This is a genomic window from Streptomyces sp. NPDC127068, assembly GCF_042724695.1.
GTDB lineage: Bacteria > Actinomycetota > Actinomycetes > Streptomycetales > Streptomycetaceae > Streptomyces.
In genome coordinates, this window is record NZ_JBHXEN010000021.1 from 2908 (window position 1) to 60578 (window position 57671).

Here is a 57671-nt window from a genome sequence, read left to right on the forward strand (position 1 = left end):
CTTTTTGGTCCCCCCGGGTAAAAAACCAACTAAAACCGCCTTTTTCAGCGCCCGCCCCGGGCCATCTAAAACCGGTGGGGGGGGGCCGGGTACAACCGCCCGGCACCCCCGCCGAAGGAAGTGGATCAGGCTTTGCGCGCGGCCATGCGTGCTTTGCGCGCGGCGAGCCGCTCGTCGAACTTCCGGGCCTCCGCGTCGAGTCCGCCCATGTAGAGGCCCAGTTCCTCCTGGGCCTGGAGCCCCTCCGGGCCGAGCCCGTCGATGTCCAGGACCTTCAGGTGCCGCAGGACCGGCTGGAGCACGTCGTCATGGTGGATGCGCAGGTTGTAGACCTCGCCGATCGCCATCTGCGCGGCGGCCCGTTCGAACCCGGGAATCCCGTGTCCGGGCATCCGGAAGTCGACGACGACGTCCCGCACGGCCTGCATCGTGAGGTCGGGCGCCAACTCGAAGGCGGCCTTCAGGAGGTTCCGGTAGAACACCATGTGCAGGTTCTCGTCGGTCGCGATCCGCGCGAGCATGCGGTCACAGACCGGGTCCCCCGACTGGTGGCCGGTGTTGCGGTGCGAGATCCGGGTCGCCAACTCCTGGAACGCCACGTACGCCACGGAGTGCAGCATCGAGTGCCGGTTGTCCGACTCGAAGCCCTCCGACATGTGCGACATGCGGAACGCTTCGAGCTTGTCGGGGTCCACCGCGCGCGAGGTGAGCAGGTAGTCGCGCATCACTATGCCGTGACGACCCTCCTCGGCGGTCCACCGGTGCACCCAGGTGCCCCAGGCGCCGTCCCGCCCGAAGAGAGAAGCTATTTCGTGGTGGTAGCTGGGGAGGTTGTCCTCGGTCAGCAGGTTGACGATGAGGGCGATCCGCCCGATCTCGGTGACCTGGGACTGCTCCTTCTCCCACGCCTCGCCGTCCTCGAAGATGCCGGGGAAGTTGCGCCCGTCCGACCAGCGCACGTACTCGTGGGGCATCCAGTCCTTCGCCACCTTCAGATGGCGGTTCAGCTCCTTCTCGACCACTTCCTCCAACGCGTGGAGCAGCCGTGCGTCCGTCCAGGTGGACGGGCTGCCGAGGTGGGGAGAGGTGAGCGTCACTAGGGCTCCTGGGGAGGGGAGTACGTGCCGGGGAACTGTAACCTACGCAGACGTAGGCTACGTATCCGTAGGTTACGAACCCGTAGGTTAAGCCCGCAGTAAAGGTGGCGATCGCCCGGGGTGGGAAATCGGATGGAATCGCCCCCTGACCACGGGCTCCCGCCCCGTTGCCGGGCTCAGCCGTACAGCTCCCGAAGTCGAACTGAGAGGCACGTCACACGGCCTTCGCGTTTCTCGAACTCGCCGAGGTCCACCAGGACGGGGTCCCAGCCCAGGTCCGCCAGCAGGTCGGCGGATCGGGGAGCGCTCGCCGCCATCAGTAACCGGTCGCCGCCCAGCAGCAGCACCTGCGCCCCCGACTCCTCGGGAACGGGGAGGAACCTCGGGAACAGCCCGGGCGTGTCGACCAGCGGTTCGTACCCGATCACGGTTCCGTCCGGCAGCGCGGTCACCGCCGACTTGAGGTGGTGCACCCGGTTGACGGGCACCGCGACGACCCGCGCCCCGAGCGGCTCGAACGTCGCGCGCAGCTGGCGCACCCCGGCGGCGTTGGTCCGCCCGCCCCGTCCGACGTACAGGGTGTCGCCGACCTTGAGGACGTCGCCGCCGTCCAGCGTGCCGGGCTCCCACACCCAGTTGACGGAGGCGCCGAGCCGGGCCACCGCCTCCTCGACGCCCGCGGTCTCCGGCCGCCGGGACTCCGTGCCGGGTCGGGCGATCAACGCGACGTTGCGGAACACGACCACGGTGTCCTCCACGAACGCCGCCTCGGGGCAGTGGTCGGCGGGCTCCACCTCCAAGGTCTGCCAGCCGTGCGCCCGTAGCGCCTCGCCGTACGCCTCCCACTGCGCGACGGCCCGGGCGACGTCGAGGGCGGGCCGGGTCACGACCCCCTCGGCGAATCGGGGGCTGGGGCGGCGGACGAGGGCCTTCTTGCTGGGCACGGGCGATCCTCCGGCTCGACGGGCAGGCACACGGGCGGGGGCGGTTCCCGAGCCGGACCCGGACCCGGACCCGGTCGGGCCGCGCGGGAGGGGCGGCGGGGACGCGACCCCGGACGGCTCGGGCGCCATCATGCAGCCGTCCGCCCGACGGAAAACAGCCCTACGGCACGAACGGTGGCCGATTTGAGCCGTGCCGCGCGCCCCCTCGGGGCCGGAGCCCTCAGCGGGTCGGGCCGATCCGGGTGCCCGCGGACTCCCGGCGCAGGTGCTCCCCGGTCAACGATCCCTCCGCCCGCACCAGGTCGGCCGGCGTGCCCTCGAAGACGACGCGCCCGCCGTGCCTACCGCCGTCGGGACCGAGGTCGATGACCCAGTCGGCCCGCTGGACGACGGCCGTGTGGTGCTCCACCACGATCACCGTGTTGCCGCCGTCGACCAGTCGGTCCAGCATCCCCACCAACCGGTCGACGTCCGCCAGGTGCAGACCCGTCGTCGGTTCGTCGAGCACGTAGACCTCGCCCGTGCGGTGCAGCCTCGTCGCCAGCTTGATGCGCTGGCGCTCACCGCCCGACAGCGTGGACAGCGGCTGACCGAGTCTCAGATAGGTGAGGCCGACCTCGCTCAGGGCCCGGAGCCGTTGCCGCACGGACCGGTCGGTGAAGTGGTCGAGTCCCTCGTCCGCGGTCATCTCCAGGACGTCCACGATCGAGCGCCCGTCGACGGTCAGCTTCCGTACCTCCTCCTTGAAGCGCAGCCCACCGCACTCCGCGCAGGTCGTCCGGACGGGGTCCATGAACGCCAGGTCGGTGTGGATCACCCCACGGCCCTGACAGTTCCCGCACGCGCCGCGCGAGTTGAAGCTGAACAGGCCCGGATCGGCGCCCGTCTCCCGCGCGAAGATCCTGCGCACCGTGTCCATGATCCCCAGATAGGTCGCCGGGGTCGACCGTCCGGAGATCCCGATGGCCGACTGGTCCACCACCACCGCGTCCGGGTGGGCCGCGGCGAACACCCCCGACACCAGGCTGCTCTTGCCGGAACCGGCGACACCGGTGACCGCGGTGAGGACGCCGGTGGGGAACTCGACGGTCACGTCCCGCAGGTTGTGCAGTGCGGCGCCGCGCACCCAGAGTCCACCGGTCCGTTCCCGGGGGCGCTCCTTGGGGCCCGAGCGCTCACGCAGGAACCGGCCGGTCAGGGTGTCCGCGTGGACCAGCTCCGCAGGGCTCCCCTCGAACACGACCCGGCCGCCGTCCGAACCGCCGCCCGGCCCCATGTCTACCACGTGGTCGGCGAGGGCGATGACATCGGGGTCGTGCTCCACCACGAGCACGGTGTTCCCCTTGTCCCGCAGCCGCAGCAGCAGGTCACCGAGGCGTCCCACGTCCCGCGGGTGCAGTCCCGTGCTCGGTTCGTCGAAGACGTACGTCATCCCGGTCAGACTGCTGCCGAGGTGACGCACCGTCTTGAGGCGTTGCCCCTCGCCCCCGGAGAGGGTGGTCGTCGCCCGGTCCAGGCTCAGATAGCCGAGCCCGATCGCCTCGATCCGCTCCAGGCCGGTGACGGCCGCCGCCGCGACGGTCCGGGCCACCGGGTCGTCGACGGTGGTGAGCACCGCGATCAGTTCGGACACCTCCATCGCCCCGCACTCGGCGATGGACCGGCCCGCCACCCGGGTCGCGAGCGCTGCCCGGTTCAGCCGGGCGCCCCGGCACTGCGGGCACGGGTGCTCGGTGAGGAAGCGGCCGACGAGTTCCCGGGTCCGCTCCCCGAGCCGGGAGAGGTCCCGTTTGACGTAGAGCCGCTCGAACCGGTCGGCGAGGCCCTCGTAGTCGATCTCGTGGCTGTGTTCGCCGGCGCCCACGCGGACCCGGTGGCGTCCGGGTCCGCCGCGCAGCAGGAACTCCCGTTCGGCGTCGGTGAACCGGCCGACGGGTTTGGTGGTGTCCAGGTCGGGGGTGTGGGTGTACGTGCCGCCCATCCAGGTGCCCGCGGCGAAGGGCGGGAACAGCACGGCGCCGTCCGCCAACGACCGGGACGGGTCCAGTACGGCGTCCCAGTCGGGTCCGACCGTCCGGCCCAGCCCGTCGCACTCCGGGCACATCCCGGCGGCGTCGTTGAACGAGTAGGCGGTGGCAGGTCCGGCGCTGGGCTCGCCGTGCCGCGAGAACAGGACCCGCAGGATCGACCAGATCTCCGTCATCGTGCCGACGGTGGAGCGCGAGTTCCCGCCCACCGGTCGTTGGTCGACCACGATCGCGGGCGACAGGTCCTCGATGGCGTCGGCGCGCGGGCGTTCGTACGTGGGGAGCCGGTTGCGGAGGTACGCGGTGTAGGTCTCGTTGAGCTGCCGCTGGGACTCCACGGCGATCGTGCCGAACACGACGGAGGACTTCCCCGATCCGGAGACCCCGGTGAAGACGGTGAGCTTGCCCTTCGGGATGCGCAGGTCGACGCCTCGGAGGTTGTTCTCGCGGGCCCCGGAGATGACGATGTCGCGTTCCCCCGGGAGCCGGTCGGACTCCCGGGAGGAAGCGTGCTTGACAGGGTTCATGCCGGTGAAGCTAGGCGGAATACCCGACAGCTTCTGACGTGATTTCCCGCAGTTCGCCCTCGGGCCCGAACTCCAGCCACCGGGTGATCCCCAGCGACTCCAGGAACGGCAGGTCGTGGCTGGCCACGATCAGCGCCCCCTGGTAGGAGTCCAGCGCACCGGTGAGCTGTCGTACGCTCGCCATGTCGAGGTTGTTCGTCGGTTCGTCCAGCATCAGCAGTTGCGGTGCCGGTTCCCCGCACATCAGCGCCGCGAGCGTCGCCCGGAAACGTTCGCCGCCGGACAGGGTCGACACGGCCCGGTCGGCCCGCGAGCCCCGGAAGAGGAAGCGCGCCAGCCGACTCCTGATCACGGTGTTCGTGGCCTCGGGGGCGAACCGCGCCACGTTCTCGGCGACGGTCGCCGACTCGTCCAGCAGGTCGACGCGCTGGGGCAGGAACCGCAGCGGCACATGGGCCACCGCCTCTCCGCCCACCGGTGCCCACTCGCCCGCCAGGGTCCGCAGCAGGGTGGACTTGCCCGCACCGTTGCGGCCCACCAGGGCGATGCGCTCCGGCCCGCGCACCCACCACTCGCCCGGTGCCCGGGCCCCGTACCGCAACTCCAGGTCCCGCAGGGTCAGGGCCGTGCGGCCCGGCGGTAGTGCGGTGTGGGGGAGGTCGACGCGGATCTCGTCGTCGGACCGGACGGCCTCGGCGGCCTCGTCCAGTCGTTCCCTGGCTTCGGCGAGCTTCTCCTCGTGCATGATGCGGTGTTTGCCCGCCGCGACCTGAGCGGTGCGCTTGCGTTCACCCATCACCACCTTCGGTTCGCGCTTGGTGTCCCACATCTTCTGTCCGTAACGCTTGCGCCGGGCCAACTTCACGTGGGCGTCGGCCAGTTCGCGCTTCTGGCGGCGCAGGTCGGTCTCGGCGACCCGGACCATCCGTTCGGCTGCCTCCTGTTCCACGGCTAGGGCCTCCTCGTAGGCGCTGTAGTTCCCTCCGTACCAGACGAGTTCGCCGCCCCGCAGATCGGCGATCTGGTCGACCAGGTCCAGCAGTTCACGGTCGTGGCTGACCACGACGAGCACCCCGGACCAGGCGCGCACGGCCGCGTACAGCCGGCGGCGCGCGTACAGGTCGAGGTTGTTCGTCGGCTCGTCCAACAACAACACGTCGGGGCGACCCAGGAGGAGCGCGGCGAGTCGCAGCAACACCGATTCCCCTCCGGACACTTCGCCCACCGTGCGGTCGAGGTCGACGTGGCCGAGGCCCAGTTGACCGAGGGTGGCGAGCGCGCGTTCCTCCACGTCCCAGTCGTCGCCGACGGTCGCGAAGTTCTCCTCGGTCGCGTCGCCCGCCTCGACGGCGTGCAGTGCGGCCCGTGTTGCGGCGATGCCCAGGACCTCGTCCACGCGCGAGGCGGTGTCGAGGGTGACCGTCTGCGGCAGGTAGCCGATCTCGCCCACCACGTGCACGGCGCCCCGCACGGGGTGCAGTGCGCCCGCGATCAGCTTCAACAGGGTTGACTTCCCCGACCCGTTGACGCCGATCAGACCGGTGCGTCCCGCGGTGAAGGTCGTCTGGAGCCCGTCGAAGACGGGAGTTCCGTCCGGCCAGTCGAAGGACACCGAGGACAGCGTGAGGGACGGGGTGTGAGAAGGGTGCGACGTAGACATGGGGGCCTCCCGGATGCTGGTGGTGTGCAGGGCAGCGCGGGGGACACCGAGGAGCGGACCGGGGGTGCGGGAGGGGGCGCCGGGGGAGGGCTTGCGTTCACCTCGAAGGGGAACGGAAGAGGCCGCCCGAGAAGAGGACGGCCCGACTGCCTCGCAGGGGCGGACGGCTCACAACACCGAGGTCGACGCGACGCACACAGCAACTAGCGGAAGCTAGTGGGAACGATCAAGCTGTATGACGTGGTGTCCCAGAGACCTCAGTAGAGCAACGTCCTTCTCCCATCGGCGGTGACAAATTCATCGGTAATCATACATGGTGGCCTGTGGGAGTCAAGGGGTTGAGGTGAGCCTTTATCGTGGTAGCGGACGGCGCCCCTCCCCTTCACCTCCCTCTCGCCGTCCTGGAGGAACTCCGTGCCCCACGGCTCGCTTTCGCTGCCCGCCCGGCTCTACCTGCTCTCCTGGGACACGACCAGGCTCAGCGTCACTGGCGCCAGCCAGCTGCCCCACCTGGTCAGAGCCGGGGCCCTCACCGAACTGGTGCAGCGCGGCCTCCTCACCGACGAGGAGGGAGTCGTCCGGGTCACCGATCCGGACGTCCGTACCGGTGACACGGTGCTCGACGGACTCCTCGAACTCATCGCGGAGTCCAGGCCCCGCAAGTGGAAGTCCTGGGTCACCTCACGCACCCGCGTCACCCTCGACGCCGTGCGCGAGCAACTCGTCGCCGAGGGGTACCTCGGCGTGGGGCGCAAACGCGTCCTCGGCGTCTTCCCCTCGGTCGACTACCGCTTGGAGCGGGTTCCGGTGGTGAACGCCCTGCGTGCGGACGCGCGGGCCGCGCTGACCGGACCCGAGCCGGTCGACGAGGTCGGTGACCGGGACGCGGCCGTGGTCGCCCTCGCGGTCGCGGCCGAGGTCCGCACCTTCTCCTCCAGCAAGGAACGCCGTGCCCACAAGGTCCGGGTCGACGCCCTCACCGCACGCAGCGGTGCGGTGGCCCCGGCGCTCGGCAAGGTGATCCGGGAGATGCAGGCGGCGCTCGCCGTCACCGTCACCTCCGTCGCGGTGACCAGCAGTTGAACACGTAGGGGCTGTGCACCGGGGTCCGCGGCGTGTTTGATTCTGTTTCATGACCAATGAGACCGAACGGGCGGCGGACCGGGCCGCGGACCCCGTGGCCCAGGCCACGGCCTTGCGGGCGTTGCACGTACCGGGGCGGCCCGTGGTGCTGCCCAACGTCTGGGACCCGGCGAGCGCCCGTCTGGTCGCCTCCTCCGGGGCCGCGGCCATCGCCACCACCAGTGCCGGGATCGCCTGGAGCCTCGGGGTGCCCGACGGCGAACGGCTCGACCGGGGCCGGGCGCTCGACGCGGTGGCCCGGATCGCCGCCGCCGTCGACCTGCCCGTCACCGCCGACATCGAGGGCGGCTACGCGTCCGCGGCCGACGGGATCGCCCACACGGTCCGGGTGGCGCTGGCCGCAGGCGCCGTCGGCGTCAACATCGAGGACGGCGTCGCCGATGCCGAAGGAGTGGGGCCGCTGCGCGAGATCGAGGAGCAGGTGGAACGCATCCGGGCCGCCCGCGCCGCGGCTGACGCGGCGGGGGTCCCGGTGTTCGTCAACGCCCGGACCGACACGTACTGGAAGGGCGTCGGGGAGCCGTCCGCCCGACTGGCCGGGACCCTCGAACGGGCCGCGGCGTACATCGACGCCGGCGCCGACGGCATCTTCGTCCCGGGGGTGAGCACCCCCGAGGAGATCCGCACCCTGGTGGCGGGGACCGACGCACCGTTCAACGTCCTGGCCGGCCCGGGGCTCCCCACCGTCCCCGAGCTGGCCGCCCTCGGCGTGGCCCGGGTCACCCTGGGGTCCGGCCTGGCCCGCGCGGCCCACGCCCTCACCCGGCGCGCCGCCGAGGAGGCACTGACCGCGGGCACGTACGGGTTCCTGGCCGACGCCCTCCCCTACGCGGAGGCCGACGCCCTCCTCGGCCACCCGCACGAGGAGGGCTGACACAGGCTCCGCGGACGGGGTCAGACCACGCTCACGGAGCCGTCGCTGCGCGGGTCCGTGCCCGCCTCGAACCCGGCCCCCGAGGCGCTGCGGCGGACGAGTTGCCCGTGCCCGACCTGCTCGTCCTGCTCGGCGCAGACCACTACCCGGTAGCCGCGGGCCAGCGCGGCCGTGACCTCCTCGGGCACCGCGCCCTCCACGGACGCCACCTGCGCCGGTTCGTCCACGCCGAGGCCCCCGATGACCCACCGGGGCCGTTGCAGGGCCTCGGCCGGCCGGTCGCCCGCCGCGATGCGCAGCGCCAACTGGGCGTGGATCTGCGGTTGGGCCTTGCCGCCCATCGTTCCGTGGGCGCCGGTCACCACCCCGTCGAGCCGGGTCAGCACCGGCATCAGGGTGTGGGCGGGCCGCTTCCCGCCGGCCAGCCGGTTCGGCGCGCCGGGGGCGAGGTCGAAGAACGACCCGCGGTTGTGCAGGACGATCCCGGTCGCCGGATCGAGGATGCCGGACCCGAAGCTGTGGAACAGGCTCTGGATCAGTGACACGGCGTACCCCTCGTCGTCCGCCGCGACCACGGCGACGGTGTCCCCACTGGGCCGTGCGGCCTCGTTGCGGCGCGGCCCGGAGACCTCGGACGGACCCGGCCGGGGAGCCCGCTGCACCTGCTCGGCGATCTCGTCGAGCCGCGCAGCGCCCAGCAACTCCGCCACGGGGACGTGCACCTGGCGGGGGTCGGCCAGGTGGCGCTCCCGGTCCCGGGTGACCGCGTCGAACACCCGGGCCGTCAGATCGGCGTCGGAGCCGAGGAGTTGGGCGTCACGGGGCAGCCGCTCCAGGACGCCGAGGGCCTGGAGCAGGTGCAGCCCCTGGGAGTTGGGCGGCGCGGTGAGGTACTCCTCGCCGCGGAAGCCGGCCGACAGGGGCTCGCCGGTCTCGGTGGCGTGCCGCTCCAGGTCCTCTCGGGTGAGCGGTGATCCCTTGCGGCGCAGCAGGTCCACCAGCCGGGCGCCGAGCGGTCCCCGGTACAGCGCCGCCGGCCCTTCGGCGGCGATGCGGGCGAGCGAGTCGGCCAGCGCGGGCTGTCGCATCGGCGTGCCCTCGGCGAGCGGAGCGCCGTCCGGGAAGAACACCGCCCGCATGCCGGGGTCGTCCCGGAGCAGTGCGGCTTCCGCGCGCAGTGCGGTGGCGACGCCGGGCGCGGTCGGCACCCCGTCCCGGGCATGGGCGACGGCATCGGTGAACAGCCGCTCCCAGGGCAGCCGCCCGGCGAGTTCGTGCAGGGTGGCCCAGCCGGCGACGACCCCGGGGACGGTCACCGTGAGCGCCCCGGTCACCGGCATCCGGGTGCCGGGCACGGCGGCCGGGTCGGCCGCCGCCGCGGCTGCGCCGCTGCCGTTGACGGAGACGACCCGCCCGTCGGGCAGGGCGAGCAGGGCGACCAGGTCGCCGCCGACGGCGCACTGGTGCGGGTAGACGACGGTGAGCGCGATGGCCGCGGCGAGCGCCGCGTCGACGGCGTTGCCGCCGGCCCGTCGTGCGGCGGCGCCGGCCTCGGTGGCCAGGGCGTGCGGGGCGGCGAGCCCGTAGGGGGTGGTGGCGCCGGGGCCGGTGGACGGGGCGCTGGAGCGGGGCGGGAGCGGGGAGGCGACGGACATGAGGGTGGCTTTCCTGAGGGTGCGGTGACCCGACCGCCGGGGGGCGGGCCGGGGCGCCGGGGCGGATGACCGGGGGGACGGGGCCGGGCCGAGAGCGCCGTGGGGTCAGGCTCCGGGCGCCGCGGGCCCGTGGCCGTCCAGCCCCAGCGTGTCGATGATCATTCCCTGCACCTCGTTGAGGTGGTCGGCCATGGCCTGGGCCGCGGCCTCGCTGTCGTGGCTGATCAGCGCGGCGAGGATGCGACGGTGGGCGCGCAGCGAGGCGAGGAGCCGTTCCCTGGACTGGTACTGGGGGTCCCGGGAAGGGCCGACCCACTCGTTGGTGGCTTCGAGGAGCCGGGTGAGCATGGGGTTGTGGGCGGCCTTTGCCACGGCCACGTGGAACGCGCCGTCGAGTTCGACGAGGGCGGCCAGGTTGTCGCGGTCCCGTTCCGACTCGGCCCGGGACAGCAGGGCGGCGAGGTGTTGGAGGTCGCCGTCGGTGGCGCGGACGGCCGCGCGCGCGGCGACGGGGGGTTCCACGGCGGAGCGCAGGTCCATGACCTCGTGCACCAGCCGGGCCGCGTCGTCCATGTCGCCGAGCTGACGGGCGTGCAGGTCGGGTCGGGTGGTACCGGTGACGATGGTGCCCCGACCGGGCTTGCGGTCGACCAGCCCGCGCAGTTCCAGTTCGCGCAGCGCCTCGCGGACGGACGCCCGGGAGATGCGCAGTCGTTCGGCGAGTTCGCGCTCGGCGGGGATGCGGGTGCCCGGGGCGAGCCGCCCCTCTTCGATGAGGCCCTGGAGACGTCCGGCGAGCCGGTCGGGGCCGAGGGCGGCCTCGGGAGCGATGAGGGTCCAGTCGACGGACACCGAAGGGCCTTTCGGGTCGGGGGCCGGGCGGCGCCGGTCGGGCGCCGCCGTGCCCGGGCGGTGGGTGCCGGGCCCACGGCCGCGCGTCCGCCGGGCGACGGGACGCGACAGCCGTGGCGCGGCCGGTCAGTCGTCGATCTCGACCGTGAGCCAGTTCTCGAAGCAACTGCGACGGGCCAGGCTCATCACGCCGATGGTGGCGCGACCGCCGAGCCCCGCCTCGGGCCCGAAGACGTCCCGGAAGAGGTCCGTCGCGCCCGAGGACACCTTGTGCACGTCCTCGAACTCCGGGGTGCTGACGACGAAGCACAGTGAGCGTACAAGGGACTGCACCCGGTTGAGGGAGCCGAGGGCGAGACGGATGCCGCCCAGGCAGTTGAGTGCGGTCAGCCGGGCCGCTTCGTAGCCCTGTTCGACGGTCACGTCGGCGCCGAGCCGCCCGGGGTGGCGGACGTTGCCGTCCGCGTCGTCGGCGGTGTGGCCCCCGAGGAAGAGCAGGTTGCCGCTGATGTGGTGGGGCTTCATCGACCCGTAGTCGGCGCCGTAGTAGGGCCGGGCGGCGAAGTCGGGGATGACGAGCCCCAGTTCGCGGACGCGGGTCTCGGGATCAGTCTGAGCCATGTGGATGGTGCCTTCGGGATCGCGGTGGCCCTGCCGGTGGGCCGAGATAGTCAGATGGTCCGACCAAGTGGGCTTATTGTTTGGTCACGCTCTTCCCCCTGTCAACCCCCGTGACCGCCGGTGACGCGCCGGCGCACGGCCCCAGATCCCGAGGAACGGCACGATGCGAAACCAGTCAGCCGACCACCCCGAGGACCCCCGCCCGCGGCGCCCGGGCCCCGGTGCCGGACCGGCCGCGCCGGATGCGGCCCCCGCCCCGCAGGCAGCCGTTGCGGGCTCCGGCGCCAGCGGTCCCACCCCCGGTGTCCGGCGGCTCGCGGACGCCCTCCCGCTCCTGCTGACCGTCGCCGCCGGAGCCACCGACGCCCTGGCCTACCTCGGGCTCGGCGGGGTCTTCACCGCCAACATGACCGGCAACCTGGTCCTGCTCGGCATCGCCGGCTCGCACGGCGTCGACCTGCACGTCGCCCGTGCCGCCGCCGCCACCGTGACCTTCACGGCCGGCCTGGTGCTGGCCTTCCTGATGACCCGCGACCTGCCCGCCGGTGCGGTGTGGCCGCGGCGGATCACCGCGGCCCTCGCCGTCAGCCTGGGCTGCCAACTGGTGTTCTTCGCCGGCTGGGCCGCCGTCGACGGCAGGCCGGGGGAGGTCGCGGACGTCGGCCTCGTCAGCCTGTCGGCACTGGCGATGGGGGTGCAGACGGCGTGCGCCCGGCGGGTCGCGCTGGCCGGGATCACCACCACCTTCGTCACCGGGACCCTCACCGCGGTCGCCGAGTCCGCGGCGCACGGTTCGACGGCCCACATCGCCCGTCGGCTCGCCGTGCTCCTCGCCCTGGTGGTGGGCGCCCTGGCCGGCGCGCTGGTGCTACGGCACTCGGCGACGGCCGCCGCCGCGATCGCCCCGCTCCTGGTCGCCATGACCCTGGTACTGGGCATCCGACTGCACCACGTTCAACGAAATCCGTAGCTGAGAAGTGATCCAACCGATGATTTCCGTTGTCTAAGGCGGATACTCCGACGAGACCGTTGACAAGACGGGGTGGCGGCAACCACGTTGGGCCGCACGAGGCCACCCCGCCGGAGGGCCTCAGGGCCGACCAAGCCGCCCCGCGCATCCTCGCTCCCCGCACGGGCCGGGCCCGAACCCGCCCCCGCCGGTTCGCCCCGCCCGTGCGCCGCGTCCGCGCCCCGCCCCGCTCTCCCCCCAGGCGGCCGTTCCCCTAGGACTCCCCGTGACCTCTCCACGCCCGGACGTCTCCGCCCCCCTCGCCCCCCTGGACGTGTCCTTCGAGGACGACCCCAGGGTCGTCAAGGAAGCCGCCAACGAGGACTACTCCACCCACATCGTCCCGCTGACCTGGCGCAGCGGCCGGCTGTCCCTGACCATGGCCTGGTACGCGCTGGTCAGCGGCATGTTCTACCTGGTCACCGCCGCCACCCTGGCCGTGACCGTGGGCACCGTCGACACCCTGATCGGCATCCTGCTCGCCGTCGCCGTGTTCGGCACCGTCAACTACGTCTTCTCCCGCTACGCCGCCCGCACCGGTCTGACGGTGGCGCTGATCTCGCAACGCGTCTTCGGGTCCCTCGGATCGGTCCTCGCCCCCCTCGTCCTGGCCGCCACCGCGATCTACTACGCGGTGTTCGAGGGCTCCGTCATCGCCCACGCACTGCACGCCTACACCGGGGCGTTGACGATCGAGGTCTGGTACGCCATCTCGATCCTGAGCAACGTCCCCATGGCGATCGGCGGGGTGCGCCGCTGGCTCGACAAGTTCAACGGCGCCCTGCTGCCGCTGTACTGGACCGGGCTGATCATCGTGGTCGTCCTCGCCGCGCGGGAGTACAAGCCCTCCGGCTGGCTCACCCACACGCCCGACCTGGTCCCCGACCTCGGTGCCCCGGGCTGGCTGTACGCGTTCTTCGTCTACATGGGCGTGTTCGTGTTCATGATGTACACGATGGACTTCGGCCGCTTCGGCAAGCCCGAGGACGCCGGCTTCCACAGCGTCGTGACCTTCGGCCCGGTCTTCTACTTCTTCGTGTACTTCGTCAACGGGCTGATCGGCATCTTCCTGGTCCTGGCGGCCGGTGCCGTCGGAGCGCCGACCGAGACGGCCATCGGCGACACCATCGTGGCGCTGATGGGGGTGTGGGGGCTCGGCGTCGTCTGGCTGACCCAGTCCCGCATCAACACCGCCAACTACTACGTGGCGTCGACCAACCTGGAGGCCACGGTCGCCCGCCTCTTCCACCTCAGGGTGCCGCGGGTGGCGGCCCTCGCACTGGCCAGCGTGGTCACGTACCTGATCATGCTCACGGACGTGCTCAGCTACGTGCTGACGGCGCTGGCCTGGCAGGGCGCGTTCGTGGTGGGCTGGGTCGGCATCATGCTCACGCACCTGGCCCTGCACCGCAGCGGGGACCGGGACGGACTCCCGGAGTTCCGCCCCGGCCGGGTCGTCACCTTCGCCCCGGGTGCCGTGGTGTGGCTGGTGTCCTCGCTGACCGGCATCCTGGTGCTGGAATTCACCGGCACGTTCGGCACGACCTGGTCCTCACCGCTCACCTTCGTGCTCAGCATCGGCCTCTACGCGCTGGCCCTGCGCGTGACCCGTTCACCGGTGCTGGCCCGCGGCTCGGACCCGCGCGACGAGGTCGACGACATCTGGGAGGCCCGGATCCGCTGCCACCGCTGCGACCACTCCTACATCGCGGCCGAGATGGACCGCGACCCCTCGGTCGAGGGCAGCCCCGCCATCTGTGCGGACTGCGCGGGCCGCAGTCGGGACTTCCGCAGGGCGGTGCTGGCCGAGGCCGCCGCGGGACCGGCCGGGCCGGCGACCGGAGACGCGAACCGCGAGGAGTTCGCCCGCAAGTGACCGAGCCTGCGGGGTCCGGTGCGCCGGACCCCGCACGGCGTTCAGGCGCGCGGCACCCGGTAGCGCAGATGCGTGACCGTGGGCGAAGCGATCACCTCGGTCTGGTCGAGGGACAGCTCCCCCAGTCCCTCGAACAGGCGCTCACCCGCGCCGATCGCGACGGGCACGAGGTGCAGCAGCAACGCGTCGAGCAGTCCCGCCGCCAGGTACTGACGCACCGTCGCCGCGCCCCCGGCGATCTCCACGTCCCGGTCGCCGGCCGCGGCCCGCGCCCGTTCCAGGGCCGCCTGGATGCCGTCCGTCACGAAGTGGAACGTGGTGCCGCCGGCCATCTCCAGCGGTTTCCGTTCGTGGTGGGTGAGGACGAACACGGGTGCGTGGTAAGGCGGTTCGGGTCCCCACCAGCCCTTCCAGTCCTCGTCCCAGGGGCCTCGTCCCGGGCTGAACATGTTGCGCCCCATGATGTGGGCGCCGGTGTTCTCGTGCAGGGTGGACAGCAGCTTCGCGTCCTGTTCGCGTCCGGGCTCCCCGGTCTCGAACATCCAGGCCGTGAGCGCGTCGGCCCCGGTCCCGAAGGGGTGTTCGAGGCTCTGCTGCGGACCCGCGGTGAATCCGTCGAGCGATACGGCGAGGTTCGCGGTGACGATGCCCATGGTGTCGGTGCCTTCCGGGAGTTGCCTACGGTGTCGTCGGTGCGTGACGTAACCGTGGCACCCGCCGGATTCTTCCCCGCACCCGTCCACCCGGCCGTACCCGCCCGCACCGGGCGAACGGGGTCGTAGCGAGGGCCGTCAGCAGGCGTCGCGCATCAACTGCGCCAGGTCCCCGTCGAGATCGAGGTGCAGGTGTTCGCGTCCGCGGGCCACCAGACCGTCCGTCCGACGGAGGAACTTGCGCAGCTCACCGCTGAGCAGGTGCACGATGGCCGTGCCCTCGGGAGCGTGGAACTCCATCACCGTGCGGTCGTACCCGTACGGGCGCACCCGTACGTCGCCCTGCCCCACGGCTTCCTCCATCCCCGAGGCCAGCAGCTCCCGTGAGAACGTCCAGCACACGTCCACGCCCTCCAGCGTGGCGGGGGCGGGAAACGTCATCCGGACCGCGAACGGGTCGGCCTGTTCGTAGCGCAGCACGGCGGGGATGGTGGCCATGCGGGGCGCGGCGGCGACCAAGCGCGCTTCCACGGCTTGCTCGATGACCATGGACAATGCCTGCTCCCTCGTGGCGGCGGGGGCGGTCGACCGGCGGACGTGACCGGCCCCGCCGAAGACCCGGACACTCCTACAGACGGTCGAAGGGCCCGTTGCGTCTAGCCGGGGGCCCGTGACTTCGGTCACGGCCCGCCCGCTCCGCAGGCCGGGCTCGGGCGGGTTCAGTGCGGCGCCGGCTGACGGTACCCGGCGAGGGCGGGGGCGGTCCTGGTCGCGACGAACTCCGTGATCCGGTACGCACAGGTCCCGGCCGTCACGAACGGATCGGTCGCGGCCAGCGCCTCGATCGCCGCGCGGTCGTCGCCGACCGCGAGCAGCACCCCGCCGTCGCGCGGCTGCTTGCGGCCCGAGGCGATGATCACCCCGGAGGCGTACAGCGCGTCCAACCACGCGAGGTGCGCAGCCATCTCCGCGTCCACGGCCTCGACCGGCGCGGTGTAGGTCAGTTCCAGAACGAACATGACCGAAATCCTATCCCTTGACGACCCGGCGGACGGCGGGGGGAGGGGCCTCCCGGGGTTCGTCCGCGGCCGGACCCGTACGCTCGTGCCACCATGAACGCCGTACCGCTGCCCCGGCCCGCCGAGTTGCCCGCCGACTGGCCCACCACCCAGGAGCGGGCGCGCGCCGTCCAGGACGAGTTGCGCGCGCTGGTCGTGCGGGACGAGGCGGGCCCGGCGCCCGGCACCGGTCGGGCGACCGGGGTGGACGTGGCGTACGACGACACCCAGGACACCGTGGTCGCCGCGGCCGTGGTCCTCGACTGCGCGACCCTGGAGGTCGTGGCCGAGGCCACGGCGGTGGGAACGGTCTCCTTCCCCTACGTACCGGGGTTGTTGGCGTTCCGGGAGCTCCCCACCGTCCTCGCGGCACTGGCCGCCCTGCCCACCGACCCGGGTCTCGTGGTGTGCGACGGCTATGGTCTCGCGCACCCCCGCCGCTTCGGACTGGCGAGCCACCTCGGGGTGCTCACCGGACTCCCCACGATCGGCGTCGCCAAGAACCCGTTCACCTTCACCCACGAGGACCCGGACCGGCCCCGCGGCTCGTCCGCGCCGCTGCTCGCGGGCGCCGAACGGGTCGGGGCGGCCCTGCGGACCCAGCCCGGTGTCAAACCGGTGTACGTCTCCGTCGGCCACCGGGTGGACCTGCCGACGGCGCTCGCCCACACCTTGGCCCTGGCCCCGCGCTACCGCCTCCCGGAGACCACCCGCCGGGCCGACTCCCTCTGCCGCCGCGCCCTGGCCGCCCGCACCGCCGGATCGTGAGGCCGACGCAGGCTCAGCGGTCCTCCGGCCGACGCTGCGCCATCACCTCGGCGAGCACCCGGTCGATCCGCCGCGACCGGCGCAGCAACCCGGGCGCCCTGGTCCCGGCCAGCGCGACCAGGGTGAGCGGCACGGGCCGGCCGATCAGCACGGCCAGGGCGACGGTCCACGGGTCGATGCCGGCCAGCGCACAGGCCACCACCGCGACCCGCGGCGTCCACGGCAGCAGGGCGAGCGCGGCCAGCGCCCAGTGCCCGTGTGCGGCGATCAGATCGCCGAAACGGTCCAACTCCGCCTGTTCGGGGGCGAGTCCGCGTACGAGGTCCAGCAGCCAGGGGCCGGCGGACTGCACGGCGACGGCGGTCAGGAACGCCCCCAGCACGGACCCGGCGACGAAGGTGAGGACGAGCGCCGTCCGGCGCCGGGGATGGAGCGCGGCCAACCCCGCGAGCAGCAACTGGCCGGGTAGGAAAGGCAGTACGTAGTCTCCGAGCGGGAACGCGCCGACCGCGGGCAGGAACCACCGGCGGTGCGCGGCCCGGTCCAGCCGCGACAGCGCACGGCCCGTCCGGGTGCCCGGCGCCCGCGGGGCCACGGCCTCAGCCACGGCGCAGGGCCCGGTAGCCGAGGGACGGGGAGATCCGCATCAGCGCGGGCAGCAGCGCCGCCCCGCCGACGTAGACGTCCGACCGACCGCGGAGCACCCCCCGGATCACCGCCCGCGCCGCCTCGGCCGGGCTGATCTTGGCCCGGCCGCGGCCCGCCGTCATGTCCGTGTCGACGAGGGGGAGGACCGCGTCGACCACCTGGACGTGCGGTGCGCCGTCCTCGCACTGGTAGCGCAGGGCCCGGGTGAAGGTCCGCACCGCCGACTTGGCGGCGCAGTACGCGGGCGCCGAGGGTTTGGGCGCGATGGCCAGACCGCTGCTCACATTGACGATGGCCGCGGACGGCTGGCTCCGCAGATGGGGGAGCAGCCCCGTGGACAGGGTGATGACGGCGTCCAGGTTGACGGCGAGCTCCCGGCGCACGACCTGGCGCACGGTGCGGGGGTCCGCGGTGAGGAAGTCGGTGAGGTGCTGGACGCCCGCGTTGTTGAACACGGCCCGCAGTGCGGGGTGGCGGTCGGGCAAGTCGTCGGTGAGGGCGTCGACGGCCGCCGGATCGGACAGGTCCACGACCTCGACCGAGACGCGGTCGCCGTGCACGGCCACGAGGTCCGCGAGCCGGTCCGCATCGCGACCCACGGCCACCACGTGGGCACCGAGGTCGATCAGTTGCCGGGTCAGTTCCCGGCCGACGCCGCGGGCGCCGCCCGTGACGAGAACGGTGGTGCCGTGGAGCTTCATCGCTTCCTTCGTGTCGTCGGGGAGGCGGCCCGGGCGAAGCGCCCGAACGCCGCTCGGTAGGCCGCCGGGGTCATCGCGGTGCGGTGTTTGAACCGGCGGGTGAAGTGGGGTTGGTCCGCGTAACCGCACGCGAACCCGATGACGGACGTGGGGTGTTCGCCGTGGATGAGCAGGTCGGCGGCCGTTTCCGCGCGCACCGTGGCGAGCAGCCCGGTGAAGCCGCCGTCCCCGGCCAGCCGGCGTTGGAGCACCCGCGTCGAGCAGCCGAGCGCGGTCGCGAGTTCGGCGAGCGTCCAGCGGCGGGCGGGATCGGCGGCGAGCAGCGTACGGGTGCGGATGACCGGGTCCGACCCGGTGGTCTCCGCGCCCACGGGCGGGGCGGTGGCCGTGCCGGTCCAGTCGAACCGCCAGTGGGCGCTGTCACCGGCCGGTGGTTCCGCCGTGAACACCCCGCCGGTGAAAACGGTGTGCGCGTGCTCCTGTCCGACGGCGACCGTCAGGTCCTGGGCGCCGGTCATGGTCAGCAGCGCCGTGAGCACCCCGAGGACGACGGCGTCCTCGGCGGCGCCGGGCGGCGCCCCGGGCGGCCCCAGGTGCTCGACCGTCAGGTACCGCGGCCCGGACCGGCGCAGTGCCACGCGGTGCCGTGAGTGGGTGAACCGCTCCAGCCTGCACCACCGTTCGAGCAGGTCGAGCGGGGAGCCGGCGCGCAACAGTGCGGAGACGGCCGGATCGGACCTGACGGCCGAGAACTGCTGTCCCACCCGGAGCAGGGGCAACAGTCCGTGTGCGTGTTCCACCTCGGCGAGGAACCGGCGTTTGGCGGCCAGCGGCAGCAACGCCCCCTCACCCGCGGGGGCCACCGTCTCGATGCCCTCGGCGGCCAGGGCACGGCGCGCCATCGCCACCAGCTGCGCACTCGCGTAGTCCTCGTCCACAGCCACCTCCTGCCGTTCGGTACCTCCACGCTAAGCGCGGTCGGCGGCTCCGTCTTGAACGATCACGCCATGGTGGCGGGCGGTCGGGGCGGGTGCGGACGGTCGTGTCCTGATCGTCCCGCCCCGACGGCTGGCCCATCATGGAGGGGACGGGCGCCCGTCGAAGCGCTTGCCCGCTCGGCGTCTTGTGCGGTTACCGGCCGGTATCTAGCATCGCCGGAGTGCCCGCGCCGCGCTCCGGACGGCACGCACCGCAGCAGCACCACCCACCGAGGGGGTCCGATGACCGAGCCACCGTTGCCGGGCGGGGCGACCACGACCGACGGCCCCCTGACGGGCGTGCGCGTGTTGGAGCTGGCGGGCATCGGCCCCGGCCCCTTCGCCGCGATGCTCCTCGCCGACCTGGGCGCCGACGTCGTCCGGGTCGACCGCCCGGGCGGCCAAGAACTGTGGCCCGGCCCCGACCCCGCACACGACCTGACCCACCGCAACAAGCGCTCCGTGCGCGTCGACCTGAAGTCCCCGGGCGGCCGGGAGCGGGTCCTCGCGCTCGCCGCACGCGCCGACCTCCTCGTCGAGGGCTACCGCCCGGGGGTCGCCGAGCGCCTCGGCGTCGGCCCCGCGGACTGCCGCGCCCGCAACGCCCGGCTCGTCTACGGACGGATGACCGGCTGGGGCCAGCAGGGCCCGCTCGCCCCGCGCGCCGGCCACGACCTCACGTACCTCGCGGTGACCGGCGCCCTCGGCACGATCGGACGGCCCACCGACGCGCCCGCACCGCCCGCCAACCTCCTCGGCGACTACGCGGGCGGCTCGCTCTACCTGGTCGTCGGTCTGCTCGCCGCGCTGCACCACGCCCGCGCCACCGGCGTCGGTCAGGTCGTGGACGCCGCGATCGTCGACGGCGCCGCCCACCTCGCCACCCTGGTCCACGGGCTACTCGCCGCCGGACACTGGCAGGACCGGCGGGGCGCCAACCTGCTGGACGGCGGCTGCCCGTTCTACGGTTGCTACCGGACCTCGGACGGCGGTTACATGGCCGTCGGCGCCCTGGAACGACGGTTCTACGACGAGTTCACCGACCTGCTCGACCTCGGCCCGGCAGCCGCGCTGCGCGACGATCCGACCCACTGGGACGCCCTGCGCGCGGCCGTGACCGACCGCTTCCTGACCCGGAGCCGAGCGGAGTGGACCGAGGTGTTCGAGGGCTCCGACGCCTGCGTGGCACCCGTGCTCTCGCTGCACGAGGCCCCGGCGCACCCGCACCTCGTGGCCCGCGGCACCTTCGCCACCCGGGACGGGGTGCCGCAACCCGCGCCCGCCCCGCGGTTCTCCGCCACCCCGGGCGCCCTCCGCCGGAGCCCCGCCCGGCCCGGCGCCGACACCGCGGAGGTGGCCCGGGACTGGGACGTGCCCGACCTCGTGGCCACCCCGTCCGACCACCCGCCCGAGGGCCGGTGACCCGGTGCCGCGCGCACCGACGGGCCCGGGAACCGCCCGCCGCCCGCCCCGGTCGACCCCTCCGAAAGGTTCACCCGTGACCACCGAAGCATTCGTGTACGAAGCGATCCGCACCCCGCGCGGTCGCGGCAAGGCGAACGGCGCCCTGCACGGCACCAAGCCCATCGACCTCGTCGTCGGTCTGATCCACGAGCTGCGGGCCCGCTTCCCGGACCTCGACCCCGCGGCGATCGACGACATCGTCCTCGGCGTCGTCGGCCCCGTCGGCGACCAGGGCTCCGACATCGCCCGGATCTCCGCGATCGCCGCGGGCCTGCCCGACACCGTCGCCGGGGTCCAGGAGAACCGCTTCTGTGCCTCGGGCCTCGAAGCCGTCAACCTCGCCGCGATGAAGGTCCGTTCCGGCTGGGAGGACCTGGTCCTGGCGGGCGGGGTGGAGTCGATGTCCCGGGTGCCGATGGCCTCGGACGGCGGTGCCTGGTTCGCGGACCCGATGACCAACCTCGCCACCGGCTTCGTCCCGCAGGGCATCGGCGCCGACCTCATCGCCGCCATCGAGGGCTTCTCCCGCCGGGACGTCGACGCGTACGCGGCACTCTCCCAGGAACGGGCGGCGGCGGCCCGCGCGGCCGGCCGTTTCGACCGCTCGGTCGTCCCGGTGCGGGACCGTGCCGGACTCGTCGTCCTCGACCACGACGAACACCCCCGCCCCGGCACCACCGCCGACTCGCTGGCCGCCCTGAAGCCCTCGTTCGCGGACATCGGCGACCTCGGCGGATTCGACGCGGTGGCCCTCCAGAAGTACCACTGGGTCGAGCGGATCGACCACGTCCACCACGCGGGCAACTCCTCCGGGATCGTGGACGGCGCCGCCCTCGTCGCCATCGGCTCCCGGGAGGTGGGGGAGCGCTACGGGCTGCGCCCCCGGGCGCGGATCGTGTCCGCCGCGGTCTCCGGCTCCGAACCGACGATCATGCTCACCGGACCCGCGCCCGCCACCCACAAGGCCCTCGCCAAGGCCGGGCTCAGCCTCGACGACATCGACCTGGTGGAGATCAACGAGGCGTTCGCCGCGGTCGTGTTGCGGTTCGTCCGGGAGACGGGCCTCTCCCTCGACCGGGTCAACGTCAACGGCGGGGCCATCGCCCTGGGCCACCCCCTCGGCGCCACCGGAGCGATGATCCTCGGCACCCTGGTGGACGAACTCGAACGCCGGGAGCAGCGCTACGGGCTCGCCACGCTGTGCGTCGGCGGCGGCATGGGCATCGCCACCGTCGTCGAACGCGTCTGACCGCGCGCCGCCACCACCGCGCCGCCGTCACCGCCGAGCCCACCGCCCCCACCCGCCGCATCGGAGCAGCCCACCATGAGCGAGCCCACCACCCGACCGACCCCGTCGACCATCCGCTGGGAACAGGACCGCGCCGGGATCGTCACCCTCGTCCTCGACGACCCCGACCAGTCCGCCAACACCATGAACACGGCGTTCCAGACCTCCCTCACCACGGTCGCCGACCGGCTGGAGGCCGAACGCAGCAGCGTCCGCGGCGTCATCGTCACCTCCGCCAAGAAGACCTTCTTCGCGGGCGGCGACCTGCGCGAGCTGATCCGGGTCCGCCCCGAGGACGCCCGACGGGTGTGCGACGCGACCCGCCGCGTCAAGCGCGACCTGCGCCGCATCGAGACCCTGGGCGTCCCGGTCGTGGCCGCCCTGAACGGGGCAGCCCTGGGCGGCGGCTACGAGATCGCCCTCGCCTGCCACCACCGGATCGCCCTGGACGCCCCGGGATCGAAGATCGGCCTGCCCGAGGTCACCCTCGGCCTGCTGCCCGGTGGTGGCGGGGTGACCCGCGCCGTCCGCCTGTTGGGCATCGCGGACGCGCTCCTCAAGGTGCTGCTCCAAGGCACCCAGTACCACCCCCGGCGCGCCCGGGACGCCGGACTCGTCCACGAACTCGCGGACAGCCCCGCGGAACTCCTGGCGAAGGCCCGGGCGTTCATCGAGGCGAACCCGGAGAGTCGGCAGCCCTGGGACGTCCCCGGCTACCGCATCCCCGGCGGGACGCCGGCCCACCCCAAGTTCGCCGCGAACCTGCCCGCCTTCCCCGCCAACCTCCGCAAGCAGACGGCGGGCGCCCCCTACCCCGCGCCCCGGGCGATCCTCGCCGCGGCCGTCGAGGGCTCCCAGGTGGACTTCGCGACCGCCGAGACCATCGAGTCCCGTTACTTCACCGAACTGGTGACCGGGCAGACCGCCAAGAACATGATGCAGGCGTTCTTCTTCGACCTCCAGGCCGTCAACTCCGGCGCCAACCGGCCGCGGGGCGTCGAACCGCGCCGGGTCCGCAGGGTCGCCGTGCTCGGCGCGGGCATGATGGGCGCGGGCATCGCCTACGCATGTGCCCGCGCCGGCATCGACGTCGTCCTCAAGGACGTGTCCCTCCAGGCCGCGACCCGCGGGAAGGAACACTCCGCGAAGCGGTGCGCCAAGGCCGTCGCCCGGGGCCGCACCAGCCGGGCCGAGGCCGACGCCCTGCTCGCCCGGATCACTCCCGCCGCCGATCCCGAAGCGGTCGCCGGCTGCGACGCGGTCATCGAGGCCGTCTTCGAGGACCCGGCGCTGAAGCACCGGGTGTTCCAGGAGGTCCAGCACCTGCTGGCCCCGGACGCCCTGCTGTGCTCCAACACCTCGACCCTCCCCATCACCGACCTCGCCGAAGGCGTGGAACGTCCTGCCGACTTCATCGGTCTGCACTTCTTCTCCCCGGTCGAGAAGATGCCGCTGGTCGAGATCATCAGGGGCGGTCGGACCGGTGCGGAAGCCGTCGCCCGCGCCTTCGACCTGGTGCGGCAGATCCGCAAGACCCCGATCGTGGTGAACGACTCCCGCGGGTTCTTCACCTCCCGGGTGATCGGCCGGTTCCTCAACGAGGGCGTCGCGATGGTCGGCGAGGGCGTCGAGCCCGCCTCCGTCGAACAGGCCGCCGCCCAGGCCGGATACCCGGCGAAGGTGCTGTCCCTGATGGACGAACTCACCCTCACCCTGCCCCGGCGCATCCGCGACGAGTCCCGCAAGGCCGTGGAGGACGCCGGCGGCACCTGGACACCGCATCCCGCGGAAGCCGTCATCGACCGCATGGTCGAGGAGTTCGACCGCCCGGGCCGCAGCGGCGGCGCGGGCTTCTACGAGTACGCCGACGGCGAGCGCGGCCGGCTCTGGCCCGGGCTGCGCACCCACTTCACCCGGACCGCGGCCGAGGTGCCGTTCCGGGACCTCAAGGAGCGCCTGCTGTTCTCCGAGACCCTGGAGACGGTGCGCCTGCTGGACGAGGGCGTGCTCGTCTCCGTCGCGGACGCCAACATCGGCTCCCTGTTCGGCATCGGGTTCCCCGGCTGGACCGGGGGAGTGCTCCAGTACGCCAACGGGTACGAGGGCGGGCTGCCCGGCTTCGTGGCCCGGGCCAGGGACCTCGCGGACCGCTACGGGGACCGCTTCGCGCCGCCCGCCTCGTTGGTGGCCCGCGCCGACCGCGGCGAGCCGTTCCACGACCGCTGAGCAGCGGAGCCGGCACCGTGCCCACGCGCCGGTGCCGGACCGGGGTCGCGCGGCACACTGCGGCGCCACCACGGCTCACCGGTCCGCGACACCCCCGGCCGCTCGCGTACGCGACCCCCAACACCCGGGCCCCGCACGGCGCGTTCCCAAGGCCGCGGCTCAACTTCGAACGTGTGTCCCGGAATCACCGGACGCGCGGGGCCAAATGAGCTTCCCTGGCGATATCTTCCTCATACTGGACATATGTCACTCGATGTCCCACGTTCCCGTGTTCCCCAACCGCCCCCGCCCGGAGGCATCCTCTGGCAGGACACAGGTGACATCCGCACCTTGTTGACCCTCGGCCCGGCCTTCATCCTCCAGGTGAGCCACCCCGCGGTGGGCGCCGGCGTCGACGACCACTCCGTGTTCCGCACCGACCCCTGGGGGCGCGGCGTCCGGTCCATGCGGTCCGTCCTCCTGTGGGTGTACGGGGAGGAGCGCGCCGCCGAGGAGGGGCGCAGGTTGCGCCTGCTGCACCGCGGCATCCACGGCACGGACGCACAGGGCCGGCCGTACCACGCCCTCGCCGCCCGTACCTACGCCTGGGTGCACGCCACCGGCTTCCCGGTGGCCCGCTACGCCCACCCCTACCTCTGGGGCCGCCCCTACACCGAGCCCGAGGAGCGCCAGTACTTCGCCGAATGGCGCAGGGTCGGACAGCTCCTCGGCATCCACGAACGCGATCTGCCGGAATCCGTCGAGGAGTTCTGGCCGTACTACCGCGAGACACTCAAGGAGATCGAACTCACCAGGGTCGCGCGGGAGTTGCTGGACCCGCACCAACCCCTGCCCGTCCTCGACGTGGGCCCGCGCTCCTTGCAGGCACCGGTGCGCTGGACATGGCCCGTGGCGCGTCGGCTGTTCCTCCGGTTCCGCAGGTTCCTCTCGATCGGTCTGCTGCCGCCGGAGGCCCGCGACGCGCTCGGCCTCACCTGGACCTCCGCCCAGGAGCGGAGGCTGCGCCGGGTGTGCCGGATCATCAGCCTCGTCGTCACCCGACTCCCGCACCGACTCCGCTACTTCCCCGAGGCGCACCGGGCCCGCTCCCGGCACGGACTCGACTGACACCCTCCCGAGCCCCGTCGCTCCCGGCCCGGTGGCGCACCCACCGGGCCGGGAGCGGGCACGGCCGGGCGCCCACCACCGCCCGGGGCCTGAACCACACTCTTTTGCCCAGGAGTTCACCGCAGTACCGTCCGCGCATGCCGACTCCAGAGCGTCCCCCGGGTCACCCCCGCACCAGCCGTACCGGGGTCCCTTCCCCGCCCCGACCCCGCGCCCGCTCACGCGCCGTCCTCCTCGCCGCGGCCACCGCCCTGGCCGTCCCGCTGCTCTCCGCGCCCGCCCACGCGGACCCGCCCCCGCCGCCCCGCACCGGCTTCGAGGAGTCCCACGGCGCCCGATGGACCGGGGAGGCCGAGGAGCGGACGTTCCTGGCCGAGGTCGACCGGCGCTCCCCCCGGGTCTCGGTGTCCCGGATCGGGACGAGCACCCAACAGCGACCCCTGCCCCTCGTCCGGATCGGTGGACCCCGTCCCACGGGACACACCGTGCTCCTGGTGTGCAGCCAGCACGGCGACGAACCCGCCGGCCGGGAAGCCTGTCTGAGCACCGTCCGGGACCTCGCCCTCGCCCGCGACCACCGCACCCGCGCGTTCCTCGCCCGGACCACCCTCCTGGTCGTGCCCAACGCCAACCCGGACGGCCGCGCCGCCGACACCCGGGGCAACGCCCTCGGCATCGACGTCAACCGGGACCACCTCGCCCTGCGCACCCCCGAGGCCCGGGCCCTCGCCGCCGTGATCCGCGACCACCGCCCCGACGTCATCTACGACCTGCACGAGTACGGGGCCACCCCCCGGTACTACGACAAGGACCTGTTCGACCTGTGGCCCCGCAACCTCAACACCGCCGCGGCCGTCCACGCCGAAGCCCGGGAACTGTCCGCGCAGTACGTCCGCCCGGCCGCCGCCCGCGCCGGTCACTCCACCGGCACCTACGGGATCTGGACCGACCCGGACACGGGCGAGCCGATCCGGCAGGTCGCGGGCGACGGACAGGAACGCATCCTGCGCAACGCCTCCGGCGCCAAGCACTCCGTCGGCCTGCTCATCGAAAGCCGCGTCAACCCCCTCACCGACGCCGAGCGGGCCGATGCCGCGCTCAACAACCGCCGCAGGGTCTCCTCCCACCTCACCGCCCTCGACGGCCTGCGACGGTTCTCCGAACAGCGGCGCGGCCGGATCGAAGCCGCGACGACGGCGGCCCGCGCGGCCGGTCACCGCGACTGCGGCTTGATCTACTTCGGAGGCGCCGACAACGATCCCGCCGAACCCACCGAGATCCTGGACCGGCCGCCGTGCGGCTACCGGCTCACCGTCGCCCAGTACGTGGACGTGGGCGACGAACTGGCCCTGCACGGAGTCCGGCTGCACCGTACGGAGGACGGCGGTGCGTTCGTCCCGCTGCGCCAGTCCCTGCGCTCCCTCGTGCCCCTGTTGCTCGACGGCCGCGCCGCGTACGACCTCGTCGCCGCCGAACCGGTGGACACCTGCCCCGAGTCCTGACCGTCGGGGCCGGAGCACGTTCCCGGGGCCCGGTGACCGCCCCGGCGTTCACCGGGCCGTCCAGGCGCGTCACGCCGGGTACGCCCTCGACCATGCGTACGCCCCCGCGCCCGGGACGGTCCGTCCGCCCCGCCCCCGGCCCGCCCACCGCTCCGCCCCCGCCGCCCCGCGCACGCACCGGCCCGCTCGGGGCGTCCGGAGGAATCGACCGAGGTGGTCGGCCCTCGCGGGCGCCGCCCCGCGACCGGAGACCCGGCGCGCACCGCCGCCGGGCCCGGTTCGAGGGCGGGGCCCGACCCGCCGTGGTCCCGGCGCGGTCGGCCCCTGCGCGCGCCCCGGCGCACCGCCGCGGCGCGCGCGAGCACGCGCGGTCGTACGCACCGGCCGGCCCGGCTGGGGATACTCAGGACATGGCTGCCGCGTACGCATCCTTCGACCTGGCACCCGCCACGCGGGCGGGCGGGGTCCTCGCCAACGGCGAGCTACAGGCGCACCGGGACTTCGTGGACTTCATCATCGACGGACGCCCGTTGCTGTACCGCCTCGCCGACCTCGACGCCGTCTCCCCGCTCGCCTCGGACGTGCCGCCCGCGATCTTCACCGCCCAGGTGCGCGGCCTGCTGCTGGAGGCCCCGGCACCGCTCGCCGACGACCGCCACATCATCTACGGCTGTCCCGAGTGCGAGGACCTGGCCTGTGGCGCGGTGACCGCCGTCATCGAACGGGACCCCGCCGATCCCGACGACGTCATCTGGCGCGACTTCGCCTGGCAGACCGACCGGCGCGTCGACCTCCCCCTCAACGGCTACCACGGCATGGGACCGTTCCGGTTCCGCGGAGCCGAGTACCGCGCCGCCCTCCAACAGCTGGTCGAGGGCACGGCGCCCGCCCGGCGCCGGGTGCTGCTGATCGGTGACCGGGTCGCGGTCCTCGCCCGGCTCGCCGCCGCCCTGCGCACCATCGGCATCGGCGCCGACATCACCCGGGACGCCGCCCACGTGCCCGCCGACGAACTGCGCGCCTACGGTGCGGTCGCCTTCGGCGCTTCCGTCCCCGACGCCGAACGCACCCTGGTCCGGGCCACGTTCGACCACGCCGGGCTCACCGTCACCTACGTGGACGGGCTGGCCCCGATCGTCCCGCTGCTCGTCGCCCAGGTCGAGCACGCCCTCGACACCGCCCGGGCCGGACGGCGTCGACTCACCCACCTCTCCAGCGCCGGGGGCGACGCCGGGGTGGACGTGTCCTCGACCTGCCGGGTGCGGCTGCTCGCGTACCGCCTCGACCGGCTGCGCCGCACCCGCACCCACGAGGTGTTCGACGGGGTGCTCGGCCCCGGGCACCACCGCATTCCGCTTGACGGCGACGTACGCGGCGGAAGATCCTTCCTGGTGGCACGCACCACGGACAGCGTGCTCGTCGCGCCCTCCGTACGATGAGCACACCGTGACACCGGGCGGGCAGTGACCGTCCGACCGTGACCGCCGCGACACCATGACGTCCGCCACGACCAGCAGGGGGTGCGCTCCGATGCGCCGGTGAACGCGAGGAACCGTCCCCTCGGCGGACGACCCTGCGTACCCGGCCCCGCGCACCCGTGCCACCCCGTGGCACCCGTGCGACCAGGGCGGTGGGACCCGCCGGACGTGCGCCACCCACCCTCCGTCCAGGATCGGACCGTCATGACCGCCACCCTCGTCGCCAAGGACCTCGCCGCAGGCCACGGTGACCGCACCCTCTTCTCCGGACTCGAACTCGTCGTCGCCCCGGGCGACGTGATCGGCCTGGTCGGCGCCAACGGCGCCGGCAAGTCGACCCTGCTGCGGCTGCTCGCCGGGCTCGACACCCCCGAACAGGGAGAGCTGAAGCTCTCCCCGCCGCACGCCACCGTCGGCCATCTGCCGCAGGAACCGGAGCGTCGCCCGGGCGAGACGGTGCACGCCTTCCTGGCCCGCCGCACCGGCGTCGCCGAGGCCCAGCGCGCCATGGACGCCGCGACCCAGGGGCTCGTCGACGGCACCCCGGGCGCCGATGACGCCTATGCCGTGAGCCTGGAGCGCTGGCTCTCCCTGGGCGGCGCCGACCTGGACGAACGCGCCGCGCAGACGGCCGCCTCGCTCGGTCTGGGCGTCGGCCTCGACCAGCTGATGACCAGCCTGTCCGGTGGCCAGGCCGCCCGCGCGGGACTCGCCTCGCTCCTGCTGTCCCGCTACGACGTCTTCCTCCTGGACGAACCCACCAACGACCTCGACCTCGAAGGACTGGAACAGCTCGAACGCTTCGTGCGCGGTCTGCGCGCGGGCACCGTGCTCGTCAGCCACGACCGCGAGTTCCTCACCCGGACCGTCACCAAGGTCCTCGAACTCGACCTCGCCCAACAACAGATCAACCTGTTCGGCGGCGGCTACGCGTCCTACCTGGAGGAACGCGAGACGGCACGGCGGCACGCCCGGGCCGCCTACGAGGAGTACTCGGACAAGAAGAGCTCCCTGGAGGCCCGCGCCCGCACCCAGCGGGCATGGATGGAGAAGGGCGTCAAGAACGCGCTCCGCAAGGCCCCCGACAACGACAAGATCGGCCGCCGGGCCCGCGCGGAGTCCAGCGAGCAGCAGGCGGCGAAGGCCCGGCAGACCGACCGCCTCATCGAGCGCCTGGACAAGGTCGAGGAGCCCCGCAAGGAGTGGGAGCTGCGGATGGAGATCGCCGCGGCGCCCCGGGCCGGCGCCGTGGTCGCCACCCTGCGCGACGCGGAGGTGCGGCGCGGCGCGTTCCGGTTCGGGCCCGTGACGCTCCAGATCGACTGGGCGGACCGGGTCGCCGTCACCGGCCCGAACGGCTCCGGGAAGTCCACCCTGCTCGCCGCGCTCCTCGGCCGCCTCCCGCTGGACGCCGGGCACAGCGCGCTGGGGCCGGGCGTCGTGGTCGGCGAGGTCGACCAGGCACGTGCGCTGTTCCACGGGCCGCAGCCCCTGCTCGACGCCTTCCGCGCGGCCGTCCCGGACACCGAACCCGCCGAGGTGCGCACCCTGCTCGCCAAGTTCGGCCTCGCGGCCGACCACGTGCTGCGCCCGGCGGCCACCCTGTCACCGGGCGAGCGGACCCGGGCCGCCCTCGCCCTGCTCCAGGGGCGCGGCGTCAACCTGCTCGTGCTCGACGAGCCGACCAACCACCTCGACCTGCCGGCCATCGAACAGCTGGAGTCCGCGTTGAGCAGTTATCAGGGGACGCTCCTGCTGGTCACCCACGACCGGCGGATGCTGGACGCCGTCGACACCACCCGGCGCCTCGCCGTCGCCGACGGAACGATCACCGAGCACTGAGCACTGAGCACCGGGGGCGGGGCGGACCTGCCGCCCCGCCCCCCGACCACGCCCGTGCGCCCCCGTACGGAGCGGCTAGCGCAGACCGGCGCGTCGCAGTGCGTCCGCCATCGCGCTGTTCGCGGGCGGCGGCGCCTGCCGGGACCCGCCCCGGCCCTGCGGCGAAGCGCTCCGCCCCTGCCGGGGCTGCGGTGCCTTCCGACCGCCGCCGCCACTGCCGCCCGCGCCGCCGCGCCCGCGACCCGCGTCCCGACCGGAACCGCCCTGGGCCCCGCCCTGGGACGCCGCGGCCTCGTCGTCCAGCCGCAGCGTCAAGGAGACCCGCTTGCGCGGGACGTCGACGTCCAGGACCTTCACCTTGACGATGTCCCCGGGCTTCACGACGTCCCTGGGGTCCTTGACGAACGTCTTCGACATCGCCGACACGTGGACCAGACCGTCCTGGTGCACCCCGACGTCCACGAACGCGCCGAACGCCGCCACGTTGGTCACGACCCCTTCGAGGACCATCCCGGCGACCAGGTCGCCGAGCTTCTCCACGCCCTCCTTGAACGTCGCCGTCCGGAACGCGGGCCGGGGGTCACGCCCCGGCTTCTCCAACTCCCGCAGGATGTCGGAGACCGTCGGCAATCCGAACGTGTCGTCCACGAAGTCCGCGGCCTTCAACGAGCGCAGCGCGGCACGGTCCCCGATCAGGGCCGTCACCGGGCCGCCGGAACGCTCCACCATCCGCCGCACCACCGGATACGCCTCGGGGTGCACGCTGGAGGCGTCCAACGGGTCGGCCCCGCCCCGGATGCGCAGGAAGCCCGCGCACTGCTCGTACGCCTTCGGCCCGAGCCGGGCGACGTCCTTGAGCGCCGTCCGCGCGGGGAACGGACCGTGGGCGTCGCGGTGCGAGACGATGTTCTCGGCGAGCCCGGAGCTGATCCCCGACACCCGGGCCAGCAGCGGCGCCGACGCCGTGTTCACGTCCACCCCGACGCCGTTCACACAGTCCTCGACGACGGCGTCCAGCGAGCGGGACAGCTTCACCTCGGACAGGTCGTGCTGGTACTGACCGACCCCGATGGACTTCGGGTCGATCTTCACCAGTTCCGCCAGCGGGTCCTGGAGCCGGCGCGCGATGGACACCGCGCCGCGCAGCGAGACGTCCATGTCCGGGAGTTCCTGCGAGGCGAACGCCGAGGCCGAGTACACCGAGGCGCCGGCCTCGGAGACCATCACCTTGGTCAGCTTCAGCTCGGGGTGCCGGGTGATCAGGTCACCCGCCAGCTTGTCGGTCTCGCGGGACGCCGTGCCGTTGCCGACGGCGATCAGCTCGACCGCGTGCTCCCGGGCCAGCTTCGCCAGCACGGCCAGCGACGCGTCCCACTTGTTCTGCGGCACGTGCGGATGGATCACCTCCGTCGCGACGACCTTGCCGGTGGTGTCGACCACGGCGACCTTCACCCCGGTACGGAAACCGGGGTCGAGCCCGAGGGTCGCACGGGTGCCCGCCGGGGCGGCCAGCAGCAGGTCCCGCAGGTTCGCCGCGAACACCCGGACCGCCTCGTCCTCGGCGGCCGTCCGCAGCCGCAGCCGCAGGTCGATCCCGAGGTGCACCAGGACCCGGGTGCGCCAGGCCCAGCGGACCGTGTCCTTCAGCCAGCGGTCCCCGGGGCGACCCCGGTCGGCGATGTCGAACCGGGAGGCGATCGCCTGCTCGTAGGAGGTGGGCACCGGGGCGGCGGTCGGGTCCTGCGGCTCCTCGGGCTCCAGGACGAGGTCGAGGACCTCCTCCTTCTCCCCGCGCAGCAACGCGAGGACCCGGTGCGAGGGCAGTTCGGTGAACGGTTCGGCGAAGTCGAAGTAGTCGGCGAACTTCGCGCCCGCCTCCTCCTTGCCCGCCCGGACCTTCGCCTGGACCCGTCCGCGCGTCCACATGCGTTCCCGCAGCTCACCGATGAGGTCCGCGTCCTCCGAGAACCGCTCGGTGAGGATCGCCCGGGCCCCGTCCAGGGCGGCCTGCGGATCGGCCACGCCCTTGTCGGCGTCCACGAACGCCGTGGCGGCGGCCGTCGGGTCCACCGACGGGTCGCCCAGCAGGCCGTCGGCGAGCGGTTCCAGCCCGGCCTCCCGGGCGATCTGCGCCTTGGTCCGCCGCTTCGGCTTGAACGGCAGGTAGATGTCCTCCAGGCGGGCCTTCGTGTCGGCGGCCCGGATCGACGCCTCCAACACCTCCGTCAGCTTGCCCTGCTCGCGCACCGAGTCGAGGATCGTGGCCCGCCGCTCCTCCAGCTCGCGCAGATAGCGCAGCCGCTCCTCCAGGGTGCGCAGCTGGGCGTCGTCCAGCGACTCGGTCGCCTCCTTGCGGTAGCGGGCGATGAAGGGCACGGTCGAACCGCCGTCGAGCAGTTCGACCGCGGCCCGCACCTGCCGCTCCCGCACGCCGAGTTCCTCGGCGATCCTGCCTTCGATGGACCCTACGAGGGGTGTCGTCACGTTCCCGTACCGCCTTCTCCACTGGGGTTGCGCGGCAATTGTGGCAGGTTACGGCGGCGGCGGGCCCGCAGGGCGAGCATCGGGCACGCCGTGGGACGGGCCGCCCCCGCCGCCCGGCGGGTCAGCCCTTGCCGAAGGCGTCGGCGGGGAACGCGCCCGCCGCCAGCGCGGTGCGCGTGAAGCCTCCGGCGAGTTCGGTCAACCGTGCGACACCGGCTTCCCCCAGGTGTGCGTAGGGGGCGCCGTCCAGCCGGTCGGTGCGCTCCTCCAACTCCGTGCGCAGGGCGCGTCCCGCATCGGTCAGCTCCCCGTCCGCGGTGAGCAGGCCCCGGGCGCGCAGTCGTTCGCCCGCCGCCTCCCAGTCGGTGCGTCGCCAGCCCCGTGAACCCGTGGCCCACTTCGGTGTCATGCCCTTGCCGGTCGCGGTGTGGCTGACCATCGCCTCCACCGGGTCGAGCCCGAGGTCGAGCAGGACGGCCACGTGCCCGTCGCCCCGGTGTTCGCGCAGCAGGGTCGAGGCGTGCCAGAGCGCGAGGTGCGCGGCGTCGGGGACCTCCAGTCCGGCGTGGGCCGCGTACAGCGCGCGGCCGTGCGGGGCGCACCCCTCGGCGGCCCGCAGCGCGAGCCCGGCCGCCTCCGCCATTTCCGGCGACGCCAGCGCGTCCGCCCCGAGCAGCCGCCGCAAGGACGCGTCCACGGCCCGCAGTCGGGCGGCGAGCACCGCACCGGGGTCGGCGGTGCGCCACGCACCGGGCAGGTGGGCGGCGACCAGGGCGGGGCTGAACACGTAGAACGCCGCCGTCACCGGCCCCGGTCCGACCGGCCCCATGGCCGCCGAGCGCAGCGCGAAGTACGTGGCCGACCAGCCCTCGAAGCCGAGGGCCGTCATCTCGGCGGAAGCCTCGGGGGCGAAGTAGTGCGCGGAGTGGAGGGGATTGAGGACGTGGTGGCACCGGCGGGCGGCGCGCTCCGGGAGGGAACCCATGGCCGTACGTTACTGACCGGTCATTAGGTAGCGGAAGGGGTACCGGGTATCCGGGCTCCGGTCGTGGCAGGAAAGGAGGGACACCCGTCATTGCGGTCATCGACCACTCCGGCGAACAATCGATCACATGTCGCAGCGAACCGTTCTCGTCCTCCTCTTCGACGGGGTGCAGAGCCTCGACCTCACCGGACCGGTGGAGGTGTTCAGCGGCGCGGCGCGCGCCCTGGGCGACCCGAACCTCGGATACCGGGTCCGTACGGCCTCCGTGGACGGCCGGCCGGTGCGCACCTCCAGCGGGTTGACCCTCGTCCCGGACACCGACCTGGCGACCGCGTCCGTACCGCACACCCTGGTCGTTCCCGGCGGCGTAGGCACCCGGCCCGGGCATCCGCCGCTCATCGAGTGGCTGCGGGCCTACGGCCTCTGCGCCGAACGCCTGGTGTCGGTCTGCACGGGCGCCGCCCTGTTGGCGAAGGCCGGACTCCTCGACGGCCGCCGGGCCACCACCCACTGGGCGCACAGCGACTCCCTGGCCCGTGACCACCCCGCCGTCGAGGTCGATCCGGACCCGATCTTCATCCGTGACGGAAAGGTGTCGACCTCGGCCGGTGTCACCTCGGGCATCGACCTGGCGCTCGCCCTCGTGGAGGAGGACCACGGCCGGGACGTCGCCCTGACCATCGCCCGGTACCTGGTGGTGTTCCTGCGCCGCCCGGGCAACCAGGCCCAGTTCAGCGTCCAGCTCGCCGCCCAGACCGCGAGCCGTTCGCCGCTGCGCGAGGTGCAGCGGTGGGTCTCCGAGCACCCCGGCGCCGATCTGTCGGTGGCGGCCCTCGCCTCCCGCGCCGCGTTGTCGCCCCGGCACTTCGCCCGGGCGTTCCACGCGGAGACCGGGATGACTCCCGGGCGGTACGTGGAGCGGGTGCGCGTCGAGCACGCCCGCCGGCTGCTGGAGGAGACCACGGACGGGATCGAGCAGATCTCCCGCAACAGCGGCTACCGCAACCCGGAGGCGCTGCGCCGTGCGTTCGTCCGCACCCTCGGCGCCCCGCCGACGGACTACCGCCGCCGCTTCCGTCCCGCCGCCTGACCTCCCGCCCCCCTGCGACCACTCCGCTCCCGTGACCGACCGTCACCCACCGTCATCGACCGAAAGGCCGTGCCATGCAGATCGCCGTCATCCTGTTCGAGGGCTTCACCTCCCTCGACGTCGTGGGTCCCTACGAGACGCTCCAGCACCTCCCCGGAGCCGAGACCGTCCTGGTCTCCGCGACCCGGGGCCCGGTCCGCAACGATTCGGGCAGCCTGGCGCTGGTCGCCGACCGGACCTTCGAGGAGGTGACCACCCCGGACATCGTCGTCGTCCCGGGCGGAGCGGAGGTCGGCCCGCAGACCGAGGACGCCGTGCTCCTGGAGTGGCTGCGGTCGGTCGACCGCGGCACCACCTGGACCACCTCGGTGTGCACGGGTTCGCTGATCCTCGGGGCGGCCGGTCTGCTCACCGGCCGGCGCGCCACCACGCACTGGCTGGAGAGGGAGCGGCTGCGGTCCTTCGGCGCCGAACCGAGCGCCGAGCGCGTGGTGTTCGACGGGAAGTACGTGACGGCCGCGGGGGTGTCCGCGGGCATCGACATGGGGCTCACCCTGGTGGGCAAGATCGCGGGTGACCGCGTCGCGCGGTCGGTCCAACTGGTCCTGGAGTACGACCCGCAGCCGCCCTACGACTCGGGCTCCCCGGAGAAGGCCCCGGCCGACCTGGTCGCCGAGTGGCGCGCGAGGGCCGGTCAGCAGGTCTGAGTCGCAGCAGCGTGCGCCGGGGCACACAGGGGGGTCCCGGCGCCCGCGGGCCCGCGAGCGGAGGCCGTCCCCGCCCGTCGGGGTCCGTCCCTACGCGACGGGCGGGGACGGCCAGGGGAAGCGGGGCGGCCGGTGTTCGAGGAACGCGGCGACCCCCTCGGCGGTCTCTCCGGTGCCCCGGGCCAGCGCGGACCAGTGCTCGGCCCGGTCCGAGCGGCCCGCCGAGAAGTCCTTGGCCGCCGCTTGGGTCAGCTGGGAGCGTGCCGTGAGGATCTCCGTGAACTCGGCGACCCGCGCGTCCAGCGCGTCCGGTGCCCACACCTCGTCCACCAACCCGGTGCGCAGGGCCCGCGCCGCGTCGATCAGCTCCCCGGAGAACAACAGGTACTTCGCCGTGGCGGGCCCCACCAGGGAGACCAGACGACGGGTGGACGACTCGGGGTAGATGATGCCGAGCTTCGCCGGAGTGACCCCGAACAGGGCGTCCTCGTCGGCGAACCGCAGATCGCAGGCGGCGGCGAGCTGGCAGCCGCCCCCCACGCAGTGCCCGCGCACCACGGCCAGCGTCGGCTTGGGGAAGGCGGCGAGGGCTTCCTCGGCCCGCACCGAGAGTTCCTGGGTCGCCTCCACCGTCCCGGGCGGCCCGCTCAGCGTCGAGATGTCCGCGCCCGCGCAGAACGTTCCGCCCGCGCCGGTGAGCACCAACGCCCGTACCGCGGGGTCGACGGCCAGCTCGTCGAGGATCGGCGGCAGGGACCGCCACATCTCCTCGGTCATGGCGTTCCGCTTCGCGGGCTGGCAGATGACGATGGTGGCGACCCCGTCGGTCACTCCGTACGGCAACTGAGGCTCCATGCGAACGGATGCTATCTGCACCGGCCGAACGTACGATCATCAGTGGGGGGCGCGCAGGCCCTGGGAGGCGCCGATGAGTACGCCCCGTACCGAGGTCAAGAAGCTGCGGCGTGGGTTCACGGGACTGGTGGTCCTGGGCATCCTGCTCGTCATCGCCGGAGTGGTCGGTCTGGTCTACGTCGGCGTGGCGACGCTGACGACGATGTTCCTGTTCGGCTGGCTGTTGCTGATCGGCGGGATCATCGGGCTGGTGCACGCCGTCCAGTCGCGACACGAGAGCTACTTCTGGCCCGCGGTGCTGATCGCCGCGCTGTACCTGGCCGCCGGCGTCGTGATCCTGCGCCGGCCGGACGTGGCCGCGGCGACCCTCACCATGTTCGCCGCCCTGCTGTTCCTGGCGGGCGGACTGTTCCGGCTGGTCGGAGCGCTGGTGGCGCGCGGCCCGCAGCTCGGTTGGGCGCTGGTGCAGGGCGCGCTGGGCGTCCTCCTGGGGGTACTGGTCCTCGCGGAGTGGCCGAGCAGCAGCGTGTACGTCATCGGCTGTTTCTTCTCGCTGGCCCTGCTCTTCGACGGCCTGGGGCTGATCGCCACCGGGGTCGGCGGGCGACAGATCGTGGGCCTGGTGACCGACACCCTGGCCGGGCCGGAGGAATCCGCTGCGGGGAGCGGGCGGCACGACGACCGGCCGCCCGGGGCCACGGGCTAGTCGGGGCGCGGGCCGACCGCGCACGGGGTCGGTGCTGGGGCCGGCCGTTCCGGTGACCGAGGAAGCGCCTTGTCGCGTACAACCTGAAGAGCGTCCGAACGCGGCAAATCGGGTCAGGGGCGGTCATGTGCGCCGACGCGGTCAAGCGCGATCGGTCACAATGCGTCGATAGTTGCTGACTTTTGGTCAGGTATCCGGTGTGGGCCCGGTCGTTCCTAACACTCGACGTGTGGAGACAATCGAGCGCGAGGGCGGCGACCGGACGATGGACAGTGCTGGCAGGCGGGATTCCGGACCGCTCCCGGTATCCGGTCACGGAGCGTCACCGGGCACCGTCCCCGGCCCCCTGCCGTACGAGGGCGTGTGGCGCTTCCAGGCCCCGGCGGCGGACGCCTCGGTGCCCCGGGCCCGACGGGCGGTCCGCGACCTGCTGCTGAGGCAACGGGTGCCGGTCTCCGACGAGCTGCTCCAGGGGCTGCTGCTGATCGTCTCGGAGCTGGCGACCAATGCGGTCAAGCACGCCGCGGTGCTCTCCCCGCTGCTCACCGTGGAACTGGCGGTCGGCGCCGAGTGGGTGCGGGTGTCCGTCGAGGACAACCACCCCTACCGACCGACCGCCCTGGAGGCCGATCACGGCCAGACCGGCGGCCGGGGGCTGCTCCTCGTCCGGGAGGTGACCCGGGAGGCGGGCGGCGTCTGCGACGTGGAGAAGACGCCGAGCGGCGGCAAGGTCATCTGGGCCGCCCTGCCGCTCGGGCCGCTGACGGTCCCCGCCCGCCGCGCGGCACGGTACTGACGGTGACCTGAGGTACACGTGGTGCATGAGGTGGTCCGGCCCCCGGCCGGACCACCCCCGTGGCTCACCAGCCCGCGGACGGGCCCGTCAGCTCCCTGATGGCGGGTCGCGCGGCGTCCAGCACGGTCATGAACCAGGCCGAGAAGGCGTCCTTCTCGTGCCGCGCCAGCAACTCCTCGTACGTCACGAAGGCGGTGTCCCCGACCTCGGTGGCGTCCGGCCGCGGCGGCTGCTGGACCATCCCGACGAACAGGTGGTTGAACTCCTGCTCCACCAGCCCCGACGCCGGGTCCGGGTGGTTGTAGCGGACGGTCCCGGCCTCGGCGAGCAGGGACGGGGAGACCCCCAGCTCCTCGAAGGTGCGACGGGCCGCCGCCGCGAAGGGGGCCTCGCCCGGGTACGGGTGGCCGCAACAGGTGTTCGACCAGACGCCGGGGGAGTGGTACTTGCCGAGCGCGCGCTGCTGGACCAGCAGTCGTCCTCGCTCGTCGAACAGGAACACCGAGAACGCCCGGTGCAACTGCCCCGGGGCCTGGTGGGCGGAGAGCTTCTCGGCCGTGCCGATGGTGGCGCCGTCCTCGTCGACCAGCTCCAGCATGATCGCTTCGGCGGTGGTGCCCGGCGCGGTGTGCTCCGCGTTCGCAGGTGTGATCGGCATACCCATCCTTCGCTTCGGTCCTCGCACGTCAAGTCTGCCGCATATCACCGACACTTCCGGCATCGACGACGTGCGCCGCGTGCCGCTGGCCCGTCGTCCGGGCACGTCACGCGACGGTCCGGACGCCCGGAGCGATCGGCTACCTGACTCGGTTCCCGCCCCCCGCGGGGGAAACACCCGCCGGCCTCCTAGCGCACCAGTTCCCCCCGGGCGCCCGGTTCCGCACCGCGCACGGGGAGCCCGACCGCCGGGACCGGGCTCCCCGAACCGCACCTGTGGCGGAGGTCAGTGACACACCCTCGCCTCGTGCGCGGCGTGCCCGCTGGGCTCCAACTGGAACGTGCAGTGCGCGACGTCGAAGTGGTCCCCGAGGCAGTGCTGGAGGTCGTGGAGCATCCTCTCGTGCCCCGTTCGATTCAGGACCTCCTCGCTGACCACCACGTGCGCCGAGAGCACGGGCATCCCGGAGGTGATCGTCCAAGCGTGCAGGTCGTGCACCTCCTCGACCCCTTCCAGCCCGAGGATGTGCGACCGGACCTCCTCCATGTCGACCCCCTTGGGCGCCGACTCCAGCAGCACGTTCAGGGTCTCGCGCAGCAGCTTCACCGTCCGCGGAATGATCATCAGGCCGATGACGAGCGAGGCGAGCGGGTCCGCGGCCTGCCAACCGGTGGACATGATGACCAGTGCGGAGATCACGACCGCGAGGGAGCCGAGGGCGTCCGACAGGACCTCCAGGAAGGCGCCCCGCACATTGAGGCTCTCCTTCTGGCCGCGCATCAGCAGTGACAGCGAGACGAGGTTCGCGACCAGGCCGATCAGGCCGAAGACGACCGTCAGCCCGCCCTCGGTCTCGGTCGGCGTGATGAACCGCTGGATCGCCTCGTAGAGCACGTAGCCGCCGACTCCGAGGAGCAGCAGACAGTTCGCGAGTGCCGCGAGGATCTCCGCCCGGGCGAACCCGAAGGTGCGGTTCACGCTCGGTGGACGGTTCGCGAAGTGGATCGCGAGCAGGGCCATGCCGAGCCCCACCGCGTCCGTGGCCATGTGGGCGGCGTCCGCGACGAGCGCCAGCGATCCGGTGACGACGCCGCCGATGATCTCCATCACCAGCACGGTCAACGTGATCGAGAGTGCGATCCGCAGCCGTCCTCTGTGTGCGGCTGCGGCCGTGCCGGTCAGGGGTGCGCCGTGGGTGTGCCCGTGATCGTGCCCTGCCCCCATGAAAACCATCCTTCGATGTGGTGGTCGGTGCCCTTTCCGCGTTTCAGTCAACTACGGGTGGGGGGTATCTGGCAACACGGCACTGAACACCGTTGTCATGTGCTCTGACCTGCGGAAACGAATCGCAGGTCAGAGCGTCGACAAGATCGAATGCAGGGGTGCAGGCCGGTCCGTGAAGCCCTCCGCCGATAGCTGCGCGACCCGTGCGCGACCCCTTGCGCCGCTTCCCCTCCGGCAGGCCGCGCGGCGGCGGTCGGGCACCCGTACATCGGGGGTGACGCAGGTGCGCCCGCGCCGCTGCACCCCGCCCCCGCACCGTCCGCCGCGGACCACTGGGGAGCCCCCCGCCTCCGGCGGTTTGTGATACCGCTCCTGATCAACAATGATGATCGCGGCGGTGCGGGGGCGGTGGACCGTGCTGATCGGGCCGTGAACGGGTGGTGAACACCCATGAGTACGCATCCGATAGCCTCTGCCGACATGCCGCCCGGCCGACCCCGGTCCCGGGGCGCGCCCTCACCTATGCACACGTCCGGCGCCAGTGGGCCGGAACCCAGGGAGTGAGTTCCTCTGTCGACCGCCATCCTCACCGGCCGGCCGGTCCCGGGATCGTCGCTCGAAGGCGATCTGCGGGACCTCGGCTTCGACGTGCGGGTCGCCGAGGAGGCGGCCGACGTCCCCGCGCTGCTCGCCGCCGCCCCCGCCGGGCAGCGGGTGGCGCTCGTGGACAGCCGCTTCGTGGGCCACCTCCACGCACTACGGCTCGCCCTCACGGACCCCCGCTTCCCCGTCGCCGCCGTCCCCGGCGCCGTCACCGCGCAGCCCGCCGCCCGGGACGCCCTCGACCGCGCGGTGCGCGAGAGCGCCGGCGGCGAGACGCACCCGACGGACGCCGAGGTCGCCACCGGGGGGCCGGGCACCGCCCTGACCTCCGAGCGCACCGCCCCCGACCGGGCCGCCGAACGCGTCGAGGCCGCGGGCACCCCGGTGCACCGGCCCGAACTCGGCACCCTCGTCGCCGTCGTCCCCGCCGACCCGCAGACCCGCAACGAGGCCCGCCAGGCCGTCGCCGCCGTCGACGACGAGGCCGTCCGGCTGCGGACCGCGGTGAAGTCCCGGGACGGGTTCGTCACCACCTACGCCATCAGCCCGTACTCGCGCTACCTGGCCCGCTGGTGCGCCCGCCGCGGACTGACCCCCAACCAGGTCACCACCGCGTCCCTGATCACCGCACTGATAGCCGCGGGCTGTGCCGCCACCGGTACCCGGGGCGGATTCGTCGCCGCCGGCGCCCTGTTGCTGTTCTCGTTCGTCCTCGACTGCGCCGACGGACAGCTCGCCCGCTACTCCCTCCAGTACTCCACGCTCGGAGCCTGGCTCGACGCCACCTTCGACCGGGCCAAGGAGTACGCCTACTACGCCGGACTGGCCCTCGGCGCCGCCCGCGGCGGCGACGACGTGTGGGCCCTCGCGCTCGGCGCCATGGTCCTCCAGACCTGCCGCCACGTCGTGGACTTCGCCTTCACCGAGGCCAACCACGACGCCACCGCGAACACCAGCCCCACCGCCGCCCTCTCCGACCGCCTCGACAGCGTGGGCTGGACAGTCTGGGTGCGCCGCATGATCGTGCTGCCGATCGGGGAGCGCTGGGCCCTGATCGCCATGCTCACCGCGGTCACCACCCCCCGGATTACCCTGGTCGTGCTGATCGTGGGCTGCGCGTTCGCCGCCTGCTACACCACCGCCGGGCGCGTCCTGCGCTCGCTGACCCGCAAGGCGGTCCGCAGCGACCGGGCCGCCCGGGCCCTGCACGAACTCGCCGACACCGCGGTCCTCGCCGAGGCCTTCGCCAAGGCGGCCACGGGCATCGCCCGACGGCTCCCGTCCTTCGCGCCGCCCGCCGTCGCGCTGCTCGGCGGCGCGGCCGTCGTGGCGAGCGCCGTCCTCACCGACTTCGGCGGCTGGCTGCCCGTCGTCGCCGCCTGCCTCTACGTGGTGACCTCCGGCCTCGCGGTCGCCCGCCCGCTGAAGGGCCCCCTCGACTGGCTGGTGCCGCCGCTGTTCCGCGCCGCCGAGTACGGGACGGTGCTGGCCCTGGCCGCCCAGTCGGGGGTGAACGGAGCGTTGCCCGCTGCTTTCGGGCTGGTGGCGGCCGTCGCCTACCATCACTACGACACGGTCTACCGCATTCGCGGTGGCACCGGCGCGCCGCCGAGCTGGCTGGTGCGCGCGATCGGGGGGCAGGAGGGCAGGGTCCTCCTGGTCGCCCTCGCCGCGGCCCTGCTCGGCAACACAGGTTTCACCGCCCTGCTCACGGCCGTCGCCGTGGCCGTGGCACTCGTGGTGCTCGCCGAGAGCATCCGCTTCTGGGTCTCCTCCGGAGCACCCGCCGTACACGATGAAGGAGAACCCGCATGATCGGCCTCGTGCTGGCGGCCGGCGCCGGACGGCGTCTGCGCCCCTACACCGACACCCTCCCCAAGGCCCTGGTGCCGGTGGGCCCCGAGGGAGCCGAGGACAGCATCACCGTCCTCGACCTCACCCTCGGCAACTTCGCCGAGATCGGACTCACCGAGGTCGCGATCATCGTCGGGTACCGCAAGGAGGCCGTGTACGAGCGCAAGGCGGCCCTGGAGGCGAAGTACGGCCTCAAGCTGACGCTCATCGACAACGACAAGGCCGAGGAGTGGAACAACGCCTACTCCCTGTGGTGCGGCCGTGACTCCATCGCCCACACGGTGATCCTCGCCAACGGCGACACCGTGCACCCCGTCTCGGTCGAGAAGACCCTGCTCGCCGCCCGCGGCGAGGGCAAGAAGATCATTCTCGCCCTCGACACGGTCAAGCAGCTCGCCGACGAGGAGATGAAGGTGGTCGTGGACCCCGCCAAGGGCGTCCAGAAGATCACCAAGCTGATGGACCCCGCCGAGGCGACGGGCGAGTACATCGGCGTCACCCTCATCGAGGGCGAGGCCGCCGCCGAGCTGGCCGACGCCCTGAAGACCACCTTCGAGCGGGACCCCGACCTCTACTACGAGGACGGCTACCAGGAGCTCGTCAACCGCGGCTTCAAGGTGGACGTCGCGCCCATCGGCGACGTCAAGTGGGTCGAGATCGACAACCACGACGACCTCGCCAAGGGGCGTGAGATCGCGTGCCAGTACTGACACGCCTGATCCCGTCGCCGCTCGTCGTCGACATCCGCGCGGGTGCCCTCGACGACCTCGTCGGGGTCCTCGCGGACCAGCGCATCTCCACGTCGGGCAAGCTCGCCGTCGCCATCAGCGGCGGATCGGGCGCCCGGCTGCGGGAGCGCCTGGAACCCGCACTGCCGGGAGCCGAGTGGTTCCCGGTCGACGGCGGCACGCTGGACGACGCGGTCAAGCTCGCCGACGCCATGAAGAAGGGCCGCTACGACGCCGTCGTCGGCCTCGGCGGCGGCAAGATCATCGACTGTGCCAAGTTCGCCGCCGCCCGGATCGGCCTGCCGCTGGTCGCGGTGGCGACGAACCTGGCGCACGACGGCCTGTGCTCCCCGGTCGCGACCCTGGACAACGACGCGGGCCGCGGCTCGTACGGGGTGCCGAACCCGATCGCGGTCGTCATCGACCTCGACGTGGTCCGTGAGGCTCCCGTGCGGTTCGTCCGCTCCGGCATCGGTGACGCCGTCTCCAACATCTCCTGCGTCGCCGACTGGGAGCTGGCCCACCGCGAGACCGGCGAGTCCATCGACGGCCTGGCCGCCGCCATCGCCCGGCAGGCCGGCGAGGCCGTGCTGCGCCACCCCGGCGGGGTCGGCGACGACGGGTTCCTCCAGGTGCTCGCCGAAGGGCTGGTCCTCACCGGCATCTCCATGTCGGTCGCGGGCGACTCCCGTCCCGCTTCCGGCGCCTGCCACGAGATCAACCACGCCTTCGACCTCCTCTTCCCCAAACGGGCCGCGAGCCACGGCGAGCAGGTCGGCCTGGGCGCCGCGTTCGCCATGCACCTGCGCGGCGCGCACGAGGAGTCCCGGCACATCGCCGAGGTGCTGCGCCGCCACGGGCTGCCCGTGGTGCCGGGGGACATCGGCTTCAGCGTGGACGAGTTCGTCCAGGCCGTGGCGTTCGCCCCGCAGACCCGGCCGGGTCGCTACACCATCCTCGAACACCTCGACCTGAACACCGACCAGATCAAGGACGCATACGCCGACTATGCCAAGGCCATCGGTAGCTGAACTCCGCCCGGTCGTGCACCCCGAAGGGGTCAAGGACCGGCGCAGCGGTGAGCACTGGGCGGGACGCCTGTACATGCGGGAGATCTCGCTGCGCTGCGACCCCTACCTGGTGAACACCAGGATCACGCCCAACCAGCTCACGTACCTGATGATCGTGGCGGGCGTCCTGGCGGGCGCGGCCCTGCTGGTGCCCGGTCTGACCGGGGCGCTGGTCGGGGCCGTCCTCATCCAGCTCTACCTGCTGTTGGACTGCGTCGACGGAGAGGTGGCCCGCTGGCGGGGCCAGACCTCCATCACGGGCGTCTACCTGGACCGCATCGGCCACTACCTCTCCGAGGCCGCGCTCCTCGTCGGCTTCGGCATCCGCGGCGCCGACGCGTTCGGCGACGGCGGTCCCGAGTGGCTGTGGGCCTTCCTGGGCACCCTGGCCGCGCTCGGCGCGATCCTGATCAAGGCCGAGACGGACCTGGTCGACGTGGCGCGGTCCCGCAGCGGTCTGCCGGCCGTCAAGGACGAGGCGGCCACGCCCCGCTCCTCGGGGCTCGCACTGGCCCGTCGGGCCGCCGCCGCCCTGAAGTTCCACCGACTGGTGGGCGGGGTCGAGGCGAGCCTGTTCATCCTGGTCGTGGCGATCCTCGACATGATCGGCGGGGACCTGTTCTGGACCCGGCTCGGCATCGCCGTGCTCGCGGGCATCGCCCTGCTCCAGACGCTGTTGCACCTGGTGTCCATCCTGGCCTCCAGCCGGCTGAAGTGAGGCCGCAGGTGGACAGCCCCCTCAAGGTCGGCGCGGTCGTCATCACCATGGGCAACCGCCCCGACGAGTTGCGCGCCCTCCTGAGGTCGGTGGCCGAGCAGGACGGCGATCCGATCGAGGTGGTCGTCGTCGGCAACGGTGCGCCGGTGCCGGAGGTGCCCGACGGGGTGCGCACGGTGGAACTGCCCGAGAACCTGGGCATCCCCGGCGGCCGCAACGTCGGCATCGAAGCGTTCGGTCCGTCGGGCGGCGACGTTGACGTGCTGCTGTTCCTCGACGACGACGGGCTGCTGCCCCGCTCCGACACCGCGGAACTGTGCCGCAGGGCGTTCGCCGAGGACCCCCGGCTCGGGATCGTGAGCTTCCGGATCGCGGACCCCGACACGGGGGTCACCCAGCGCCGGCACGTCCCGCGCCTGCGGGCCTCGGACCCGATGCGCTCCTCCCGCGTGACCACGTTCCTCGGTGGCGCGAGCGCGGTGCGCACCCGGGTCCTCGCGGAGGTCGGCCCGCTGCCGGGGGAGTTCTTCTACGCCCACGAGGAGACCGACCTCGCGTGGCGGGCCCTCGACGGCGGCTGGCTGATCGACTACCGCTCCGACATGGTTCTGCACCACCCCACGACCGCACCGTCGCGGCATGCGGTCTACCACCGGATGGTGGCCCGCAACCGGGTCTGGTTGGCCCGCCGCAACCTGCCCGCGCCCCTGGTTCCCCTGTACCTAGGGGTGTGGCTGTCGCTCACCCTCGCCCGCCGTCCCTCCGGGCCCGCCCTCAAGGCGTGGTTCGGCGGGTTCCGGGAGGGCTGGGGCGGACCGTGCGGTCCCCGGCGTCCGATGAAGTGGCGTACCGTGTGGCGACTGACCCGGCTGGGTCGTCCCCCGGTGATCTGACAAGCTCGGGTCTGAGAACATTCCGGCCGTGCTCTCACCCCCGGAGGGCAGCCGGCACTCGCCCGTGTCCGGCCAGGCAGCTCATCTCTTGAAGACGAAAGTTTCCACTTGTGAGTGAGACAACGCATGACGGCGGTGTCGCGGTGAGTGCGCCCCCGTCGCCCGATGACGGGCTCTCCCCGGCGGCACTGGCCGCCAAGCACGGACTGTCCGTGAGCGGTGCCCGCCCCGGACTCGCGGCGTACGTCCGCGAGCTCTGGGGGCGGCGCCACTTCATCCTGGCGTTCTCGCAGGCCAAACTCACCGCGCAGTACAGCCAGGCCAAACTGGGCCAGCTCTGGCAGGTGGTCACGCCGCTGCTGAACGCGCTGGTCTACTTCCTGATCTTCGGGATGATCCTGAAGGCGAGCCGGGGCATGGAGATGGATGTGTACATCCCCTTCCTGGTCACCGGGGTGTTCGTCTTCACCTTCACCCAGAGCTCCGTGATGGCCGGCGTCAGGGCCATCTCCGGCAACCTGGGCCTGGTCCGGGCGCTGCACTTCCCGCGCGCCTCGCTGCCGATCTCCTTCGCGCTCCAGCAGCTCCAGCAGCTGCTGTTCTCGATGCTCGTGGTGTTCGCCGTCGCCGTGGCGTGCGGCAGTTACCCCAGCCTGTCGTGGCTGCTGATCGTGCCGGCCCTGGTGCTCCAGTTCTTCTTCAACACCGGACTGGCCCTGATCATGGCCCGGCTCGGCAGCAAGACCCCGGACCTGGCGCAGCTGATGCCGTTCGTGATGCGGACGTGGATGTACGCCTCGGGCGTCATGTTCTCCATCCCGATCATGCTGAAGGACAAGCCCTCGTGGATCGCTGACGTCCTCCAGTGGAACCCGGCCGCGGTCTACATGGACCTGATGCGGTTCGCGGTCATCGACGGCTACGGCTCGGAGAACCTGCCGTCGCACGTGTGGGCCCTCGCGCTGGGCTGGGCGGTCCTGGTGGCCGTCGGTGGATTCGTGTACTTCTGGAAGTCCGAGGAGCGGTACGGCCGTGGCTGAGCAGAGCGGGGGCGCCCTGCGCCCCACCGTGATCGCGGACGAGTTGCACATCGTCTACCGGGTCAACGGTGCGAAGACCGGCAAGGGCAGCGCCACCTCGGCGCTCAGCCGCATCATCCGGCGCGGCGAGGAGCGCGGCGTGCGCAAGGTGCACGCGGTGCGCGGGGTGTCCTTCATCGCCTACCGCGGCGAGGCGATCGGCCTGATCGGCTCCAACGGTTCCGGCAAGTCGACCCTGCTGCGGGCGATCGCCGGGCTGCTGCCCGCCGAGCGCGGCAAGGTCTACACCGACGGCCAGCCCTCGCTGCTCGGGGTGAACGCGGCCCTGATGAACGACCTGACCGGTGAGCGCAACGTCATATTGGGCGGTCTCGCCATGGGCATGTCCCGTGAGCAGATCAGGTCGCGCTACCAGCAGATCGTGGACTTCTCGGGCATCAACGAGAAGGGCGACTTCATCACCCTCCCGATGCGTACCTACTCGTCGGGAATGGCGGCCCGCCTGCGGTTCTCCATCGCGGCGGCCAAGGACCACGACGTCCTGATGATCGACGAGGCGCTGGCCACCGGTGACCGCAGCTTCCAGAAGCGGTCCGAGGCCCGCATCCGGGAGCTGCGCAAGGAGGCCGGCACGGTGTTCCTGGTCAGCCACAACAACAAGTCCATCCGCGACACCTGTGACCGGGTGCTGTGGCTGGAGCGCGGTGAACTGCGGATGGACGGTCCGACGGCGGACGTCCTGAAGGAGTACGAGAAGTTCACCGGGAAGTAGCCGACTTCCCGTTCCGCGCCCCCGCCGCCCCCGCCGGGCGAACCCCTGGCACCACGAACGGACCCCGCCGGAGCCACCGGACGGGGTCCGTTCACGTGCCGGTCCAACTTCCCTGCCGCGGGGTGGCCCTGACGTTCCGTGGAAGTGCGCCCAGGTCGGAACCTGGGGAGCGGCCGGTTCGTTCCTCTGGAGTGCGGTAGCCCGGGCCGACGCTTCCACTCCGTACAACGTAAGCTGGACCGGTCCTGACTCACGGCAACCGGGGAGATCGCGGTCAACGCCCCCCGGCACCCCCGCTGCGAATCATGTGGGCGGTGTGTCCGAAAGAGGATGTTTTAGGTCGGTAGTGTAGAACGGAGATGTGACGGCAATGGCTACGGAGAGTCTCCGACTCCGCGACGCTTCCGCAGTCTCCTCACCGGGCGGCGCGCGGTGAAGGAAGCCGAGAGGACGCCCATGCACAGCACGTCCCGCCCCGGGCCCCCCGCGGCCCGCTCCGGCGCCCCGGCGCCCGCGCAGCGCCGCCCCGGTCCCGTCACCGACGCCACGGCACTGCACACCCTCGACAAGGCCGCGCACGAGAACTTCCCCGTCGCCCCCTTCTTCCTGCCGCGGGCCTGGCGGACCGACCTCATGGCGCTGTACGGGTACGCGCGCCTGGTGGACGACATCGGCGACGGAGACCTCGCGCCCGGCGGCGCGGACGCCCGCCACCTCGGCCTTTCCCCCGCCGACGCCGCGGACCGACTCGTCTTCCTCGACGCCTTCGAGGGCGATCTGCGCCGGGTCTTCGCCCCGGCCTCGGACGGCCCCCGCCACCCGTTGCTCCAGCAGCTCGTGCCCACGGTCCGCCGCCACCGCCTCGACCCCGAACCCTTCCTCGGGCTGATCGCCGCCAACCGACAGGACCAACTCGTCAGCCGCTACGCGACCCACGAGGACCTGCTCGCCTACTGCGAACTCTCCGCCAATCCGGTCGGCAGGCTCGTCCTCGCCGTCACCGGCACCTCCACCCCCGAGCGCGTCCGCCGCTCCGACGCCGTGTGCACCGGCCTCCAGATCGTCGAGCACCTCCAGGACGTCGCCGAGGACCTCGCCCGCGACCGGATCTACCTGCCCGCCGAGGACCTGGCGCGCTTCCGCGTCCGGGAGGACGACCTCGCCGCCCGCTCCGCCGGAGCCTCGGTACGCGCACTCGTCGCCTACGAAGCGGACCGGGCCCACTCCCTGCTGGCCGAGGGGACCGCCCTGGTGGGCAGCGTCCGCGGCCGGCTGAGGCTCCTCCTCGCCGGCTTCGTGGGGGGCGGCAGAGCGGCCGTCCACGCCCTCAAGGACGCCTCCTACGACGTGCTTCCCGGGCCGCCCAAGCCCACCAAGGTCCAACTCCTGCGCGAGGTGGGCGTCACACTGCGAGGAGAGGGGTGAACCAGGCCGTGGAGCAAGAGCCGCGCGTGTCCGCGCCGGTACTCGCCGCGTACAGCTACTGCGAGACCGTCACCGGGCAGCAGGCCCGCAACTTCGCCTACGGCATCCGGCTGCTGCCGACCGCCAGGCGCCGCGCCATGTCCGCGTTGTACGCGTTCTCGCGGCGCGTGGACGACATCGGCGACGGCCAGCTCGCCGCGGACGTCAAGCAACTCCGCCTGGAGGAGACGCGCGCCCTGCTGTCCCGCATCCGGGACGGCGCGGTCGACGAGGACGACACCGACCCGGTCGCCGTCGCCCTCAGCCACACCGCGAGCGCCTTCCCGATCCCCCTGGAAGCGCTGGACGAACTCATCGACGGCGTCCTCCTGGACGTCCACGGCGAGACCTACCAGTCCTGGGACGACCTCAAGGTCTACTGCCGCTGCGTGGCGGGCGGCATCGGACGCCTCTCCCTGGGGGTGTTCGGCACCGAGCCCGGTGCGCGCGACGTGGACCGCGCCCCCGAGTACGCCAACACCCTCGGCCTCGCCCTGCAACTCACCAACATCCTGCGGGACGTTCGTGAAGACGCCAGGAACGGCCGGGTGTACCTGCCGGCGGAGGACCTCGCCAAGTTCGGTTGTTCCGAGGGCTTCGACGGACCACGGCCCCCCGCCGGCGGCGACTTCACCGGCCTGATCCACTTCGAGGTGCGCCGCGCCCGTGCCCTCTTCGCCGAGGGCTACCAACTGCTGCCCCTGCTGGACCGCCGCAGCGGCGCCTGCGTCGCCGCCATGGCGGGCATCTACCGCCGTCTGCTCGACCGCATCGAGCGCGAGCCGGAGGCCGTCCTCCGCGGACGGGTCTCGCTGCCCGGCCACGAGAAGGCCTACGTCGCCGTGCGCGGGCTGTCCGGGCTCGACGCCCGACACGTCGCCCGACGGACCGTCAGGAGGCGCGGCTGATGCGGACGTCGACGGCGCCCGTTGCGCCCCGCCCGACCACCGGCGCCCCCTCCGCACCGGGCCGCGCAGGTCGGTCAACCCGCGCCGGCCGTGCCGCGTCCCTGACCACGACGGCGCCCGCCGACGCCCGGCGCGCGCCCAGGCCCGGGGCGTCCACCCGCCCGGGGCACCCGAACCGAGCACCCGGGGGACCCGCGTGAACGACACCGACCCGCGGCCCACCGACCCGGACCCGGACAGCGAACGCCCGGCCAGCGCCGTCGTCATCGGCGGCGGACTCGCCGGGGTCACCGCCGCACTCGCCCTCGCCGACGCCGGGGTCGGCGTCACCCTCCTGGAAGGGCGGCCCCGACTGGGCGGCCTCGCCTTCTCCTTCCAGCGCGGCGACCTCACCGTCGACAACGGCCAGCACGTCTACCTGCGGTGCTGCTCCGCCTACCGGTGGTTCCTCGACCGCATCGACGCGACGGCACTGGCCCCGCTCCAGGACCGGCTCACGGTCCCCGTCGTGGACGCCGCGACCCGGGTGCGGACCCGGTCGGGTGAGGGGCCGAAGCTGGGCACCCTGCGCCGCGCGGCCCTGCCCGTACCGCTGCACCTGGCGCAGTCCCTCGCCACCTACCCGCACCTCTCCCCGGGCGAACGCCTGGGCGCCGCCCGGGCGGCGCTCGCCCTCCGGACGCTCGACCCCGACGACCCCGCCCTGGACGAGCAGGACTTCGGCAGCTGGCTCGCCCGGCACGGCCAGTCCGCCCGCGCCGTCGAGGCACTGTGGGACCTGGTGGGCGTGGCCACCCTCAACGCCGTGGCGGCGGACGTCTCCCTCGCCCTGGCCGCCAAGGTCTTCAAGACCGGACTGCTCCAGGACCCCGGCGCCGCCGACATCGGCTGGGCCGCCGTCCCCCTGGGCGAACTGCACGACACCCTCGCCCGCAAGGCCCTCGACACCGCCGGGGTCCGCACCGAACTGCGCACCCGGGCCTCGGGCATCTCCCGCACCCCGGACGGGCGTTGGGCCGTGAAGGTCCAGGGCGCCACCATCGAGGCGGACACCGTCGTGCTCGCCGTGCCGCAGCGCGAGACCCACGAACTGCTGCCCACCGGATCGCTCGACGCCCCGGAGCGACTGCTCGCCCTCGGCACCTCGCCCATCCTCAACCTGCACGTCGTCTACGACCGCACGGTGCTGCGGCGCCCGTTCTTCGCGGCACTGGGCTCGCCCGTGCAGTGGGTGTTCGACCGCACCGAAGCCTCCGGGCTGGCCGACGGCCAGTACCTGGCGCTCTCCCAGTCCGCGGTCCACCACGAGATCGACGAACCGGTCGCCGCGCTGCGCGAGCGCTACCTCCCCGAACTCGAACGCCTGTTGCCCGCCACCCGGCGTGCTCAGGTGCGCGACTTCTTCGTCACCAGGGAGCGGACCGCCACCTTCGCGCCGGCGCCGGGCAGCGGCGCCCTGCGGCCCACCGCGCACACCCGGGCACCCGGTCTGTTCCTGGCCGGAGCATGGACCGCCACCGGCTGGCCCGCCACGATGGAGGGGGCGGTGCGCAGCGGTGTCAGCGCCGCCGACGCGGCACTCGGCGTCCTCGGCCGGTCGCGCGCCCATCTCTTCCGGGAGGCGGCATGACACTCGATCTCCGCGGGGCGGGTCCCCGCACCCCCGGCACCACCGCAACTAGAGGAGAGACTGTGCCCACTGTGCCCCCGGGCGAACCGTCCGCCGAGGCCGTGGACGTGGCCGCATTGTTGGAGCGAGGCAGAACCCTGGCGACCCCCGAGCTGAAGGCCGCCGTGGACCGGCTCGCCTCGCCCATGGACACGGTCGCCGCCTACCACTTCGGTTGGATCGACGCCCACGGCAACCCCGCCGACGGCGACGGCGGCAAGGCGGTGCGCCCGGCGCTCGCCCTGCTGTCCGCGGAAGCGGCCGGAGCCCCGGCCGAGACCGGTGTGCCCGGTGCCGTCGCCGTGGAGCTGGTGCACAACTTCTCCCTGCTCCACGACGACCTGATGGACGGCGACGAACAACGCCGCCACCGCGACACGGTGTGGAAGGTCCACGGCCCCGCCCAGGCCATCCTGGTGGGCGACGCCCTGTTCGCGCTCGCCGGCGAGGTGCTGCTGGAGATCGGCACCGTCGAGGCCGGCCGCGCCACCCGACGCCTCACCAGCGCCACCCGCGCCCTCATCGACGGCCAGGCCCAGGACATCTCGTACGAGCACCGCGAGCGGGTCACCGTGGCCGAGTGCCTGGAGATGGAGGGCAACAAGACCGGCGCCCTGCTGGCCTGCGCCTCGTCCATCGGCGCGGTGCTCGGCGGCGCCGACGACCGCACCGCCGACACCCTGGAGAAGTACGGCCACCACCTGGGGCTCGCCTTCCAGGCGGTCGACGACCTGCTCGGCATCTGGGGCGACCCGGAGGCCACCGGCAAGCAGACCTGGAGCGATCTGCGGCAGCGCAAGAAGTCCCTGCCGGTCGTCGCCGCCCTCGACGCCGGCGGCCCCGCCTCCGAGCGACTCGGCGAACTCCTCGCCGCCGACGCCAAGAGCAATGACTTCGACAGCTTCTCCGAGGAGGAGTTCGCCGCCCGCGCCGCGCTCATCGAGGAGGCCGGCGGCCGGGAGTGGACCGTCCAGGAGGCCCGCCGCCAGCACGCCATCGCCGTCGACGCCCTGAACTCCGTGGACATGCCCGACCCCGTCCGGGCGCGGTTCACCGCGCTCGCCGACTTCGTCGTCGTACGAAAGAGATGACCATCGACATCCGGAGCATATGACTCGCGGTCGCCGGCCGGTGCCCATCCAGCGCACCGGCCGACGGCGGACCCAGCAGAAGAGCCACTGCACTGTAAGGGGAAGCCATGACAGCGACGACCGACGGAAGCACCGGAGCGGTACCGCCCCGCGCTGCCTCGGCCACCGACGAACACTCCGACCCGACCCCCCGGGCGGTCGACGACCCCGTCGCCGTCCGGCGCGCGGCGCTCCGCGCCACCGATCGTCTGCTCTCCCTCCAGGACCCCCAGGGCTGGTGGAAGGGCGACCTCGAAACGAACGTCACCATGGACGCCGAGGACCTCCTCCTGCGGCAGTTCCTCGGCATTCGCGACGAGGCCACCACCCGGGCCGCCGCCCTGTTCATCCGCGGTGAACAACGGGAGGACGGCACCTGGGCCACCTTCTACCAGGGCCCCAGCGACCTCTCGGCCACCGTCGAGGCGTACGTCGCCCTCCGGCTCGCCGGGGACGCGCCCGACGAGCCGCACATGGCGCGGGCGGCCGACTGGATCAGGTCCCGCGGGGGGATCGCCGCGGCCCGGGTCTTCACCCGCATCTGGCTTGCCCTGTTCGGCTGGTGGAAGTGGGACGACCTGCCCGAGGTCCCGCCCGAGGTCATCTACGTCCCCCGGTGGTTCCCGCTCAACATCTACGACTTCGGCTGCTGGGCCCGGCAGACCATCGTGCCGCTCGCCATCGTGTCGGCGAAGCGCCCGGTGCGCCCCGCCCCCTTCCCGCTCGACGAACTCCACACCGACCCGGCCGACCCGTGCCCGTCCCGCCCCCTCGCCCCGGTGGCCTCCTGGGACGGGGTCTTCCAACGGCTCGACAAGGTGCTGCGCCTCTACCAGCGGGTCGCGCCGGGGCCGTTGCGCTCCGCGGCCATGCGCTCGGCGGCCCGCTGGATCATCGAACGCCAGGAACGGGACGGCTGTTGGGGCGGCATCCAGCCGCCCGCGGTGTACTCGATCATCGCCCTGCACCTGCTCGGCTACGACCTGGACCACCCCGTGCTCCGCGCCGGACTCGACTCCCTCGACCGGTTCACGGTGTGGGGACCGGACGGTTCCCGGATGGTCGAGGCGTGCCAGTCACCCGTGTGGGACACCTGCCTCGCGACGATCGCACTGGCCGACGCGGGCGTCCCGGCCGACCACCCCCAACTGGTCAGGGCCGCCGAGTGGATGCTCGGCGAACAGATCGACCGGCCCGGAGACTGGTCGGTGCGCAGACCCGAACTCGCGCCCGGCGGCTGGGCCTTCGAGTTCCACAACGACACCTATCCCGACATCGACGACACCGCCGAGGTCGTCCTCGCCCTGCGCCGCGTGGCGCACCCCGAGACCGAGCGGCTGGAAGACTCCATCGCCCGTGGCGTCGCGTGGAGCCTCGGCATGCAGTCCCGCGACGGGGGGTGGGGCGCCTTCGACGTGGACAACACCAGCCCCTTCCCCAACCGGCTGCCGTTCTGCGACTTCGGCAAGGTGATCGACCCGCCGTCCGCCGACGTGACCGCGCACGTCGTGGAGATGCTGGCCGTCGAGGGACGCGCCGCGGACCCGGGCACCCGCCGCGGCGTCGACTGGCTGCTCGCCGCCCAGGAGTCCGGCGGCGCCTGGTTCGGCCGCTGGGGCGTCAACTACGTCTACGGGACGGGATCGGTGGTGCCCGCCCTGGTCGCCGCCGGGCTCCCACCCGCCCATCCGGCGATCCGGCGGGCCGTGGCCTGGCTGGAGTCCGTGCAGAACGACGACGGGGGCTGGGGCGAGGACCTGCGTTCCTACCGGGACGCACCCGGCTGGGGCGGCCGGGGCGAGTCCACCGCCTCGCAGACCGCGTGGGCGCTGTTGGCGCTGCTCGCCGCGGGGGAGCGGGACACCAAGGTCACCGAACGGGGCGTCGCCTGGCTGGTGGAGACCCAACGGGAGGACGGCTCCTGGGACGAACCCCACTTCACCGGCACCGGGTTCCCATGGGACTTCTCCATCAACTACCACCTGTACCGCCTGGTGTTCCCACTGACCGCCCTGGGGAGGTTCCTGCACGGCGATCCGTTCGCGAACCGGACCGGAGCCCCCCGGGCCGCCCGCACCGGCGACGCCCCGGACGCCGGTGCCGGGCCCCCGCCGCGCCGCGCACCGCGCCCGACCGTCGTACGGGCCGCCCGGTCGCTGGTGGCCGCGGCCGCCGGACGGATCGCCGAGCGGACCGGCAAGGGGGGCTGATGCGGCGCGCCCCGGCCGATCCGGCCGACCCCCCCGATCCCGTGGGCCCGACGGGTGGCGCCGGGGGGCCGCTCCTGGTCGCCTGCGCCCTCGGCATCGAACGGCTGGCCCTGCGCCTGGCGGACCGGTCGACGGCCGGGAACGTGACGGTGCTCCGCACGGGCATGGGGCCGCGCGCGGCGGCCTCGGCGGTGGGCCGTGCACTGGGCCGTGCGGAGCTGCACGGTGCGTCCGTCCTGGCCACCGGGTTCTGCGCCGGGCTAGCCCCGGGCATGCGCCCCGGGGACCTGGTGGTCGCGGGGGAGACCCGGGACGAGCTCGGCCCGGTCCGCTGCTCGGGCACCGCGCCGCTGACCGAGGCCCTGGCCCGGGCCCTGCCCGGTCGGACCGTGCACACGGGTCCGCTCATCGGCTCCGACCACGTGGTCCGGGGCGCGGAGCGGTCCGCCCTGAGGTCCACCGGGGCGATCGCCGTGGACATGGAGTCGGCGGTGACGCTGCGCACCGCGGTGCGCACACCCGTCCCGGTCGGTCCCCTCGACGGCCGGGGGCACGTGGGCGGGGGCGAAGACCGGTGGGTCCGCCCGGTTGCGGCCGTCCGGGTGGTCGTGGACGCTCCAGAACATGAACTGGTCCGCATCGGCACGCTGCGCGGTGGAATATCGGCTTTCCGTGTTCTCCGTGCCGTGTTCCCCGTCTTCTGTGAATGGCACCGCATCGTGACGCTCCCCCGGAGGTGAGCTGAAATGGCCATGCCGCTCCGTCAGTCCATGAAGGTCGCGACCTACCTGTTCGAACAGAAGCTCCGCAAGCGGGCCAAGTTCCCGCTGATCGTGGAGCTGGAACCGCTCTTCGCCTGCAACCTCAAGTGCGAGGGCTGTGGCAAGATCCAGCATCCGGCCGGGGTGCTCAAGCAGCGGATGCCGGTCGCGCAGGCCGTCGGTGCGGTCCTGGAGTCCGGGGCGCCGATGGTGTCCATCGCAGGCGGCGAACCCCTGATGCACCCTCAGATCCACGAGATCGTACGCCAGTTGGTGGCGCGGAAGAAGTACGTCTTCCTCTGCACCAACGCCCTGCTGATGCGCAAGAAGATGGAGAAGTTCACGCCCTCCCCGTACTTCGCGTTCGCGGTGCACATCGACGGGCTGCGGGAGCGGCACGACGAGTCGGTGGCCAAGGAGGGTGTCTTCGACGAGGCCGTGGAAGCCATCAAGGAGGCCAAGCGGCAGGGCTTCCGGGTCACCACCAACTCCACGTTCTTCAACACGGACACCCCCCAGACCATCATCGAGGTGCTCAACTTCCTCAATGACGACCTCCAGGTGGACGAGATGATGATCTCGCCCGCCTACGCCTACGAAAAGGCCCCCGACCAGGAGCACTTCCTCGGCGTCGACCAGACCCGCGAACTCTTCCGGAAGGCGTTCGCGGACGGCAACCGGCGCCGCTGGCGGCTCAACCACTCGCCGCTCTTCCTCGACTTCCTGGAAGGCCGGGTCGACTTCCCCTGCACGGCCTGGGCGATCCCCAACTACTCCCTGTTCGGCTGGCAGAAGCCCTGCTACCTGATGAGCGACGGCTACGTACCCACGTACCGGGAGCTCGTGGAGGAGACCGACTGGGACGCCTACGGCCGGGGCAAGGACCCCCGCTGCGCCAACTGCATGGCGCACTGCGGCTACGAGCCCACCGCGGTCCTGGCGACCATGGGATCACTCAAGGAGAGCCTGCGGGCCGCCCGCGACACCGTTTCGGGCAACCGCGGCTGAGGACCCGAGGACCCGGACGGGGTGTCGGCCCGGGTCCCGCCGAGCGGCCCCGGGTCCCGGGGCCGCCCGTTCCCACCCGCCGGCGGGAAACCGGAAGGACCCATGACGGACGCATTCGACCTCGGCGCGCTGCTCGCCGAACGCGGCGGCGAGCGGTACGCCCTGCACACCCGCCATCTGAACCACCAACTCCCGCGCATGCTGCGCACCATCGGCTTCGACAAGGTGTACGAACGGGCCGAGGGCGCGCACTTCTGGGACGCGGACGGCAACGACTACCTCGACATGCTCGCCGGTTTCGGCGTGATGGGCCTCGGCCGCCACCACCCCGTGGTCCGCAAGGCGCTGCACGACGTGCTGGACGCCTCGCTCGCGGACCTCACCCGCTTCGACTGCCAGCCGCTCCCCGGCCTGCTCGCCGAACGGCTGCTCTCCCACAGCCCTCACCTGGAACGGGTGTTCTTCGGCAACAGCGGCACCGAGGCGGTCGAGACCGCGCTGAAGTTCGCCCGCTACGCCACCGGGCGCCCCCGGGTCCTGTACTGCGCGCACGCCTTCCACGGGCTGACCACCGGGGCCCTCTCCGTCAACGGCGAGTCCGGGTTCCGCACCGGCTTCGCGCCCCTGCTGCCCGACACGGCCGTGCCGCTCGGCGACCTGGACGCCCTCGCCCGGGAGCTGGCGCGCGGCGACGTGGCGGCGCTCATCGTGGAGCCGATCCAGGGCAAGGGCGTGCACGCGGCGCCGCCCGGCTACCTGCGGGGGGCCCAGGAGCTGCTGCGGGCCCACCGGGCGCTGCTCATCGCGGACGAGGTGCAGACCGGGCTGGGTCGGACCGGGGACTTCTACGCGTACCAGCACGAGGAGGGCGTGGAGCCGGACCTGGTCTGTGTGGCGAAGGCGCTGTCGGGCGGTTACGTCCCGGTCGGAGCGACCCTCGGCCGGGACTGGATCTTCAAGAAGGTGTACTCCGCCATGGACCGGGTGCTGGTCCACTCGGCGAGCTTCGGTTCGAACGCGCAGGCGATGGCGGCCGGCCTGGCGGTGCTGTCGGTGCTGGAGTCGGACCGGCTGGTCGAGCACGCCCGGGTCACCGGGGACCTGCTCCGCTCCCGGCTCGCCGCACTCGTGGACCGCTACGAGCTGCTGAGCGAGGTCCGCGGCCGTGGGCTGATGATCGGGATCGAGTTCGGGCGGCCCCGCTCGCTGAAGCTGCGCAGCGGCTGGGCCATGCTCCAGGCGGCCCGCAGGGGCCTCTTCGCACAGATGGTGGTCGTGCCGCTGCTCCAGCGGCACCGCATCCTCACCCAGGTCTCCGGCGACCACCTGGAGGTCATCAAG

49 protein-coding genes (1 of these 49 running past the window's edge) are annotated in these 57671 nt (G+C 72.9%); 31 read left to right on the forward strand and 18 right to left on the reverse strand.

Annotation, left to right across the window (positions count from 1 at the left end):
* Nucleotides 1–125 precede the first annotated feature (125 nt).
* From ACFWIA_RS15340 to ACFWIA_RS15355, 4 genes are all read right to left on the reverse strand, one after another.
* Nucleotides 126–1097, reverse strand: a complete 972-nt coding sequence (locus ACFWIA_RS15340) for an acyl-ACP desaturase (protein ID WP_387004463.1) — start codon at nt 1095–1097, stop codon at nt 126–128.
* 176 nt (nt 1098–1273) lie between these two features.
* Nucleotides 1274–2041 carry a dimethylargininase gene (gene ddaH / locus ACFWIA_RS15345; RefSeq protein WP_387004466.1) on the reverse strand — a complete coding sequence of 256 codons (768 nt, stop codon included), beginning with the start codon at nt 2039–2041 and terminating at the stop codon, nt 1274–1276.
* A 220-nt stretch (nt 2042–2261) separates the two neighbouring features.
* On the reverse strand, nt 2262–4595 hold the full coding sequence (locus ACFWIA_RS15350) for an ATP-binding cassette domain-containing protein (protein ID WP_387004468.1): 2334 nt from the start codon (nt 4593–4595) through the stop codon (nt 2262–2264).
* 10 nt (nt 4596–4605) lie between these two features.
* Nucleotides 4606–6255 carry an ABC-F family ATP-binding cassette domain-containing protein gene (locus ACFWIA_RS15355; RefSeq protein ID WP_387004471.1) on the reverse strand — a complete coding sequence of 550 codons (1650 nt, stop codon included), beginning with the start codon at nt 6253–6255 and terminating at the stop codon, nt 4606–4608.
* Nucleotides 6256–6669: 414 nt separating this feature from the next.
* On the opposite strand from ACFWIA_RS15355, the gene ACFWIA_RS15360 reads away from it, so the two are divergent.
* Both ACFWIA_RS15360 and ACFWIA_RS15365 read left to right on the forward strand, forming a co-directional pair.
* Complete coding sequence (locus ACFWIA_RS15360) at nt 6670–7338, forward strand: GPP34 family phosphoprotein (protein WP_387004473.1); 669 nt, start codon at nt 6670–6672, stop codon at nt 7336–7338.
* Between the two features lie 49 nt (nt 7339–7387).
* On the forward strand, nt 7388–8272 hold the full coding sequence (locus tag ACFWIA_RS15365) for an isocitrate lyase/phosphoenolpyruvate mutase family protein (protein ID WP_387004475.1): 885 nt from the start codon (nt 7388–7390) through the stop codon (nt 8270–8272).
* 20 nt (nt 8273–8292) lie between these two features.
* On the opposite strand, the gene ACFWIA_RS15370 is transcribed toward ACFWIA_RS15365, so the two are convergent.
* The 3 genes from ACFWIA_RS15370 to ACFWIA_RS15380 all read right to left on the reverse strand — a co-directional run bounded on the left by ACFWIA_RS15370 (nt 8293) and on the right by ACFWIA_RS15380 (nt 11400).
* Nucleotides 8293–9927, reverse strand: coding sequence for a gamma-glutamyltransferase family protein (locus ACFWIA_RS15370; RefSeq protein ID WP_387004478.1), 1635 nt, complete (start codon nt 9925–9927; stop codon nt 8293–8295).
* A gap of 105 nt (nt 9928–10032) precedes the next feature.
* Nucleotides 10033–10779, reverse strand: a complete 747-nt coding sequence (locus ACFWIA_RS15375; RefSeq protein WP_387004481.1) for a FadR/GntR family transcriptional regulator — start codon at nt 10777–10779, stop codon at nt 10033–10035.
* A 126-nt stretch (nt 10780–10905) separates the two neighbouring features.
* Complete coding sequence (locus ACFWIA_RS15380) at nt 10906–11400, reverse strand: RidA family protein (RefSeq protein WP_385496293.1); 495 nt, start codon at nt 11398–11400, stop codon at nt 10906–10908.
* Between the two features lie 163 nt (nt 11401–11563).
* On the opposite strand from ACFWIA_RS15380, the gene ACFWIA_RS15385 reads away from it, so the two are divergent.
* Both ACFWIA_RS15385 and ACFWIA_RS15390 read left to right on the forward strand, forming a co-directional pair.
* The gene (locus tag ACFWIA_RS15385; protein ID WP_387004485.1) at nt 11564–12370 is read left to right on the forward strand and encodes a YoaK family protein; all 807 of its coding nucleotides are present in this window, start codon (nt 11564–11566) and stop codon (nt 12368–12370) included.
* 265 nt (nt 12371–12635) lie between these two features.
* Nucleotides 12636–14285, forward strand: a complete 1650-nt coding sequence (locus ACFWIA_RS15390; protein ID WP_387004488.1) for a purine-cytosine permease family protein — start codon at nt 12636–12638, stop codon at nt 14283–14285.
* Nucleotides 14286–14326: 41 nt separating this feature from the next.
* On the opposite strand, the gene ACFWIA_RS15395 is transcribed toward ACFWIA_RS15390, so the two are convergent.
* From ACFWIA_RS15395 to ACFWIA_RS15405, 3 genes are all read right to left on the reverse strand, one after another.
* A complete protein-coding gene (locus ACFWIA_RS15395; protein ID WP_387004491.1) occupies nt 14327–14938 on the reverse strand; it encodes a dihydrofolate reductase family protein in 612 nt (203 codons plus the stop codon).
* Nucleotides 14939–15076: 138 nt separating this feature from the next.
* Nucleotides 15077–15493, reverse strand: coding sequence for an SsgA family sporulation/cell division regulator (locus ACFWIA_RS15400; protein ID WP_387004494.1), 417 nt, complete (start codon nt 15491–15493; stop codon nt 15077–15079).
* 164 nt (nt 15494–15657) lie between these two features.
* Nucleotides 15658–15957: a YciI family protein gene (locus ACFWIA_RS15405; protein ID WP_387004497.1), complete on the reverse strand. Its 300-nt coding sequence runs from the start codon at nt 15955–15957 to the stop codon at nt 15658–15660.
* 93 nt (nt 15958–16050) lie between these two features.
* Here ACFWIA_RS15405 and ACFWIA_RS15410 point away from each other — a divergent pair, with 93 nt between their 5' ends.
* Nucleotides 16051–16764, forward strand: a complete 714-nt coding sequence (locus ACFWIA_RS15410) for an endonuclease V (protein ID WP_387004500.1) — start codon at nt 16051–16053, stop codon at nt 16762–16764.
* Between the two features lie 13 nt (nt 16765–16777).
* Here the strand turns inward: ACFWIA_RS15410 and ACFWIA_RS15415 are convergent, their stop codons facing one another.
* The 3 genes from ACFWIA_RS15415 to ACFWIA_RS15425 are packed head-to-tail and all read right to left on the reverse strand — an operon-like array spanning nt 16778 to nt 19051.
* Nucleotides 16778–17371, reverse strand: coding sequence for a hypothetical protein (locus ACFWIA_RS15415; RefSeq protein WP_387004503.1), 594 nt, complete (start codon nt 17369–17371; stop codon nt 16778–16780).
* Nucleotides 17364–18113, reverse strand: coding sequence for an SDR family oxidoreductase (locus ACFWIA_RS15420; RefSeq protein WP_387004506.1), 750 nt, complete (start codon nt 18111–18113; stop codon nt 17364–17366). The genes ACFWIA_RS15415 and ACFWIA_RS15420 overlap by 8 nt, the downstream gene beginning before the upstream one ends.
* On the reverse strand, nt 18110–19051 hold the full coding sequence (locus ACFWIA_RS15425) for a helix-turn-helix transcriptional regulator (RefSeq protein WP_387004509.1): 942 nt from the start codon (nt 19049–19051) through the stop codon (nt 18110–18112). The genes ACFWIA_RS15420 and ACFWIA_RS15425 overlap by 4 nt, the downstream gene beginning before the upstream one ends.
* A gap of 282 nt (nt 19052–19333) precedes the next feature.
* Between ACFWIA_RS15425 and ACFWIA_RS15430 the strand changes: the two genes are divergently transcribed.
* The 7 genes from ACFWIA_RS15430 (at nt 19334) to ACFWIA_RS15460 (ending at nt 29997) form a co-directional block, all read left to right on the forward strand.
* A complete protein-coding gene (locus ACFWIA_RS15430; RefSeq protein WP_387004512.1) occupies nt 19334–20512 on the forward strand; it encodes a CaiB/BaiF CoA transferase family protein in 1179 nt (392 codons plus the stop codon).
* A gap of 76 nt (nt 20513–20588) precedes the next feature.
* A complete protein-coding gene (locus tag ACFWIA_RS15435; protein WP_387004514.1) occupies nt 20589–21803 on the forward strand; it encodes an acetyl-CoA C-acetyltransferase in 1215 nt (404 codons plus the stop codon).
* Between the two features lie 75 nt (nt 21804–21878).
* Nucleotides 21879–24068 carry a 3-hydroxyacyl-CoA dehydrogenase NAD-binding domain-containing protein gene (locus ACFWIA_RS15440; RefSeq protein WP_387004517.1) on the forward strand — a complete coding sequence of 730 codons (2190 nt, stop codon included), beginning with the start codon at nt 21879–21881 and terminating at the stop codon, nt 24066–24068.
* Nucleotides 24069–24311: 243 nt separating this feature from the next.
* Entirely contained in the window at nt 24312–25175 is an 864-nt protein-coding gene (locus tag ACFWIA_RS15445; RefSeq protein WP_387004520.1) for an oxygenase MpaB family protein, read from the forward strand.
* A gap of 137 nt (nt 25176–25312) precedes the next feature.
* Complete coding sequence (locus ACFWIA_RS15450; RefSeq protein WP_387004523.1) at nt 25313–26677, forward strand: M14 family metallocarboxypeptidase; 1365 nt, start codon at nt 25313–25315, stop codon at nt 26675–26677.
* Between the two features lie 410 nt (nt 26678–27087).
* Nucleotides 27088–28116 (forward strand): oxidoreductase, encoded by a 1029-nt coding sequence (locus tag ACFWIA_RS15455; RefSeq protein ID WP_387004526.1) that lies wholly within the window; start codon nt 27088–27090, stop codon nt 28114–28116.
* A 243-nt stretch (nt 28117–28359) separates the two neighbouring features.
* Nucleotides 28360–29997 (forward strand): ABC-F family ATP-binding cassette domain-containing protein, encoded by a 1638-nt coding sequence (locus tag ACFWIA_RS15460; protein WP_387004528.1) that lies wholly within the window; start codon nt 28360–28362, stop codon nt 29995–29997.
* Between the two features lie 75 nt (nt 29998–30072).
* Here the strand turns inward: ACFWIA_RS15460 and ACFWIA_RS15465 are convergent, their stop codons facing one another.
* The gene (locus ACFWIA_RS15465; protein ID WP_387004531.1) at nt 30073–32481 is read right to left on the reverse strand and encodes a Tex family protein; all 2409 of its coding nucleotides are present in this window, start codon (nt 32479–32481) and stop codon (nt 30073–30075) included.
* Nucleotides 32482–32602: 121 nt separating this feature from the next.
* Nucleotides 32603–33466 carry a hypothetical protein gene (locus ACFWIA_RS15470; protein ID WP_387004534.1) on the reverse strand — a complete coding sequence of 288 codons (864 nt, stop codon included), beginning with the start codon at nt 33464–33466 and terminating at the stop codon, nt 32603–32605.
* A gap of 127 nt (nt 33467–33593) precedes the next feature.
* Here ACFWIA_RS15470 and ACFWIA_RS15475 point away from each other — a divergent pair, with 127 nt between their 5' ends.
* Nucleotides 33594–34556, forward strand: coding sequence for a GlxA family transcriptional regulator (locus tag ACFWIA_RS15475; RefSeq protein ID WP_387004537.1), 963 nt, complete (start codon nt 33594–33596; stop codon nt 34554–34556).
* A 74-nt stretch (nt 34557–34630) separates the two neighbouring features.
* Nucleotides 34631–35263: a DJ-1/PfpI family protein gene (locus tag ACFWIA_RS15480; protein WP_387004540.1), complete on the forward strand. Its 633-nt coding sequence runs from the start codon at nt 34631–34633 to the stop codon at nt 35261–35263.
* 90 nt (nt 35264–35353) lie between these two features.
* Here ACFWIA_RS15480 and ACFWIA_RS15485 read toward each other — a convergent pair whose 3' ends face one another.
* Complete coding sequence (locus tag ACFWIA_RS15485; protein ID WP_387004543.1) at nt 35354–36118, reverse strand: enoyl-CoA hydratase/isomerase family protein; 765 nt, start codon at nt 36116–36118, stop codon at nt 35354–35356.
* A gap of 73 nt (nt 36119–36191) precedes the next feature.
* Between ACFWIA_RS15485 and ACFWIA_RS15490 the strand changes: the two genes are divergently transcribed.
* Complete coding sequence (locus ACFWIA_RS15490) at nt 36192–36824, forward strand: HdeD family acid-resistance protein (protein WP_387004546.1); 633 nt, start codon at nt 36192–36194, stop codon at nt 36822–36824.
* Between the two features lie 265 nt (nt 36825–37089).
* Nucleotides 37090–37620, forward strand: a complete 531-nt coding sequence (locus ACFWIA_RS15495; RefSeq protein WP_387004725.1) for an ATP-binding protein — start codon at nt 37090–37092, stop codon at nt 37618–37620.
* 64 nt (nt 37621–37684) lie between these two features.
* On the opposite strand, the gene idi is transcribed toward ACFWIA_RS15495, so the two are convergent.
* Both idi and ACFWIA_RS15505 read right to left on the reverse strand, forming a co-directional pair.
* Nucleotides 37685–38278 (reverse strand): isopentenyl-diphosphate Delta-isomerase, encoded by a 594-nt coding sequence (gene idi / locus ACFWIA_RS15500; protein ID WP_387004549.1) that lies wholly within the window; start codon nt 38276–38278, stop codon nt 37685–37687.
* Between the two features lie 285 nt (nt 38279–38563).
* Entirely contained in the window at nt 38564–39502 is a 939-nt protein-coding gene (locus tag ACFWIA_RS15505; RefSeq protein WP_387004552.1) for a cation diffusion facilitator family transporter, read from the reverse strand.
* 570 nt (nt 39503–40072) lie between these two features.
* Here ACFWIA_RS15505 and ACFWIA_RS15510 point away from each other — a divergent pair.
* The 15 genes from ACFWIA_RS15510 to ACFWIA_RS15580 all read left to right on the forward strand — a co-directional run.
* Nucleotides 40073–41920 (forward strand): DUF5941 domain-containing protein, encoded by a 1848-nt coding sequence (locus ACFWIA_RS15510; protein ID WP_387004728.1) that lies wholly within the window; start codon nt 40073–40075, stop codon nt 41918–41920.
* A complete protein-coding gene (locus ACFWIA_RS15515) occupies nt 41917–42669 on the forward strand; it encodes a sugar phosphate nucleotidyltransferase (RefSeq protein WP_385761276.1) in 753 nt (250 codons plus the stop codon). The genes ACFWIA_RS15510 and ACFWIA_RS15515 overlap by 4 nt, the downstream gene beginning before the upstream one ends.
* Nucleotides 42657–43718, forward strand: coding sequence for an iron-containing alcohol dehydrogenase family protein (locus ACFWIA_RS15520; RefSeq protein ID WP_387004555.1), 1062 nt, complete (start codon nt 42657–42659; stop codon nt 43716–43718). Before ACFWIA_RS15515 ends, ACFWIA_RS15520 begins: the two co-directional genes overlap by 13 nt.
* Nucleotides 43696–44475: a CDP-alcohol phosphatidyltransferase family protein gene (locus ACFWIA_RS15525; RefSeq protein WP_387004558.1), complete on the forward strand. Its 780-nt coding sequence runs from the start codon at nt 43696–43698 to the stop codon at nt 44473–44475. The genes ACFWIA_RS15520 and ACFWIA_RS15525 overlap by 23 nt, the downstream gene beginning before the upstream one ends.
* A gap of 47 nt (nt 44476–44522) precedes the next feature.
* A complete protein-coding gene (locus tag ACFWIA_RS15530; protein WP_387004731.1) occupies nt 44523–45368 on the forward strand; it encodes a glycosyltransferase family 2 protein in 846 nt (281 codons plus the stop codon).
* A 110-nt stretch (nt 45369–45478) separates the two neighbouring features.
* A complete protein-coding gene (locus ACFWIA_RS15535) occupies nt 45479–46408 on the forward strand; it encodes an ABC transporter permease (RefSeq protein WP_387004561.1) in 930 nt (309 codons plus the stop codon).
* On the forward strand, nt 46401–47180 hold the full coding sequence (locus ACFWIA_RS15540; protein WP_387004564.1) for an ABC transporter ATP-binding protein: 780 nt from the start codon (nt 46401–46403) through the stop codon (nt 47178–47180). The genes ACFWIA_RS15535 and ACFWIA_RS15540 overlap by 8 nt, the downstream gene beginning before the upstream one ends.
* A 456-nt stretch (nt 47181–47636) precedes the next feature.
* Nucleotides 47637–48605, forward strand: coding sequence for a squalene synthase HpnC (gene hpnC / locus ACFWIA_RS15545; RefSeq protein ID WP_387004566.1), 969 nt, complete (start codon nt 47637–47639; stop codon nt 48603–48605).
* The gene (gene hpnD, locus ACFWIA_RS15550; RefSeq protein ID WP_387004569.1) at nt 48602–49552 is read left to right on the forward strand and encodes a presqualene diphosphate synthase HpnD; all 951 of its coding nucleotides are present in this window, start codon (nt 48602–48604) and stop codon (nt 49550–49552) included. The genes hpnC and hpnD overlap by 4 nt, the downstream gene beginning before the upstream one ends.
* 196 nt (nt 49553–49748) lie before the next feature.
* Nucleotides 49749–51182: a hydroxysqualene dehydroxylase HpnE gene (gene hpnE, locus ACFWIA_RS15555; RefSeq protein WP_387004572.1), complete on the forward strand. Its 1434-nt coding sequence runs from the start codon at nt 49749–49751 to the stop codon at nt 51180–51182.
* A complete protein-coding gene (locus ACFWIA_RS15560; protein ID WP_387004575.1) occupies nt 51179–52312 on the forward strand; it encodes a polyprenyl synthetase family protein in 1134 nt (377 codons plus the stop codon). Before hpnE ends, ACFWIA_RS15560 begins: the two co-directional genes overlap by 4 nt.
* Nucleotides 52313–52419: 107 nt before the next feature.
* A complete protein-coding gene (gene shc, locus ACFWIA_RS15565; RefSeq protein WP_387004577.1) occupies nt 52420–54561 on the forward strand; it encodes a squalene--hopene cyclase in 2142 nt (713 codons plus the stop codon).
* Nucleotides 54561–55301: a 1-hydroxy-2-methyl-2-butenyl 4-diphosphate reductase gene (locus tag ACFWIA_RS15570; RefSeq protein ID WP_387004580.1), complete on the forward strand. Its 741-nt coding sequence runs from the start codon at nt 54561–54563 to the stop codon at nt 55299–55301. The genes shc and ACFWIA_RS15570 overlap by 1 nt, the downstream gene beginning before the upstream one ends.
* A gap of 6 nt (nt 55302–55307) precedes the next feature.
* Nucleotides 55308–56330 (forward strand): adenosyl-hopene transferase HpnH, encoded by a 1023-nt coding sequence (hpnH, locus tag ACFWIA_RS15575; protein WP_387004582.1) that lies wholly within the window; start codon nt 55308–55310, stop codon nt 56328–56330.
* 102 nt (nt 56331–56432) lie between these two features.
* Nucleotides 56433–57671: the 5' portion of an aspartate aminotransferase family protein gene (locus ACFWIA_RS15580; protein ID WP_387004585.1), read on the forward strand. It continues 147 nt past the right edge of the window; 1239 of the gene's 1386 nt are visible here — the first part of the coding sequence; its start codon is at nt 56433–56435; its stop codon lies beyond the right edge, outside the window.

What these genes read in the sequence shown, in the direction of transcription:
- ACFWIA_RS15350 (WP_387004468.1), bottom strand. Translation starts at nt 4,595, where the DNA reads ATGAACCCTGTCAAGCACGCTTCCTCCCGGGAGTCCGACCGGCTCCCG.
- ACFWIA_RS15355 (WP_387004471.1), bottom strand. Translation starts at nt 6,255, where the DNA reads ATGTCTACGTCGCACCCTTCTCACACCCCGTCCCTCACGCTGTCCTCG.
- ACFWIA_RS15365 (WP_387004475.1), top strand. Translation starts at nt 7,388, where the DNA reads ATGACCAATGAGACCGAACGGGCGGCGGACCGGGCCGCGGACCCCGTG.
- ACFWIA_RS15370 (WP_387004478.1), bottom strand. Translation starts at nt 9,927, where the DNA reads ATGTCCGTCGCCTCCCCGCTCCCGCCCCGCTCCAGCGCCCCGTCCACC.
- ACFWIA_RS15380 (WP_385496293.1), bottom strand. Translation starts at nt 11,400, where the DNA reads ATGGCTCAGACTGATCCCGAGACCCGCGTCCGCGAACTGGGGCTCGTC.
- ACFWIA_RS15385 (WP_387004485.1), top strand. Translation starts at nt 11,564, where the DNA reads ATGCGAAACCAGTCAGCCGACCACCCCGAGGACCCCCGCCCGCGGCGC.
- ACFWIA_RS15395 (WP_387004491.1), bottom strand. Translation starts at nt 14,938, where the DNA reads ATGGGCATCGTCACCGCGAACCTCGCCGTATCGCTCGACGGATTCACC.
- ACFWIA_RS15405 (WP_387004497.1), bottom strand. Translation starts at nt 15,957, where the DNA reads ATGTTCGTTCTGGAACTGACCTACACCGCGCCGGTCGAGGCCGTGGAC.
- ACFWIA_RS15410 (WP_387004500.1), top strand. Translation starts at nt 16,051, where the DNA reads ATGAACGCCGTACCGCTGCCCCGGCCCGCCGAGTTGCCCGCCGACTGG.
- ACFWIA_RS15420 (WP_387004506.1), bottom strand. Translation starts at nt 18,113, where the DNA reads ATGAAGCTCCACGGCACCACCGTTCTCGTCACGGGCGGCGCCCGCGGC.
- ACFWIA_RS15430 (WP_387004512.1), top strand. Translation starts at nt 19,334, where the DNA reads ATGACCGAGCCACCGTTGCCGGGCGGGGCGACCACGACCGACGGCCCC.
- ACFWIA_RS15440 (WP_387004517.1), top strand. Translation starts at nt 21,879, where the DNA reads ATGAGCGAGCCCACCACCCGACCGACCCCGTCGACCATCCGCTGGGAA.
- ACFWIA_RS15445 (WP_387004520.1), top strand. Translation starts at nt 24,312, where the DNA reads ATGTCACTCGATGTCCCACGTTCCCGTGTTCCCCAACCGCCCCCGCCC.
- ACFWIA_RS15450 (WP_387004523.1), top strand. Translation starts at nt 25,313, where the DNA reads ATGCCGACTCCAGAGCGTCCCCCGGGTCACCCCCGCACCAGCCGTACC.
- ACFWIA_RS15455 (WP_387004526.1), top strand. Translation starts at nt 27,088, where the DNA reads ATGGCTGCCGCGTACGCATCCTTCGACCTGGCACCCGCCACGCGGGCG.
- ACFWIA_RS15460 (WP_387004528.1), top strand. Translation starts at nt 28,360, where the DNA reads ATGACCGCCACCCTCGTCGCCAAGGACCTCGCCGCAGGCCACGGTGAC.
- ACFWIA_RS15470 (WP_387004534.1), bottom strand. Translation starts at nt 33,466, where the DNA reads ATGGGTTCCCTCCCGGAGCGCGCCGCCCGCCGGTGCCACCACGTCCTC.
- ACFWIA_RS15475 (WP_387004537.1), top strand. Translation starts at nt 33,594, where the DNA reads ATGTCGCAGCGAACCGTTCTCGTCCTCCTCTTCGACGGGGTGCAGAGC.
- ACFWIA_RS15480 (WP_387004540.1), top strand. Translation starts at nt 34,631, where the DNA reads ATGCAGATCGCCGTCATCCTGTTCGAGGGCTTCACCTCCCTCGACGTC.
- ACFWIA_RS15485 (WP_387004543.1), bottom strand. Translation starts at nt 36,118, where the DNA reads ATGGAGCCTCAGTTGCCGTACGGAGTGACCGACGGGGTCGCCACCATC.
- ACFWIA_RS15490 (WP_387004546.1), top strand. Translation starts at nt 36,192, where the DNA reads ATGAGTACGCCCCGTACCGAGGTCAAGAAGCTGCGGCGTGGGTTCACG.
- ACFWIA_RS15495 (WP_387004725.1), top strand. Translation starts at nt 37,090, where the DNA reads ATGGACAGTGCTGGCAGGCGGGATTCCGGACCGCTCCCGGTATCCGGT.
- idi (WP_387004549.1), bottom strand. Translation starts at nt 38,278, where the DNA reads ATGCCGATCACACCTGCGAACGCGGAGCACACCGCGCCGGGCACCACC.
- ACFWIA_RS15505 (WP_387004552.1), bottom strand. Translation starts at nt 39,502, where the DNA reads ATGGGGGCAGGGCACGATCACGGGCACACCCACGGCGCACCCCTGACC.
- ACFWIA_RS15515 (WP_385761276.1), top strand. Translation starts at nt 41,917, where the DNA reads ATGATCGGCCTCGTGCTGGCGGCCGGCGCCGGACGGCGTCTGCGCCCC.
- ACFWIA_RS15525 (WP_387004558.1), top strand. Translation starts at nt 43,696, where the DNA reads ATGCCAAGGCCATCGGTAGCTGAACTCCGCCCGGTCGTGCACCCCGAA.
- ACFWIA_RS15530 (WP_387004731.1), top strand. Translation starts at nt 44,523, where the DNA reads ATGGGCAACCGCCCCGACGAGTTGCGCGCCCTCCTGAGGTCGGTGGCC.
- hpnC (WP_387004566.1), top strand. Translation starts at nt 47,637, where the DNA reads ATGCACAGCACGTCCCGCCCCGGGCCCCCCGCGGCCCGCTCCGGCGCC.
- ACFWIA_RS15560 (WP_387004575.1), top strand. Translation starts at nt 51,179, where the DNA reads ATGACACTCGATCTCCGCGGGGCGGGTCCCCGCACCCCCGGCACCACC.
- shc (WP_387004577.1), top strand. Translation starts at nt 52,420, where the DNA reads ATGACAGCGACGACCGACGGAAGCACCGGAGCGGTACCGCCCCGCGCT.
- ACFWIA_RS15570 (WP_387004580.1), top strand. Translation starts at nt 54,561, where the DNA reads ATGCGGCGCGCCCCGGCCGATCCGGCCGACCCCCCCGATCCCGTGGGC.
- hpnH (WP_387004582.1), top strand. Translation starts at nt 55,308, where the DNA reads ATGGCCATGCCGCTCCGTCAGTCCATGAAGGTCGCGACCTACCTGTTC.